Source organism: Erwinia wuhanensis, assembly GCF_030484085.1.
Classification (GTDB): domain Bacteria; phylum Pseudomonadota; class Gammaproteobacteria; order Enterobacterales; family Enterobacteriaceae; genus Erwinia; species Erwinia aeris.
On record NZ_JAUJUH010000003.1, the window covers coordinates 1 to 57,671 of the forward strand.

Consider the following 57,671-nt stretch of genomic DNA (forward strand, 5'->3'; position numbering starts at 1 on the left):
GCCTGGCGGCTTTAGCGCGGTGGTCCCACCTGACCCCATGCCGAACTCAGAAGTGAAACGCCGTAGCGCCGATGGTAGTGTGGGGCCTCCCCATGCGAGAGTAGGGAACTGCCAGGCATCAAATTGCGATAACCCCGACCTCACGGTCGGGGTTTTTTGCGTTTGTGGGCCGGAAACTCTCTGCGTGACCGCTCCCAGCGTCCGTGCTGCACGCTGTGGAATGCACCCGTTTCCGTACCCGTAAAACGCGCGTCCGCCTTCTCTTTCAGCCCCGCCACGGCACCCGGGCTCTTTGCCGGACGTTAATAATGCGGCTGTGGCCGCCGACCTTATTTTAAAACGGTCAGAAGAGCGGCCGCCGCCGGCTCTCTGCGGCGCGATCCCGTCCCCACGTCTATTCAGCCCCGGCTCAGCGCCAAACTGAACAGTAAAAAGCCCCGGTAAAATACCAGGGCTTCGGTCTTCGCATCAGATTTGCACGGCTAAGCCGGTCGTTGTCAGTATCGGTTTTAATGAATAACCTGCGAAAGAAAAGCCCGGGTTCGCTCCGATTTTGGTGCGGAGAAGAACTCCTGCGGCGGTGCCTGCTCAACGATTTCCCCACGATCCATAAAGATCACCCGATCCGCCACGGTGCGGGCAAAGCCCATCTCATGCGTCACGCAGAGCATGGTCATGCCGTCTTCCGCCAGACCAATCATGGTATCCAGCACTTCTTTTACCATTTCGGGATCCAGCGCGGAAGTCGGCTCATCAAACAGCATGATTTTGGGCTTCATGCAAAGCGAACGGGCAATAGCCACACGCTGCTGCTGACCACCAGAAAGCTGGCCGGGAAACTTGTGCGCATGTTCCGCAATGCGTACGCGCTCCAGATAGTGCATCGCCAGCGCTTCAGCCTCTTTCTTTGGCGTTTTGCGTACCCAAATCGGCGCCAGCGTGCAGTTTTGCAGCACGCTCAGGTGCGGAAAAAGGTTAAAGTGTTGAAACACCATGCCGACTTCCGTTCGCACACGCTCAATATTGCGTAAATCATCGTTCAGGTGGATGCCATCCACAACAATACGACCCTGCTGATGCTCTTCCAGATGATTGATACAGCGGATAGTGGTGGATTTTCCGGAGCCGGAAGGGCCGCAAAGAACGATGCGTTCGCGTGCTTTTACCTGCAAATTAATGTCTTTCAGCACATGAAACTGCCCATACCATTTGTTAACTTTTTCCAGCGTAATCATCATCGCTTCATCCGATTGAATCAAAGAATTAGTCATTGTAAGCCTCAGTGCGGCGTGCGCCCGGTGTGAAAACGCCTTTCCAGATACTGGCTGTAGCGCGACATGCTAAAACAGAAAATCCAGTAAACCAGCGCGGCAAAAACGTACCCTTCGGTGGACATACCAAGCCAGGCGGGATCGACCGTAGCCTGCTGGACGCTGCTGAAGAGATCGAAAAGCCCGATGATAATCACCAGGCTGGTATCTTTAAAAAGCGCGATAATCGTATTGACGAGGCCGGGGATGACCATTTTTAGCGCCTGGGGCAGGATAACCAGCCCCTGCGTTTTCCAGTAGCCCAGCGCCAGCGACTCGGCGGCTTCATACTGTCCTTTCGGCAGCGCCTGTAAACCGCCGCGTACCACTTCTGCTACATAAGCCGACTGGAAAAGGATCACGCCTACCAACGCCCGGATTAGTTTATCGATGCTGCTGCCTTCCGCCATAAACAGCGGCAGCATTACCGAGGACATAAACAGCACCGTGATCAGGGGAACACCTCGCCAGAACTCGATAAAGATAATCGACAGAGAGCGCACTACTGGCATCGTGGAGCGGCGTCCCAGCGCAAGCAGGATACCGAGCGGCAGTGCGCCAGCGATACCCACGGAGGCGATAATCAGCGTCAGCGTGAGTCCGCCCCACTGGCGCGTTTCAACGCGTTCAAGCCCAAAGAAGCCGCCATAAAGCAGAACCCATACCACCACAGGATAAACAATTGCCCATACGGCGATATAACTTCCCCGGCGCGGGAGTGACTTAATAAACATCGGGATGATGCTAAGCAGGCCGATAACCAGGGCCAGATTAATGCGCCAGCGCAGCTCATGAGGATAAAGACCATACATAAACTGGCCAAAGCGGGCATGGATAAACACCCAGCAGGCGCCATCTTTGGTACAGTCCGCGCGGGTAGTGCCGATCCAGTTAGCCTGAAAAATCAGCCAGTTCAGCGCTGGCGGTATCACACTCCAGATCACCCACAGGCAGAACAGCGTCAGCAGCGAATTGCCCCAGCTTGAGAACAGATTTTTTCTGGCCCATTTCACGGCTCGCGTAAAAGAACTTACCGGCACAGGCTGCGTATCATGCGTGGCTAAAGTCATAGTTATTCCGTTCTCTTAACGCTCAATCAGCCGTATTTTGCGGTTATAGATATTCATCAACAGCGAAATCAACAGGCTGATAATCAGGTAAACGCCCATAGTGATCGCGATGGTTTCAATGGCCTGTCCCGTCTGGTTCAGCACCGTGCCGGCAAACAGCGACACCATATCGGGATAGCCGATTGCCGCCGCCAGCGAGGAGTTCTTAACAATGTTCAGATACTGGCTGGTCAATGGCGGGATAATGACGCGCATCGCCTGAGGAATAATAACCTGACGTAGCGTGACCGGATTCGGCAGACCAAGCGAGCGAGCTGCTTCACTTTGCCCGTGCGGTACGGACTGGATCCCGGCGCGGATCACCTCAGCAATAAAAGAAGAGGTATAGATAGACAGCGCCAGCGTCAGCGCCGCCAGCTCCGGGATCAGCACAAAACCGCCGCGGAAATTGAAGCCGCGCAGCATCGGTACATCCCAGTGCATCGGCACGCCAAAAGCCAGATGAGCGAGCAAAGGGAAAACAATGAACATGGCCAGGATGGCAGGCCAGCTACGTCTCAGCTGGCCCGTTTTCAACTGATAGCTACGGTTATAACGAAACAGCGCAACGCTGCATGCCGCAGCAAGCAGCAGGGAGAGAAGAAAAGGCCATGTGCCAGGGGCGTATGCCGGCCAGGGAATGTAAAGGCCGCGATTACTGATGAAGGCCAGATCGAAGGCGTTCATCGCCTGGCGTGGGCCCGGCAGGTTGCGCAGCACGGCAAAGTACCAGAAGAAGATTTGCAGCAGCGGCGGAATATTGCGGAAGATTTCGATATAGATGGTTGAAAGCTTGCGCAGCAGCCAGTTATCCGACAGGCGGGCAAGGCCAATGAAAAAGCCCAGCAAAGAGGCGAATACAATACAGAGCGCGGAGACCAGCAGCGTATTGGTCAGGCCGACCAAAAAGACGCGGGCATAGGTATCGGCTTCGCTGTAATCGATAAGATGCTGAACGATGCCGAAGCCCGCACTGCGCTCCAGGAAGCCAAAGCCGGAGGTGATGCCGCGGTTGGCCAGGTTAATCACCGTATTGTGGATAAGATAGCCAGCTACGGCCAGCACCAGCACCACGGCGATAATCTGGTACAGCCAGGCGCGCACCGCAGGATTGCTAAAGGAGATATCCCTTTTTACGGACGGGCGTTGAGACATGTTGAAACCTCAGTCACGAAAATTCTGACGAAGGCGCCGATTGGCGCCCTGTTGCAGCGGGAATTAACGTACCGGTGGCGCGTACTGAATGCCGCCTTTGTTCCACAGCGCATTCTGACCACGTGCGATTTTCAGCTGGCTGTCTTTACCGACGTTACGATCGAATACTTCCTGATAGTTGCCTACCTGTTTAATGATATTGAAAGCCCATTTGTTATTCAGCTTGAGATCCTTGCCGAAATCGCCTTCTGAACCCAGCAGGTGCGCCATATCCGGCGTGGAAGGCTTAGCGGCCATCTGGTCAACGTTCGTTGAGGTGATGCCCATCTCTTCCGCGTTCAGCATCGCAAACAGCGACCACTTAACGATGGTGTACCAGTCATCATCGCCACGGCGAACCACCGGCCCTAAAGGCTCTTTTGAGATCACTTCCGGCAGCACGATAAATTCGTCCGGCTTGCCTAACTTGATGCGCAGGGCATACAGCTGCGACTGGTCAGAGGCCAGCGTATCGCAGCGGCCGGTATCCAGTGCTTTTGCCGATTCGTCAGAGCGATCGAAGGTCACAGGCGTGTACTGCATTTTGTTGGCTTTGAAATAGTCGGCGACGTTCAGTTCGGTATCCGTTCCCGCCTGGATACAAACCGTGGCGCCATCCAGTTCTTTCGCGCTTTTAAGGCCCGCTTTCTGGTGAGTCAAAAAACCAATACCGTCATAGTAATTTACGCCGGCAAAAATAAAGCCCATACCGCCATCGCGCGAGGAGGTCCAGGTAGTATTGCGGGAAAGGATATCGACTTCGCCGGATTGCAGAGCGGTAAAGCGCTCTTTAGCCGTTAACGGGGTGTATTTTACTTTTGTCGCATCGCCAAACACGGCCGCCGCTGCGGCACGGCAAACATCCACATCGATACCGCTAAATTTACCGCTGGCATCCGCAAACGAGAAGCCAGGCAGGCCGTCACTGATCCCGCACTGCACAAACCCTTTCTTTTTAATCGCATCCAGCGTAGCACCGGCATGGGCCTGATTAGCGACTGCAAACAGCGCTGCAGCGGCCACCAAAGTGGAAAGCATCATTTTTTTCATAAAGCATCCTGTGTGGCGTAAGCGTTTTGTTATGTTTTAGTGCACGCTGCGGTGCACTTTTCCTGTCTGTGGCAAGAGCCATCCACGACACTGCAAAGGCAATGCCAGATTTGCAGCATCCTGAATTTCATGGAAAGGTTTGTTAATAATCGGAAGCGTATAGAAAGTTTGCCTAATATTGCGCACCAAACAGAGGCAAAAGCCGCGCGGCTGGTCACAAATGGTGCGAAATGTTTCTTAAAATTTACGCGGTGTGAGCAAAAGCGCGATTATTGTTGCGCCAAGCAGCAAGCAGCAAGCAGCAAGCAGCAAGCAGCAAGGAGCAAGGAGCAAGGAGCAAGGAGCAAGGAGCAAGGAGCAAGGAGCAAGGAACAAGGAACAAGGAACAAGGAACAAGGAACAAGGAGTAAGGAGCAAAGAGCAAAGAGCAAAGAGCAAAGAGCAAAGAGCAAAGAGCAAAGAGCAAAGAGCAAAGAGCAAAGAGCAAAGAGCAAGCAGGAAGGACAAGCCAGAAGCAGGAAGCGGCAAGTTGGTAGCTGCAGGGGAAGGCAGAAACGCAGAAGCAGAAGCAGAAGCAGAAGCATAAGCAAAAGCAAAAGCGGAAGACAGAAGTTGAGGGCAGAAGAAGGCAGAAGGCAGAAGCAGGCAGAAGAGAGGCAGAAGAGAGGCAGAAGGCAGAAGCAGGCAGAAGAGAGGCAGAAGGCAGAAGACGCAAGCAAAAGAGAGGCAAAAAAAACCAGCCGCTGCGGGCTGGTTCATAAACGTTAAGACGCCTCAGTAAAGTGGCTGTGCGCCATCAGGACGCGTTTTAAAGCGGCGGTGCAGCCACATATACTGCTCGGGCGCACGCATAATCTCCGTCTCAATCACCTTATTCATATAGGCAGCAGCCTGCTGCTCATCGGCAATGGGGTAATCTTTCAGTTCAGGTTGGATCACCAGTTCATAACCGCTGCCGTCGTCATTACGGATCAGCACAACGGTGATCATGGCTGGCTTAGCCATGCGGGCCAGCATCCAGGTGCCGCTGGTGGTAGCCGCCTGCGGTACGGCAAACAGCGGCGCGAACACGCTGCCCTTCGGGCCGTAGTCCTGATCGGGCGCAAACCAAACGGCTTCACCCTGTTTCAACGCCTGCACCATGCCACGCAGATCGCGGCGGTTAATCATCGCCTTATTGGAACGCATCCGTCCTTTGGTCTGTACCCATTCCATCAGCTTGTTGTTATGCGGGCGATACATCGCCATCATCGGCTGACACAGGCCCATGGCCCTGCCGCCCAGCTCCAGCGACATAAAATGCACGCCGATAATCAGCGCGCCGCGGCCTTCTTGTTGTGCCGCCTGTAAATTGTGCAGGCCGTTAACGGTAAACCAGCGCTTCACCCGGCGATCGGACCAGAACCAGGCCATACCGGTTTCCAGCAGGCCCATTCCCAGCGATTCAAAATTGCGTACGATACGCTGCTCGATTTGCGCTTCCGGCATATCCGGGAAGCAGAGCTCAAGGTTACGACGGGTAATGCGGATACGGCGCTTTAAAAACCGCATTGAAGTACGGCCCATCCAGGTTCCCAGCTTTTGCAGAAGCGGAAACGGCAGCTGAACCAGTAAAAACAGCAGTCCCAGACCAGCCCAGGTGATCCAGTAACGAGGGTGCATCAGGCTGCGGGTAAAGCGGGGGGATACCTTCATATATCTCTCTTTATGCGTGCATGGAAGATGTAGCGCATAAAGACGTTAATCCGTAGCGGTACAGGGTATAGGACAACGAGATTGGCAGGAAGTTGAGGTAAATGTCTGTTATTTACACAATCAAGACAATTTTGTCTGAACGGCGGCCATTAAAAAAGGCGCTAACAGTACGTAGCGCCTCCGTCACAATGAACCGAAACTTAGTTCATGCCGTATTTTTTCAGTTTCTTACGCAGCGTACCGCGGTTGATACCCATCATCAGGGCTGCACGGGTCTGGTTGCCACGGGTATATTGCATCACCATGTCCAACAGTGGCTGTTCCACTTCAGCCAAAACCAGCTCATACAGGTCATTAACATCCTGACCATTCAGTTGAGCAAAATAGTTCTTCAGTGCCTGTTTGACCGAGTCACGCAGAGGCTTTTGAGTCACCTGATCCTGGGAGTTAACGGTTGAAACGGTCAGTACGTCAGAATTTACGCGTTGTTCGAACATAGTTCTGTCAGCTCTTTATTTCTATTATGCAAGTTTTTCGAAGTATGCCTCCAACGCCTCCAGCTGTTCGCTGGCATCCTCAATGGCGTTGAATGTGCGCCGAAACTGGTCGTTTGGGGCGTGCTCCTGGAGATACCAGGAGACGTGCTTCCGGGCAATACGGTATCCTTTGCGGTGACCATAAAAGTCGTGCAGTTCCCGTAGGTGCCCAATGAGCAAGCGCTTTACTTCAGCCAGTGGCATTGGTGCCAGCAGCTCCCCAGTGTCCAGATAATGCTGGATTTCCCGGAAGATCCACGGTCTTCCCTGAGCCGCGCGTCCTATCATCAGGGCATCTGCCCCCGTATAGTCAAGCACGGCTCTGGCTTTATGCGGGTCAGTAATGTCTCCGTTCGCGATAACGGGGATAGAGACACTCTGCTTAACTGTCCGAATGCTGTCATATTCAGCTTCGCCGTTGAACAAACACGCGCGTGTGCGTCCGTGAATGGTCAGGGCCTGAATGCCACAACGTTCAGCCAATTGGGCAATCTCAACACAATTGCGGTTGTCCACGTCCCAGCCGGTGCGAATCTTTAGCGTAACGGGCACATCCACCGCATTGACCACCGCTGAAAGGATAGACCTTACCAGCTCTGGATGCTGCAGTAGGGCAGAGCCCGCCATTTTCCGATTCACCTTTTTAGCCGGACAGCCCATGTTGATATCGATAACCTGCGCGCCCGATAAAGCGTTAATGCGCGCGGCTTCAGCCATCTCATCAGGATCACAACCGGCAATCTGCACGGTACGAATACCGGGCTCATCACTGTGTACCATACGCAGTCGGGATTTGTCGCTGGCCCAGACTTCCGGGTTTGACGACAGCATCTCCGATACGGTCATACCAGCGCCCATTGCGTAACAAAGCGTCCGGAAAGGCCTGTCGGTAATTCCGGCCATTGGTGCTGCAATCAGGCGATTGCGAAGCTGGTGGTTTCCTATGCGCATGAAAAAAAAGTGACCATAGTGTGTTCGCAAGGCGGCGTATATTACGCATTTTTTTAAGAAGATGAAAGGCCAAACTTTGAACAATTCCCCCTTCAAACCGGCATTGTCGGCCTGCGGAGACGGTGAGACGAATAAATATCCTTATTTAACAATAGATTGAATTTTAACGATTAAATGATGAACAAATATTTTTCTTTTTTTGTGAGGCAGTTAACACTATAAATTGCGGCGCTTCAGGCACTAAGCGCGACAAGCGCCGCCATACGCCTGCAAAAAAAGGCGAAATAGCGTACTGCTATTCGGCAATTATTCGACCGTGCAGAGGCTGCAAGGGGCGATTATTAGCATGTTTAAGCGCGTGCTCAAAAACCGCCAGCTGGGCCGGAGAGAGCGTAACGGGCTGCTTCAGAATCAGCCAGCGCACGCCTTCCGTGCAGGGCGGCGTAGTCAGCGAACCGCTAAAGCGGTAGTAGTGTTTCCCGGCGGGAAAAAGCGTGGCGAGATCCATGCTTTGCTTCATGGTTTCAACCTGGTTTTGCTGTGCGGGCAGGGACGCGAGCAGCGGCTTAAGCGCGCTGTTTTCAGCGCCGGTTTCAAACATAACGGCCAGCACGGCCAGCTCGCCTTGCCTGTTGGCATGAACAAAATGCGCTTCAAGCGGAAAGCTTTTGCCGAAAAGGTGATTTTCGCTGGGCGCGTGAAAATGGAACTGTTTAAGCACGAATGCGTCATTATCAAGCTGAAAATCGTCGCTGTCCTTCACCGTAACCTGGATAGTGTGGCCATTGTTAACAATGGTTTTGGTATCGGTATGAAAGTTTATGCCCAGCGGCGGCAGCTTGCCGTCAATAACCCGGGTAATATCGACGGGGGACTGATACTGGCCGGTTTTACAGGTTTGAAACTCATCACCCAGCTCGGCCCAGTGTTCAGGCGAGCCCTGGCCTTCATAAGACCAGTGAATAGCCGGTTCAGCCATGACGGGCAAAGCGGCAAGGCAGGAGAACAGCAGAGCATATCTTCTCATCTTCATTATCCCTTGAAGTAGCCGGCACGGGCCGGCGCGATTAAATAACCCTGCTGATAATAAGCCTATGGTAGAGGAAATCTATCTGAATCCGTCCCTGGAAACCGATCGTTTAGCGACGCACGCCGGTAATGCGGCACCACTCTTCTTTTTCCGCCACCGGATCGAGCACGAACTTATCCGCATAGGCTTCGCACACGCCGTCCGCCTGGCTCGCCAGCACGCCGGAAAGACCCAGATGACCGCCGGAAACCGGCAGCACGCTGATAAGCGGCGCCAGCTCACGCAGCGGGCCGGCAAGGATATTAGCGACCACGACATCTGCGCTGAGGTTCTCTGGCTGCTCGTGAGGCAGGTAAAGCGACAGACGTTCCGACACGCCGTTGCGCTCGGCATTGTCACGGCTGGCCTGGATCGCCTGCGGATCGATGTCGATACCAATAGCCTGTGCCGCACCCAGCTTCAGCGCCGCGATAGCGAGAATGCCGGAGCCGCAGCCAAAATCGATCACGGTTTTACCGGCCAGATCCAGGCCGTCCAGCCAGCTCAGGCACATCGCCGTCGTGGGATGGGTGCCGGTGCCAAACGCCAGGCCGGGATCCAGCATCACGTTGACCGCATTCGGATCCGGCACGTCGCGCCAGCTTGGGCAAATCCACAGGCGCTGACCAAAACGCATCGGATGGAAGTTTTCCATCCATTCCCGCTCCCAGTCCTTGTCTTCGATCTGCTCAATTTTGTGGTGGAAGCCGGCGCCCAGCAGCGGATGCTGTTCCAGACTGGCAATCACGTCCTGCATGTCGGTTTCGGCATCAAACAGGCCGATCGCATCGGTATCGCCCCACAGGCGCGTTTCGCCAGGCAACGGTTCAAACACCGGATTGTCGTGGGTATCCTGAAACGTGACCGAGACAGCCCCGTTCTCGATCAGCGCGTCGCCCAGCTCTTCAGCCTGGTCGCCGGTGGTGTTGATTTTCATTTGTATCCAGGGCATTGCGATTCTCTTTAGTCAAACAAATAAAGGCTAAGGCCGGACAGGGCGGCCAAAACGGTTGCCGATTACGAAGGCAATCAGGCTCAGCAGCAGCGAAGGCACAATCGGGTGAAACCCCCACGGCTGCAGTGAAAAGCTGGCCAGCAGGGTATAGCAGCCCGCGCCGCCGATCATGCTGCTGAGTGCGCCGGCAGCATTGGCTTTCTCCCAGTATAACCCCAGCACCAGCGGCCACAGAAATACCGCTTCCAGACCGCCGAAAGCCAGCAGGTTAAGCCAGATCAGCATATCGGGCGGATTCCAGGCCGCCACCAGCAGCAGCAGGCCCAGCACCAGCGTGACCGTCGCGGAGATCTTTCTGAGCAGCGGCTCGTTATCCAACTGCTGCGGGCGCACGCGCAAAAAGAGATCCTTGACGATCGTGGCGGAAGACTGCAACAGCTGCGCGTTGATCGTCGACATAATGGCGGCCATCGGCGCGGCCAGGAAGATCCCGGCGGCCAGCGGCGGCAAAACGTGGATCATCAACGTCGGGATCACCAGATCCGGCACGGTCAGGCCCGGCATCACGGCGCGACCCAGCGCGCCAGCCAGATGCATGCCGAACATCAGTACGGTCACGACTACGGTGCCCAGTAAGATGCCGCGATGCACGGCCTTGCTGTCTTTATACGAGATACAACGTACGGCGGTATGCGGCAGACCGATCACGCCAAAACAGACCAGCACCGAGAAAGAGGCCAGAAAGGTCGGGCTGAGGATATTATCCACGCCGCCTGGCGAAATCAGCTGCGGATCGATCTGCTGCAGCTTCTGTACCGCGCTGTGCATCCCGCCTGCGCTATGGATCACCGCAAACAGCAGGATAAAGGTGCCAAGCAGCATAACCACGCCCTGTAAGGCATCGTTCAGCACGCTGGCGCGGAAGCCGCCGAAAGCGGTATAGAGCGCAATAGCGCCGCCGAAAATCAGCAGGCCGCTGCTGTAAGGAATGCCCGCTGCGGTTTCCAGCAGCCGTGCGCCGCCGATAAACTGCACGGTCATCGCGCCAATAAAGGCGATCAGCAGGCTGAGGCTGGCAAACCAGACCAGCAGCGGGCTGCGATAGCGGGCGTAGAGCATATCGTTAAGCGTCAGCGCGTTATAGCGCCGGGCCAGAATAGCGAACTTCTTGCCTAAAACGCCCAGCGACAGCCAGACGGCGGGCACCTGCACCATCGACAGCAGCACCCAGCCCAGCCCATATTTATAGGCGGCGCCAGGCCCGCCGATAAAGGAACTCGCGCTGATATAGGTGGTAGTCAACGTCATCGCCAGCACAAACCCGCCCATCGAGCGGCTGCCGAGAAAATATTCGGTAAGAAAGTTGCCTTCGCGCCGTTTACGCATCGCGTAGACGGAAAGCGCCGCCACCAGCAGCAGATAGGCGATAAGGGGCAGAATGATCCCGGCCTTCACGGCGTATCCTCCAGCGAAATATCACGAAAGATCCGTTTGATCATCAGCCAGCAGAAAAAGATAAACAGCAGCGGCACCAGCAAACAGGCCATTTCGAACCAGTGGGGCAGGCCGGTGATGCCCGGCTGATTGCCGCCAAAAGCGGCCGTCAGCGACCAGGCGGCCACATAGGCGACCGCCAGCCAGAACGACCAGCGCGCCTCGCGATGCGCCTGCACAAAGCGTTTTTCCATTTTTCCTCCCGTAACAGGCAAAGAAAAAGGCCGGTCAGACCGGCCTTCCTTTATTACCTCTGGCGGATCAGGTTTCCTGAATGCCGAGTTTTTTCTCCAGATAGTGGATGTTGGTGCCACCGATCTGGAAGTTTTCGTCGCTCATGATCTTCATCTGCAGCTCGACGTTAGTCTTGATGCCGTCGATGATCAGTTCCGCCAGTGCGTTCTTCATACGGGCAATAGCCACGTCACGCGTCTCACCGTAGGTGATCAGCTTGCCGATCATGGAGTCATAGTACGGCGGTACGGTATAGCCCGCGTAAATATGAGACTCCCAACGCACGCCGAAGCCGCCAGGGGCATGGAAGCGCGTGATTTTACCCGGGCTTGGCAGGAAGGTGTTCGGATCTTCCGCGTTGATACGGCACTCGACCGCATGGCCGCGAACCACTACGTCTTCCTGTTTGATCGACAGCGGCTGACCGGCAGCGATACGCAGCTGCTCTTTGATCAGATCGACGCCGGTGATCATCTCGGTAACCGGATGCTCAACCTGGATACGGGTGTTCATCTCAATGAAGTAGAACTCGCCGTTCTCGAACAGGAACTCAAAGGTGCCCGCGCCACGGTAGCCGATATCGATACAGGCTTTCGCACAGCGATCGCCGATAAAGCGGCGCTGTTCTTCCGTGATGCCCGGCGCTGGCGCCTCTTCCACCACTTTCTGGTGGCGACGCTGCATGGAGCAGTCGCGCTCGGCCAGATAGATGGCGTGGCCCTGGCCGTCAGCCAGTACCTGAATTTCGATATGGCGCGGGTTCTCGAGGAATTTCTCCATGTAAACCATGTCGTTGTTGAAAGCCGCTTTGGCTTCCGCCTTCGTCATGTTGATGGATTGCTCAAGATCCTTGTCGTGGCGCACAACGCGCATCCCACGACCGCCGCCGCCGCCGGAAGCCTTAACGATAACCGGATAACCGATACGTTGAGCGATGGCGCGGTTTTTTTCCATATCGTCGCCCAGCGAGCCGTCAGAACCTGGTACGGTTGGCACGCCGGTTTTTTTCATCGCGGTGATGGCGGAAACTTTATCGCCCATCAGACGGATGGTGTCGGCTTTAGGGCCGATAAAGATAAAGCCGGAGCGCTCCACCTGTTCGGCAAAATCGGCGTTCTCAGAGAGGAAGCCGTAGCCTGGGTGGATAGCCACCGCGCCGGTGATCTCTGCGGCAGAGATCAGCGCCGGGATGTTCAGATAGCTTTTAACAGATGGCGCAGGCCCGATACAAACGGTCTCATCGGCCAGCAGCACGTGTTTCAGATCGCGGTCGGCGCTTGAATGCACGGCCACGGTCTTGATGCCCAGTTCTTTACAGGCGCGCAGAATACGCAGCGCGATTTCACCACGGTTAGCAATTACAATTTTTTCCAGCATGGTTCGCCTCGTTATTCGATGACTACCAGCGGCTCGTCAAATTCTACTGGCTGACCGCTTTCGACCAGGATCGCTTTTACCACGCCGGACTTATCGGCTTCGATCTGGTTCATCATTTTCATCGCTTCAACGATGCACAGGGTGTCGCCAGCGTTAACTTTCTGGCCGACTTCGACAAAGGCTTTCGCGTCCGGGCTTGGCGTGCGGTAGAAAGTACCGACCATTGGTGAACGTACGATGTGGCCACTGATCTCGGCAGCGGCAGGCGCTTCCATCGCTGGCGTGGTGGCTGGTGCCACGGCGGTTGCCAGCGCTGGCTGCGGCTGCATTGGGGCAGCCCAGGCCTGCTGCATCATTGGGTAGCCTGAATTGGCCGGGGAACGACTGATGCGAACGGACTCTTCACCTTCAGAAATTTCCAGTTCAGCAATGCCTGATTCTTCAACCAGTTCGATCAGTTTTTTAATCTTACGAATATCCATTAGTGTGGTTCCGTACTCTGTTTAATTAGATTGTGACAGGCGTTTAACCGCCGTCTGTAAAGCCCAGGAATAACCGTCGACGCCAAGTCCACAAATTACGCCAGCAGCAATATCAGAAAGATAAGAATGATGGCGGAAAGGCTCGCGGGCATGCACATTGGACAGGTGCACTTCAATAAACGGGATGCTGACTGCAAGCAGGGCATCACGAAGCGCCACGCTGGTATGCGTATAGGCCGCCGGGTTAATGACGATATAATCGACATTGCCTCTCGCCTCATGAATGCGGTCAATTAACGCGTGTTCCGCGTTAGACTGCAGATGACTCAGCTTCACATTGAGCGCGTCAGCCTGCGCAGTTAGCCCGCTGACGAGATCGGGAAGGGTCGTGCTGCCGTACTTCTCCGGCTCGCGAGTGCCAAGGAGGTTCAGGTTGGGACCATTCAAAAGCAGTATGTGAAACTTTTCAGCCATCTTGCTGCTATCTCCTGCGATAATTGAGGCATCGCACAAAATACAATGCGAAAAGCCATTTGTCACCTTTCACGGTGAAATTTGGCCCCTGCACGGGTTTAAAACCGGGCATTATAACGATTTCAACGCAATTCGCAGCTAAATACTGGTCGTATCAGCGAAGATAATCCACCAAACGCCTAAGAAAGCATCCGGTTATGCGCGGCGGCGCACGTTTTATCGCAGCCACTGACGGAATTTCTTATAGCGCCACAGCAGCAGGATCAGCGCCAGAGACGCGTAGATCCAGGGCTGGGGCGAGAACGTTTTAACCGACCACAGATAGTGGACAGGTGCCAGGATCAGGACGAGATAAATGGCGTTGTGCAGCTTTTGCCAGTTTTTGCCCAATTTTCGCTGCGCCTTCTGAAAAGAGGTCAGCGACAGCAGCAGCAGGATAAACCAGCTGATAATCCCCAGCGTCAGATAAGGACGCGAGATCAGCTCCGAACCCAGCAGGCTGAGGTTAGCGATACCCAGCTCGAGCAGCGAATAGCTGACCAGATGCAGCGTGGCCCAGGCAAAACACCACAGTCCCAGCAGGCGACGGACGCGGATAAGCAGCGGCTGCCTGCCGTAGCGCGCCAGCGGCGTGACCAGCAGCGTGCCGAGCAGGAACTTCAGGGCCATCCGGCCGGTAAAATGCTGGATATCCTTTGCCGGATCGGCGCTCAGCCAGCCCTGGTTAATGGACAGGATCAGCCAGAGAAAAGGTAAAAAACCGGCCAGATGCAGCAGTACTTTCAGGCCGGTGATCTGCTTGCCCGTCAGACGCACTAGAAGTTCTCCCGCAGATCTAATCCCTTATAGAGGGAAGCCACCTGGTCGGCATAGCCGTTAAACAGCAGCGTGGGCTGACGCTTGACGTCCAGAATGCCGCCGGAGCCGATAAAACGCTCCGTAGCTTGCGACCAGCGCGGATGATCGACATGCGGATTCACATTGCCGTAGAAGCCATACTCGTTCGAGGCCAGCAGGTTCCAGGTAGTCGGCGGCTGCGCCTTGACCAGGGTAATTTTCACGATGGACTTGATGCCCTTAAACCCGTATTTCCACGGCACGGTCAGGCGGATCGGCGCGCCGTTTTGCGGCGGCAGCGCTTTGCCGTAAACGCCGGTGGTTAACATGGTCAGCGGATGCATCGCTTCATCCAGCCGCAGCCCTTCCACATAGGGATAATCGATGCCGCCGCCGACAAAGCGATCGCGCTGGCCCGGCATCTCTTCCGGCGCGTAAATCGTTTGAAAGGCGACATAGCGCGCATTGCTGGTCGGCTCTGCGGCTTTTAACAGCTTGCCCAGCTCGAACCCAATCCAGGGCACCACCATCGACCAGGCCTCTACGCAGCGCATCCGATAAATACGCTGCTCTAACGGAAACCGCTTAAAGATATCGTCCATATCCAGCGTCATCGGCTTCATTACTTCGCCGCCGATCTCGATTTTCCAGTCGGCGGTTTTCAACGAGCCGGCGTTGGCCGCCGGATCCGCTTTATCCAGGCCGAATTCATAAAAGTTGTTGTAGCCCGTTACCTTATCTTCCGGCGTCAACGCTAAGTCGGCCTGATACTGTGCGGGCTTGCTGAAGTCGAGCGGTTTACCGGCCGGCGCTTTCTGGCTCTCTTTGCCTTTTCCCTGTAGCCAGGAAAGCACGTCGGCGCGGGCCGTCGGCACCGACAGCGCGGCGGCGCTAATCCCCAGCGCTTTCATTACCTGGCGACGCCGGGCGTTGAAAATGCTTTCCGGGGTAACATCGTTTTCAGTGAGTTTATCAACGGGCTTCATGGCTGTGTCTCCAGAGACGGTCACTTTTTAGCATGACCAAAAAAAGCGAATTCAGCGAATAAAAAAGCGGCTGGCGCGCAGAATATCAGCTCCGTAAAACCGTTAAGAGAGCAGGAAGTGTAATCAGTTATGTGAATGTTGAAGAAAGGTAAATATAAGGCGGGTTCGCTACGCCGGGCGGCAAGCGGCGCGCGATAAAAACCACCTGGCGGGATCGGCACGCCAGGTGATATAACGCGCTAGCGAATTTTTACCAGCGTCCGGCCGGTAATCTCGTTATTAAGCAGTTTGGCCGCGCTGGCAGCGGCATCGGCCAGCGCAATTTCCGTTGTCGCCTGCTGATAAAACGCGTCTGGCAGCGTTTTAACCAGCCTTTTCCAGGCCGCAAGGCGACGCTCTGCGGGTGCCGTAACGGAATCGACGCCCTGAAGGCGCACGTTTCGCAGAATAAAAGGCATTACGGTGGTTGGCAATGCAAACCCGGCCGCCAGGCCGCAGGCCGCTACCACGCCGCCGTAGTTCATCTGCGCCAGCACGCTCGCCAGTACCTTATCACCAGCGGTATCCACCGCGCCGGCCCAGCGCTGTTTTTCCAGCGGTCGGCTGTCGGCGCTGAAAGCCTCACGCGGCAGGATCTCGCTGGCGCCCAGCTGGTGAAGATAGTCATGGGTGGAGGGTCTGCCGCTTACCGCTGTCACCCGATAGCCGAGCGAGCTGAGCAGGGAAACCGCCGTGCTGCCCACGCCGCCGCTGGCGCCGGTCACTATCACCTCGCCGCTGTCAGGCCGCACGCCGCCTTCCTCCAGCGCCATGATGCACAGCATAGCGGTCAGGCCGGCCGTGCCGATAATCATCGCCCGACGGCCATCAAGCCCTTCCGGCATCGGCGTCAGCCAGTCGCCTTTTACCCTGGCCTGTTCCGCCAGGCCGCCCCAGTGATTTTCCCCTACGCCCCAGCCGGTCAGCAGCACCTGTTGTCCGGTATGAAAGCGCGGATCTTCGCTATGGCGCACCTGGCCTGCAAAATCGATGCCGGGCACCATCGGAAACTGCCGGACAATTTTCCCTTTGCCGGTAATCGCCAGCGCATCTTTGTAGTTCAGGCCTGACCAGCTGACATCTACCGTCACCTCGCCCGGCGGCAGGGCGTCCGGGCTGAGCTGTTTTACCGTGGCCAGGGTTTTGCCTTCGGACTGTTCGAGAACCAGTGCGTGCATGAGAATCTCCTGAAAATGGAACGGAAAGGTATAATAAAAGTCTGACCTCACTATACTCCCGGCAATCAGTAAAATTTTGTTTAAGATGCATAAAAGCATGAGGAAGGTCTCTGCAAAGCCATTCGCCGTTACTGCTTTTTGCTACGGCGTCTCTTTCACGGTAGCCAAAGAGCACAAGGATGCGATTAACCACCAAACTCTCCGCAATGATTACCTTTGTCAGCGCACTGGTCATGCTTGTCATGCTGGTGGGCGGCGTAATGAGCTTTTATTACCTTAGCGATTTGCGCGCTGAGCATCGTCTGCAGACGATGGCGGACGACATCGACAGGGCACTCGACCATCAATCTCCTGACCAGATAGCCCCGGGGCTGTCGCAGGTGATGGGGCCTTTACAGGTTGTTCGCATCACTTTCATGGTAAATAATCAGCCCGTTAAAACCCTTTCCCGCCATCAGGATGCGCTGATGGAAGATGAGCCTAACCGCTATCGCAACAGCGTTATCCCTCTGAGCAAACATGCCCGGTACGTGCTGCATATCGTCTGGATAGACAGCGCGAAAACCTGGCTGATGTCCTTTATTGGCGCGTCCATCTTAAGCCTGCTGGTGCTGGCGATCGGCATCCTGCTGCTGATTCTGTTTTTCTCGCATCGCTGGCTGTACCGACAGCTTGAAGGCATGGAGCGGCTGGAAAATCGCGCGGCAAAAGTGCTGAGGGGCGAAAGAGAAACCGTGCGCCCGGGTTCCGTGCTGGAGTGGCCGCCCAAGGCCAGCAGCGCGCTGGATTTGCTGCTCGGCGATTTGCAGGAAGCCTCCGAGCGCCGCAATCGCGTTGATACGCTGATCCGGGCTTTCGCCGCGCAGGATCCCATGACCGGCCTGCATAACCGCCTTTTCTTCGACAATCAGCTGGCCACGTTGCTGGAAGATAGCGAAACCGCCGGCGCGCACGGCATGGTAATGATGATCCGCCTGCCGGATCTCGACACGCTGCGTGACAACTGGGGCCATGCGCCCGTGCAGGATTACCTTTTCGGCCTGGTGAACCTGCTGTCTACCTTCGTGATGCGCTATCCGGGTGCGCTGCTGGCACGCTATTTCCGCAGTGATTTCGCCGTTCTGCTGCCGCATCGCAGCCTGAAGGATGCCGACAGCATCGCCTCCCAGCTGATCAAAGCCGTGGACGCGCTGCCGCCCACGCGCATGCTGGATCGGGAAGATATGATCCATATCGGCATCAGCGCCTGGCAAAGCGGGCAAACCACGCAGCAGGTCATGGAAAACGTCGAGCTGGCCACGCGGCACGCGGCGCTGCTGGGCGGCAATAACTGGTCGGTCAGCGAAAAACCGGCGCCGGAGCTGAGCCGGGGCAGCGTCAAGTGGCGCACGCTGCTGGAAAATACCCTCAGTCGCGGCGGGCCGCGTTTGTATCAGAAACCGGCGGTAACGCGGGAAGGGCGGCTGCACCATCGCGAAATCATGCCGAGGATCTTTGACGGCAAAACCGAGCTGGCGGCGGCTGAATATCTGCCGCTGGTGCAGCAGCTGGGCATGGCCGAAGGTTATGACCGAATTTTGGTAAGCCGCATCCTGAGCTTTATCCAGGCCTGGCCGGAGGAAACGCTGGCGATACCGCTGACGATCGATGCGCTCCTGCAGCGTCCTTTCCAGATTTGGCTGCGCGATATGCTGCTGCAATACACTAAATCACAAAGAAACCGTATTTTATTTGAACTTGCGGAAGCGGATGTAGGTCAACATCTCTGCCGCTTGCACGGCGCCTTTCATTTACTGAAAGGTTTTGGCTGCCGTATTGCCATTATCCAGGCAGGGTTAACGCTGGTCAGTACGGTCTACATCAAGGTGGTGTCGCCGGAACTGATCAAGCTGCATCCCGGTCTGGTGCGCAATATTGACCGTCGCAAGGAGAATCAGCTGTTTGTGCAGAGTTTGCTCGAAAGCTGCAAGGGAACGTCAACGCAGGTTTTCGCCGCAGGCGTAAAAACCCGAAGTGAATGGCAAACCTTAACGGAGTCAGGGATAAACGGCGGCCAGGGCGATTTTTTTGCTCCTTCGCAGCTGCTGACAGGCGATATGAAAAAATATTCGCAAAGATATCGAGTTTAGTCTGCCGTTAAGCCGGATTTCACGTAGAATAGCCGCGCAGCTGTGGTGCCGGCTACGTTTGACGGGCGGTAAAGCAGTGCCTAAATATGTAAAAATTCATGTACGTTATGTCCGTAAAACGGCCTTAAAACAGGGGCGATGCGCCTGAACTCAGGCATTCTGCTCGCGTAGTTTTTTGGGTTGTGACTCAGGCGAGAGATAGCGTGATTTTTCACCGAAGTAGAGCGTTTTTGCGCCTTGTCGCTGCTTCGTGTGGTTGGTAAAGTAAGCGGATTTTATTATCCGCCCCCAGCTAGCAGGATTATCCTTCAGTATGTTTAAAAAATTCCGTGGCATGTTTTCCAACGACTTGTCCATCGACCTGGGTACCGCCAATACCCTGATTTATGTGAAAGGACAGGGCATCGTTCTGAATGAGCCTTCCGTCGTTGCTATTCGTCAGGATCGTGCCGGTTCCCCAAAGAGCGTTGCGGCAGTAGGTCATGACGCCAAGCAGATGCTGGGTCGTACCCCCGGCAATATCGCTGCTATCCGTCCAATGAAAGACGGCGTGATCGCCGACTTCTTTGTGACCGAAAAGATGCTGCAACACTTTATCAAACAGGTTCACAGCAACAGCTTTATGCGCCCAAGCCCGCGCGTGCTGGTGTGTGTGCCTGTCGGCGCGACCCAGGTTGAACGCCGTGCGATCCGTGAATCCGCACAGGGCGCAGGCGCGCGTGAAGTTTTCCTGATTGAAGAGCCGATGGCAGCCGCTATCGGTGCTGGCCTGCCGGTTTCGGAAGCGACCGGTTCAATGGTGGTCGATATCGGCGGCGGCACCACGGAAGTTGCGGTGATCTCTCTGAACGGCGTGGTTTACTCCTCTTCCGTGCGCATTGGCGGCGATCGCTTTGACGAAGCCATTATTAATTACGTGCGCCGTAACTACGGCTCGCTGATCGGCGAAGCCACCGCTGAACGAATCAAACATGAGATCGGCTCCGCTTATCCGGGCGACGAAGTGCGTGAGATCGAAGTGCGCGGTCGTAACCTGGCGGAAGGCGTGCCTCGCGGCTTTACGCTGAACTCCAACGAAATTCTGGAGGCGCTCCAGGAGCCGCTGACCGGCATCGTTAGCGCGGTGATGGTTGCGCTGGAACAGTGTCCGCCAGAGCTGGCCTCTGACATCTCCGAGCGCGGCATGGTGCTGACCGGCGGCGGTGCGCTGCTGCGCAACCTTGACCGTCTGCTGATGGAAGAAACCGGTATTCCGGTGGTAGTGGCTGAAGATCCGCTGACCTGCGTCGCACGCGGCGGCGGTAAGGCGTTGGAAATGATCGACATGCACGGCGGCGATTTGTTCAGCGAAGAATAATTTGCCATGAAGGCGCGCGGGTCCCGCGCGTCTTGTTAATGATGTCGAGGAATACGCCGAGTTTATGAAGCCGATCTTCAGCAGGGGCCCATCCCTGCAGTTACGCTTGTTTCTGGCAGTTGTGGTAGCGATAGGCGTGATTATCGCCGACAGCCGTATGGGCGCTTTCAGCCAGATACGCACCTACATGGATACGGCGGTCAGCCCATTCTATTTTCTGGCCAACGGGCCACGTCAGATTCTGGACAGCGTTTCCGACACGCTGGCCTCTCGCCAGCAGCTTGAGCTGGAAAACAAAGCCCTGCATCGCGAGCTGATGCTGAAAAACAGCGAGCTGCTGATGCTGGGGCAATTTAAGCAGGAAAACGCGCGTCTGCGCGAGCTGCTTGGTTCGCCGCTGCGTCAGGACGAGCACAAGATGGTCACCCAGGTCATCTCTACCGGCACGGATCCCTATACCGATCAGGTGGTAATCGACAAAGGCAGCGTAAACGGCGTTTACGAAGGCCAGCCGGTTATCAGCGATAAAGGCGTGGTCGGCCAGGTCGTCGCCGTCGGTAAAATCACCAGCCGCGTCATGCTGATTTGCGACTCCTCTCACGCGCTGCCGATTCAGGTATTGCGCAACGATATCCGCGTGATTGCGGCGGGCAACGGCTGTACGGAAGATCTTCAGCTTGAGCACTTGCCGGGCAACACCGATATCCGCGTGGGCGACGTGCTGGTCACTTCCGGCCTCGGCGGTCGCTTCCCGGAAGGCTACCCGGTCGGCGTGGTGTCCTCCGTGAAGCTCGATACGCAGCGCGCCTATACCGTGATCCAGGCGCGTCCGACGGCGGGCCTGCAACGCTTGCGCTATCTGCTGCTGCTGTGGGGCGCGGATCGCAACGGCACCATGCCGATGGCGCCGGATGAAGTGCACCGCGTCGCCAACGAGCGCCTGATGCAGATGATGCCGCAGGTGCTGCCGGCCGCCAGCGAAATGATGGGGCCGCCTGCGCCGGATAACGCATCGACAACCGGCCAGACAACGCCTGCGGCTCAGGCCGCGCCTGCCGCTGCCGCGCCCGCCTCGCGCAGAGGCCAGCCTTGAGCAGCTATCGCAGCCATGGTCGCTGGGTTATCTGGTGCTCGTTTCTGGTGGCGCTGGTGCTGCAAATCATGCCGTGGCCCGATCAGCTCTATATGTTCCGGCCTTCCTGGCTGCTGTTGATCCTGATTTACTGGGTGCTGGCGCTGCCGCATCGCGTGAATGTCGGCACGGGTTTTGTGATGGGATCTATAATGGATCTGATTTCAGGCTCGACGCTGGGCGTGCGTGCGCTGGCTTTCAGCATCCTTGCTTACCTGGTGGCGTTTAAATTCCAGCTATTCCGCAATCTGGCGCTCTGGCAGCAGGCGCTGATGGTGATGGTGCTGTCGCTGGCGATGGATGTCATTGTCTTCTGGGCGGAATTTTTAGTTATTAACGTCTCGTTTCGTCCGGAAATCTTCTGGAGCAGCGTAATAGACGGTATTCTGTGGCCTTGGCTGTTCTTGCTGATGAGAAAAATACGTCGCCAGTTTGCCGTACAATAAGGAAGAGTATGATATCCCTTTACCTGGCCTCCGGTTCTCCCCGTCGTCGTGAATTACTTACGCAGCTTGGTCTGCGTTTTGCGCGTTTAAGCACGCAGGTTGAAGAGCGGCAGCAGCCCGGCGAAATGGCGGAAGCCTACGTCCGGCGTCTGGCGCTGGAAAAAGCGCAGGCCGGCGTGGCGGTGGCGGAGCAGGATCTGCCGGTGCTGGGCGCCGATACCATCGTGGTGCTGAACAACGAAGTGCTGGAGAAACCGGCAGACGAGGCCGCCGCCGCCGCGATGCTGGCTAAACTTTCCGGCCAGACGCATCAGGTGATGACGGCCGTCGCGCTGGCCGATCGGCAACGGCAGCTGGCGTGCATGGTGGTAACGGAAGTCACTTTTCGCCTGCTGAGCGAGGAGGACATTGCGGCCTATATCGCCAGCGGCGAGCCGATGGATAAAGCGGGCGCCTATGGCATTCAGGGACTGGGCGGGAATTTCGTCAGAAAAATCAATGGAAGCTATCACGCGGTGGTGGGGCTGCCCCTGGTGGAAACGGCTGAGCTGCTGAGCCAGTTTCACGCGCTGCGTGAGGTAAGGGAACAAGATGACGGCTGAACTTCTGGTAAATATTACCCCTTCGGAAACGCGCGTCGCCTATATTGACGGCGGCATTCTGCAGGAAATTCATATTGAACGCGAAGCGCGCCGGGGCATTGTCGGCAATATCTATAAAGGGCGCGTCAGCCGGGTTCTGCCGGGCATGCAGGCTGCCTTTGTCGATATCGGGCTGGAAAAAGCCGCCTTTCTGCACGCTTCCGACATCATGCCGCATACCGAATGCGTAGCGGGCGACGAGCGTAAAAACTTTTCCGTACGCGATATTTCCGAACTGGTTCGCCAGGGACAGGATCTGATGGTGCAGGTGGTGAAAGATCCGCTGGGCACTAAAGGCGCGCGTCTCACCACCGATATCACGCTGCCTTCGCGCTATCTGGTCTTTATGCCGGGCGCGTCGCACGTTGGCGTTTCGCAACGTATAGAAAGCGAAGCGGAGCGCGAGCGTCTTAAGTCCGTGGTGGCCGCCTACTGCGACGAGCTGGGCGGCTATATTATCCGCACCGCCGCCGAAGGCGTGGGCGAACAGGAGCTGGCTTCCGACGCCGCGTTTCTAAAACGTCTGTGGACTAAGGTCATCGAGCGCAAAAAGCGCAATAAAACCCGCTGCCGCCTCTATGGTGAAGTCGCGCTGTCGCAGCGTATCCTGCGCGATTTCGCCGGGGCCGCCCTGGATCGTATCCGTATCGATTCGCGTCAGACGTGGGAACATCTGGTGGAGTTCACCAGCGAATACATTCCTGAAATGACGGCAAAGCTGGAGCTGTACACCGGCAAGCAGCCGATTTTCGATTTGTTCGATGTGGAAAACGAAATCCAGCGCTCGCTGGATCGCAAGGTGGAGCTGAAATCCGGCGGCTATCTGATCATCGACCAAACCGAGGCGATGACCACCATCGATATCAATACCGGCGCCTTTGTCGGCCATCGCAATCTGGATGAAACCATCTTTAACACCAACGTCGAGGCGACGCAGGCGATCGCCCGCCAGCTGCGTCTGCGCAACCTCGGCGGCATTATCATTATCGACTTTATCGATATGAATAACGAAGATCACCGCCGTCGCGTGCTGCACTCGCTGGAGCAGGCGCTGAGTAAGGATCGGGTTAAAACCGGCATCAATGGTTTCTCGCAGCTTGGGCTGGTAGAGATGACCCGTAAACGCACGCGGGAAAGCATTGAGCATGTGCTGTGTCAGGACTGCCCGGTCTGCAAAGGACGCGGCACGCTGAAAACCGTGGAAACCGTCTGCTATGAGATCATGCGCGAAATAGTCCGCGTTCATCACGCCTACGATTCGGACCGTTTTTTGGTTTACGTTTCGCCTGCGGTTGGCGAGGCGCTGAAAACCGACGAATCCCATGCGCTGGCGGAAGTAGAGATATTCGTCGGCAAGCAGGTGAAAGTACAGATTGAACCGCTCTATACTCAGGAGCAGTTTGACGTGGTGATGATGTAAGCCATCGGCTATCCCGCTCAGAACAAAGCCAGCGCGCCCCACCGGGGATAAATACAGTTATTGCCCGCAGTGACGGGCATCAAGGAGAGGTGTGTGAGGCAATTGCCGAGGATCTTGCTACTGACCGGCGCAATAATCGTCGTTATTATTGCGCTGATAGTCAGCGGCCTGCGTCTGGCGATGCCGCATATCAACAGCTGGCGCACGCCTCTGCTGCAGCGCCTTTCCAGCGCTATCGACATGCCGGTAGAAGCCGCTTCCCTTAACGGGCGTTGGGAGAATTTCGGCCCGGTGCTGGAAATCAAAGCCCTTAATATCGGCCTGAAGGACGGCGGCTCGCTGAAGGTCGATCGCGTTTCGCTGGCCTTTGACGTCTGGCAATCGCTGCTGCATCTGCGCCCGCAGTTTCGCAATCTCGTCTTCTGGCGACTGGATCTCGTCACCAATACGCCGCTCACCGCCGGCGACAGCGGCAAAGTAGAGCTCAAGCCGGGCCAGTTCAGCGATCTCTTTCTGCGTCAGTTTGACCACTTCGATTTGCAACAAAGCCAGATCAGTTTTCTGACGCTTTCCGGGCAGCGCGCCAGGCTGGATATGCCGCAGCTTACCTGGCTGAACGAAAAAAACCGTCACCGTGCGGAAGGGCTGGTCAGTTTGTCCAGCTTTACCGGCCAGCACGGCGTGGTACAGGTGCGTCTCGATCTCAGCGACACCAATGGCTATCTCGATACCGGGCGCGCCTGGATGCAGGCGGACGATGTGGATGTCAAACCCTGGCTGGGCCAGTGGATGCAGGACAACACCACGCTGAAAAGCGCCCGCTTCTCGCTGGCTGCCTGGATGAGCCTTGAAAACGGCGAAATCCACAGCGGCGATATCTTATTAAAGAAAGGCGGCGCGGAATGGCAGGGCGAAAACGAGGCACACCACTTCACCGTGGATAACCTCGCCGCCCATATCAGCCGCGTTGAGCAGGGCTGGCGTGCCGAAATGCCGCGAACCAGCCTGCATACCGACGGCATAGCCTGGCCAAAAGGGCGGGTATCGCTGCTCTGGCTGCCGCAACGTTCGTCCAGCCCGGAAGAGCTACGCATACGCGCCACCCATCTGGCGCTTGAGCGTATCGATGCGCTGCTGCCGCTGTTTTCCAAAGTGACGCCGACGCTGCTGACTAACTGGCGCACGCTGCAGCCGCACGGCGAAGTTCAGGCGCTGGCCGCCGATCTTCCTTTACAGCAGCCGGAGAAAACCCGCTTTCAGGCCCGCTGGCAAAATCTGAGCTGGCAGCACTGGGAGCTGCTGCCGGGAATGCAGCATTTTAGCGGCTCGCTTACCGGCAGCGTCACGGACGGCAAGCTGAATTTCAGGCTGAAAGATGCCTCGCTGCCCGATGGCACCATGTTCCGCGCGCCGCTGCAAATCGCGCAGGCCAGCGGCGCCTTCAGCTGGCGGAGCGACGAGCAGGGCGTCACGCTGGCCGGACGGGATCTGGATGTGCAGGCGCGCTCGCTGTGGGCGAAGGGCGACTTCACCTGGGCGCAGGTCAAAGAGCAGGCGCCGCGGCTGGATATTCTGGCCGGCATTAACCTGACCGATGCGGCAGACGCCTGGCGCTACTTCCCGGAACCGCTGATGGGCACCAAACTGGTCGACTATCTCAGCGGCGCCATCAAAGGCGGGCAGGCGCAAAACGCCACGCTGCTGTTTGCGGGCAATCCCCAGCTTTTCCCTTTCAAACACAACGACGGTATGTTCCAGGTTTGGGTGCCGCTGCGTCAGGCGACCTATCGCTTCCAGCCCGGCTGGCCGGATCTGGAAAAGCTGGATATCAACCTGAACTTTATCAACGACGGCCTGTTTATGAAGGCGGATCGGGCAATGCTGGGCAACGTGCAGGGCAAAAACGTTGCCGCCGTTATTCCTGACTATATGAAAGAAAAGCTGATTATCGACAGCGATATCAGCGGGGCGGGCACGGAAATCGGCCGCTACTTTAACCAGACGCCGCTGAAGCCAACGCTGGGCGCGGCGCTGGACGAGCTACAGATCGGCGGCGATGTAAGCGGTCGCTTACATTTGAATATCCCGCTGGATGGGCAGGAAGTTAAAGCCAGCGGCGATGTGGCTCTGCATAATAATTCGCTGTTTATTAAACCGCTTAACAGCACCATCAAACAGCTGAGCGGCCGCTTCACTTACGACAACGGCAATCTGCAAAGCGAGCCGCTGACCGCCAGCTGGTTCGGGCAGCCGATGGGCGTCACGTTTACTACCCAGGAAGGCGAAAAGCATTACGCTATCGGCGTCGATCTTAAAGGCGACTGGCAGCCGGGCAAAATCGACGCGGTGCCGAAGGCGCTGCGCGAAAAACTGAACGGCAGCGCCAGCTGGCAAAGCGCGGTCGCCATTACGCTGCCGCACGGCGGAGGCGCGAACTACAAGGTCTCGCTGACCGGCGATCTGAAAAATGTAAGCAGTAACTTACCTTCGCCGCTGGATAAAGAGCGGGCTGCGCCGATGCCGATCCGCGTTCAGGCGCAGGGCGATCTGTCGGCCTTTACGCTGCATGGCGCGGTAGGTGAAAAGCACCGTTTCAACAGCCGCTGGCTATTGGGGAAACAGCTACGCGTCGATCGCGGCATCTGGGAAAATGACGCCACGCAAACGCCGCCGCTGCCGGCAACGTCAGGCATGACGCTTAATCTGCCGCCGCTGGATGGTGAAGCCTGGCTGGGGCTGCTGGCGGGCGGCACAGGCGCAGGCGGCGGACAGGCTTATCTGCCGGGCGATATCACGCTGCGCACGCCGGCGCTGACGCTGGGCGGGCAGCGCTGGCACGATCTGGAGGCAACGCTGAGCCAGACGGTAGCGGGCGAAAACGTGGTGCAGGCCAAAGGACGCGAGATCGACGGCAAGTTGGTAATGAGACAGCACGCGCCGTGGCTGGGCCAGCTCAGCTACCTCTATTACAACCCGCAGTGGCCAGCGGCCAGCGGCTCCACGCCGTTTTCCGGCGAGCAGGCCAGCGGAATTGATTTCAGCAGCTGGCCCGCCGTTAATCTGAGCTGCAACGAATGCTGGCTGCGCGGCCAGCGCTTCGGCCGGATGGCGGCGGATCTGAGCCACACCCGCGATACCTTAAAGCTGCAAAACGGCCTGATCGATATCGGCAGCGCAAAACTGAAGGTGGCAGGCGAATGGGTCAACCAGCCGGGCGCGCAGCGCACGGCGCTGAAAGGCTCGCTCAGCGGCAAAAAAGTTGACGATGCCACCAACTGGTTCGGCATGAATTCGCCGCTGCGGGATGCGCCGTTTAACATCGATTACGATCTTCACTGGCAGGCCGCGCCGTGGCAGCCGTCGGTGGCGACGCTGAGCGGTGTGCTGAAATCGCACATGGGCGCCGGACAAATTGCCGATGTGAATACCGGCCGCGCCGGCCAGCTGCTGCGGCTGGTCAGTTTCGATGCGCTGCTGCGCAAGCTGCGCCTTGATTTCACCGACACTTTCAGTCAGGGCTTCTATTTTGATTCCATTAACGGCACTGCCTGGATTGAAAAGGGCGTGCTGCGTACCGATAACCTGCTGGTGGATGGCCTGGAAGCCGACATCGCCATGCAGGGCAAAATCGACCTGGTGAAACGGCAAATCGATATGGAAGCGGTAGTCGCGCCGGAAATTTCCGCGACCGTCGGCGTCGCCGCCGCGTTCGCCGTTAATCCGGTGGTCGGCGCAGCGGTCTTTGCCGCCAGCAAGGCGCTGGCGCCGCTGTGGAATAAGATCTCGGTGCTGCGCTACCATCTTTCCGGGCCGCTCGATAAGCCGCAAATTGACGAAGTGCTGCGCAAGCCGCGAGAAAAGAGCGCGAAGTGAATTTGACGTGACCGGGGAATTGCCTCAGGCTATAGAGATTACGACGCCAGCGGCGACTGGCTCCCAAACAGAGCGAGAATACATGAGTCTGAATCTGGTAAGTGAACAGTTACTAACTGCTAATAATATTAACCAACAGGATCTCTTTTCCCTTCTCGGTCAGCTCTCGGAACGCAAGCTGGACTACGCCGACCTCTATTTTCAGTCCGGCTACCACGAATCCTGGGTGCTGGAAGACAGGATTATCAAAGACGGCTCCTGGAACATCGATCAGGGCGTCGGCGTGCGCGCCATCAGCGGCGAAAAAACGGGCTTCGCCTACGCCGATCAGATCACGCTGAACGCTTTGACGCAAAGCGCCACGGCGGCGCGCAGTATTGTGCGCGAGCAGGGCAACGGCAAATCGCACACGCTGGGCGTGGTAATGAACCGCCCGCTTTACCCAACGGCCGATCCGCTGCAAAGCCTGACCCGTGAAGAGAAAATCGCGCTGCTGCATCGCGTGGATTCTGCGGCGCGTGCGGCGGACAAGCGTGTACAGGAAGTCAGCGCCAGCCTGAGCGGCGTTTACGAGATGGTGCTGGTGGCGGCCACCGACGGCACGCTGGCGGCCGACGTGCGTCCGCTGGTTCGCCTGTCGATAAGCGTGCAGGTTGAGGACAACGGCAAGCGCGAGCGCGGCTCCAGCGGCGGCGGCGGCCGTTTCGGCTACGAATTTTTCCTGGCCGACGAGTCTGGCGAAACCCGCGCGGAAGCCTGGGCGCGTGAAGCGGTGCGGATGGCGCTGGTCAACCTGAGCGCCGTCGCGGCGCCGGCGGGCAGCATTCCGGTGGTGCTGGGCGCGGGCTGGCCTGGCGTGCTGCTGCACGAAGCGGTTGGTCACGGTCTGGAAGGCGACTTCAACCGTCGCGGCACCTCGGTGTTCAGCGGCCAGATTGGCCAGAAAGTGGCGTCCGATCTCTGCACCGTGGTCGATGACGGCACCATCGAAGGCCTGCGCGGGTCGCTGGCGGTGGATGACGAAGGCGTGCCGGGCCAGTACAACGTGCTGATCGAAAACGGCGTGCTGAAAGGCTATATGCAGGACAAGCTAAACGCCCGCCTGATGGGCGTTAAGCCTACCGGCAACGGCCGCCGCGAATCCTATGCGCATCTGCCGATGCCGCGCATGACCAACACCTATATGCTGGCAGGCAAGTCGACGCCGGAAGATATCATCGCCAGCGTCGAGTATGGCCTCTATGCGCCAAACTTCGGCGGCGGTCAGGTGGATATCACCTCCGGGAAATTTGTTTTCTCGACCTCGGAAGCCTATCTGATTGAGAACGGCAAAGTGACCAAACCGGTGAAAGGCGCCACGCTGATCGGTTCCGGTATTGAGGCGATGCAGCAAATCTCGATGGTAGGCAACGACCTCGCGCTGGATAAAGGCGTGGGCGTTTGCGGCAAAGAAGGGCAAAGCCTGCCGGTCGGCGTTGGCCAGCCGACCCTGAAGCTGGATAAGCTGACCGTGGGCGGCACCGCCTGACGGATAGCGACCACGAAAAGGCGAGCCATAGCGGCTCGCCTTTTTTATTTCTGCCGATACTCCTGGTACACGTCCGCCACCTTATGGAAGTAATCCGTCAGATAATTGATACACACCTGTACCTTCAGCGGCAGCTTGTCCTTCTGCGTATAAACCGCATAAACCGGCCGGGGATCGGACTGATAGTGCGCAAACAGGATCTCGATTTTACCGGCGTTGATCTCGTCAATGATCCACATCAGCGGCACGTAGGCGATGCCCGTTCCGGCCACCAGCCAGCGGATAAGCGTTTGCGAATCGTTGGTGGCGAAGCGTCCCTGCGGCGAAAGGCGAATGGCGAGGCCTTCCGGCGACGTCAGCTCAAAATCGTTGTCGGGCCGCACGCTGTACTCCAGCCAGGAAAAGTTGCCGATATCCGAAGGCTTTTCCGGCGTACCGTGCTGCGCCAGATAGCTTTTGGCGGCGCAGACCACCATCGGCATTGAGCCAAGGCGGCGAGAGAACAGGCTGGAATCGCGCAGCGCGCCAACGCGGATCACCAGATCCAGTCCGTCGGCGATCAGGTCGGGCGCAGGGATGCCGGTAACCAGGTTCACCGTCAGGCCAGGATATTCTTTCAGCATCTCGGCGGTCATATTCGCCAGCACGTTCTGCGCCATGGTCGAAGAGCTGCCGATGCGCAGCGTGCCGATCGGCGTATTGTTGAAGGCGTACAGCTGCTCGTGCACCTGCTGCGCTTCCGACATCATCCTGCGGCAGCCCTGGAAATAGATTTTTCCGGCTTCGGTCAGGCCCAGGCTGCGCGTGCTGCGGTTCAGCAGCTTGACCTGTAGCTCATCCTCCAGCTTCGCCACGATCTGGCTGACGGCGGAAACGCTCATTTGCAGATGGTTGGCGGCAGCGGTAAAAGAGCCCAGCTCCACCACACGCGCAAACACGGACATGCCCTTCATTCTTTCCATTATTAACTCTGGCTTAAAAGTGATTTAGATCACATTTGGTAGAAAACAGATAGTCAGCCGCGTTACTATAGCATCGCCGGGTTACCATTCCGTAACTCAACTCGCCGAAATGCTGACGCCTGAATACGCTATTATTCATACAGCGCCGGTTTTTGATAAGACCGTCTGCGGTTAATCTGACATCATCATCCGTAGAGCAGCAGCCACCCTGTCCGGGGCGGCCGTTTTTTTGTGGCGGAGCGCCCGGTAAACCCGACAAGGATAAGAGATGAGCGTGCTTCCGGTTATTGTGATATTTGGGCTCTCCTTCCCGCCCATATTTTTTGAGATTATCGTGTCATTGATGCTGTTCTGGCTGGTGCGTCGTTTGCTTACGCCCACCGGGATCTATGACCTGGTCTGGCATCCTGCGTTATTTAATACAGCACTCTACTGCTGCCTGTTCTACCTGGTTTCCCGATTGTTTGTCTGAGGTCACAGTGAAAGCGTTAACAAGAAAAATTTCCCGGTTTGCCATCACCCTTATCCTGGTGGTCATTGCCGTTGTTGGTATTTTCCACGTCTGGGTTTACTACACAGAATCGCCGTGGACGCGCGACGCAAAATTCACGGCGGACGTGGTCGCTATCGCGCCAGACGTCAGCGGCCTGATCACCGACGTGCGCGTGCGGGATAACCAGCTGGTGAAAAAGGACCAGGTGCTGTTCGTGGTCGATCAGCCGCGCTATCAGCAGGCGCTGAACCAGGCGGAAGCGGACGTGGCCTATTACCAGGCATTGGTCAGTGAAAAACGCCGTGAGGCAGGCCGCCGCAATCAGCTCGGCGTCTCTGCTATGTCGCGTGAGGCTATCGAGCAGGCCAACAGCGATTACCAGACTACGGAACACCAGCTGGCGAAAGCCGTCGCCACGCGCGATACCGCGAAGCTGGATCTGGAGCGTACCGTGGTCAAAGCCCCGGCGGACGGCTGGATCACTAACCTGAACGTCTATCGCGGCGAATTTATCACGCGCGGCTCTACCGCCGTGGCGCTGGTGCAGCAGCACACCTTCTACGTGCTGGCCTATATGGAAGAAACCAAGCTGGAAGGCGTGCGTCCCGGCTATCGCGTGGAGATCACGCCGCTGGGCAGCAACCGCGTGCTGCAGGGCACCGTTGACAGCGTGGCCGCTGGCGTGACCAACAGCAGCAGCACCGTCGACAGCAAAGGCATGGCGACCATCGATTCCAACCTGGAGTGGGTGCGTCTGGCGCAGCGCGTGCCGGTACGTATTCATCTCGACCAGCAGCAGGGCAATCTTTATCCTGCCGGCACGACGGCAACCGTGATTGTGACGGGCGCTCAGGATCGTCAGCCGCAGGAGATGTCGCCAGCGATGAAGCTGATGCACCGCCTGCGTGAGTTCGGCTAAGCGCCATGTGGTATCAACTGCGGTTTCCGATCAAGCTGACCTTCGCCATTCTGCTGGCGTTGCTGATCGGCTTTCACTTTAATCTGGAAACGCCGCGCTGGGCGGTAATGACCGCCTGTATCGTCGCAGGCGGCACGGCCTTTGCCGCGGGCGGCGATCCTTTCTCCGGCGCGCTGCGCCATCGCGGGATGCTGCGTATTATCGGCACCTTTATCGGCTGCCTGGCCGCGCTGACGATTATGATCGCCACCATCCGCGCGCCGGTGGTGATGCTGCTGCTGTGCTGTCTGTGGGCCGGTTTCTGCGTCTGGCTTTCCTCCTTAATCAAAGTTGAAAACTCCTATGCGCTGGGCCTGGCGGGCTATACGGCGCTGATTATCGTGGTCAGCCTGGACGCTAACGGCTCGGTGCTGCTGGCGCCGCAGTTTGCCGTCGAGCGCTGTAGCGAAATCATTATCGGCATCGTCTGCGCCATTCTGGCCGACATGCTGTTTTCGCCGCGCTCCATCAAACAGGATATCGATCGCGCTATCGACGGGCTGCTGGTGGATCAGTACAAGCTGATGCAGCTTTGCGTGGCGCACGGCGACAAAGAAGAGGTCGACAAAGCCTGGACCGATCTGGTGCGTCGCACCACCGCGCTGAACGGAATGCGTACCCATCTGATGATGGAGTCAGGCCACTGGCAGCGAGCGGACAGGCGACTGCGCGCGTTAAATACGCTGTCGCTGACCTTGATTACCCAGGCCTGCGAAACTTTTCTGATCCAGAATACTCGTCAGGAATATGTGCCGCCGCAGTTTCACCTTTTCTTTGAAAAGCCGGTTGAGAACGTCGCCGATATCCATAAGCGCATGAAAATTATGCGCCGCGTGATCACCGCTAGCGGCAGCAAAAATACGCCGGTCACCGTCAGCAACTGGGTCGGCGCGGCTTCACGCTATTTGCTGCTGCTGAAAGGCATAAAAACCAACAGCAGCATCAGCGGCATGGAAGAAGAAGTGCTGGATGGCGAGCCGGTGGTAAAAATGCGCTCGGCGGAAACGCGCCACGCGCTGATCAACGGCGTGCGCACTTTTGTCGCCACGGCGGTCGGTTCGCTGTTCTGGCTGTGGAGCGGCTGGACATCGGGCAGCGGCGCAATGGTGATGCTCGCGGTGATCACCGCGCTGGCGATGAGGATGCCGAACCCGCTGATGATGGCGAAGGATTTTCTGTACGGCATGATGGTGGCGATCCCCTTAGGGGCGCTCTATTACATGGTGCTGATGCCCGCCACGCAGCAAAGTATGCTGCTGCTCTGCCTCTGCCTGGGCGTGATGGCCTTTATCGGCGGCATCCTTATTCAGCGCCGTCAGATCGGCACGCTGGGCGCGCTGGTCGGCACCATCAATATCCTGACGCTGGACAATCCCATGACCTTTAACGTCAGCGCCTTCCTGGATAACGCACTCGGTCAGGCGATCGGCTGTTTCCTGGCGCTGCTGGTCATTTTGCTTATTCGCGACACCTCAAAAGCGCGGACCGGACGCACGCTGCTGAACCGCTTTATGTATTCCGCCGTGGCGGCCATGACCACCAATCAGGCCCGCCGTCGCGAGAACCATCTGCCGGCGCTGTACCAGCAGCTGTTTATGTTGCTGAATCTTTTTCCAGGCGACATCAACAAGTTTCGTATCGCGCTGACGTTGATTATCGGACACCAGCGCCTGCGCGATGCCGATATCCCGGTTAACAGCGATCTTTCTGCTTTCCACAAGCAGCTGCGGCATACGGCGGATCGGGTTATTTCGGCAGGCAGCGACGCCAAACGACGCCACTACTTCGAGCGGCTGCTGGCGGAACTGGCTATCTATCAGGAAAAGCTGGTGCATTACGAGGCGCCGCTAAGCGTCACCGAGCCCGTGCAGCGCCTGGCGAGCATGTTGAAAAAATATCAGACCACGCTGCTGCAAATCTGATTAAGAGATCTCCGCTTCTTGCCCTTCTTGCGGCCTGTCATGCAGGCCGCCATCTATACTTATCCCAACGGTAATCCAATGGGAGAACAGTATGAGCAACTCGCTTCAGGACAACGACTTATTTCAGACCGGCTTTTTTATCGACGGTCAATGGCAGCAGGGCGGCGCAACCTTTGACGTACTGAACCCGGCCACCGGTGAAGTCATTACTCAGGTCGCGCGCGCCGGAAAAGACGAAACCGAACGGGCGATTGCCGCCGCCGCCAAAGCCTTTCCCGCCTGGCGGGCGAAAACCGCTAAAGAGCGTAGCGAAATCCTTTACCGCTGGTATCAGCTGATTATCGACAACAAAGCCTGGCTGGGCAAACTGATGACGGCGGAGCAGGGTAAGCCCGTAAAAGAAGCCGAGGGTGAAGTCGAGTACGCCGCCAGCTTTATTCAGTGGTTTGCCGAGCAGGCAAAGCGCGCTAACGGTGAAATCATTCCGCCGGCCAAAGCGGGATCGCGCATTCTGGCGACGCGCGAACCCATCGGCGTGGTCGCTGCTATTACGCCCTGGAATTTCCCGATGGCAATGCTGACGCGCAAGCTTGGCCCCGCGCTGGCCGCAGGCTGCACCGGCATTATCAAACCCGCTAATAACACGCCGCTGTCGGCTTTTGCTCTGGTGGCGCTGGCGAAAAAAGCGGGCGTGCCGGACGGCGTGCTGAACGCGGTGGCGGGCGATACCAAAGCCATCAGCGAAGCCATTATGGCCAGTTCGACGGTCAGGAAAATCTCTTTCACCGGTTCAACGGAAGTCGGCAAGCTGCTGATGCGTAACGCCGCTGAGACGATGAAAAAAGTGTCGATGGAGCTGGGCGGCAACGCGCCCTATATCGTCTTTGAGGATGCGGATATCGACGCCGCCGTTAAAGGTGCCATCGCCAACAAGTTCCGCAACGCGGGCCAGGTTTGCGTCAGCGTTAACCGCTTCTTTATTCACAACAGCGTTTACGACCGTTTTGTCAGCCAGCTGGCGGAAGAGGTAGGCAAGCTGAAGGTGGGTAACGGCATGGAAGAAGGGGTGATTGTCGGGCCGCTGATTGAGGCTTCTGCCGTAGATAAGGTGGAAGAGCATGTTAAAGACGCCAAAGCGAAAGGCGGCAAGATAGTCGTCGGCGGCGACCGGCACGCGCTCGGCGGCAATTTCTGGCAGCCGACGGTGATTGCCGAAGCCAATGAAAACATGAAGCTGGCCAAAGAGGAAACGTTTGGCCCGGTCGCCGCCTGTTTCCGCTTTGACAGCGAAGAAGAGGTAATCCGCCGCGCCAACGATACCGAATTTGGTCTGGCAGCCTATTTCTATACCCGTGATGTCCAGCGCATCTTCCGCGTAGCGGCGGCGCTGGAAAGCGGCATGATCGGCATCAATGAGTGCGCGGTATCCACCGAGCTGGCGCCTTTTGGCGGCGTGAAAGAGTCCGGGCTGGGACGGGAAGGATCGGTGCTGGGACTGGAAGAGTTTTTAGAGGTCAAAGCCCTGCATATCGGGGGACTGTAACTCACCGGGCGGCCACGCGTCGCCCGACCGTTTTCCTGTGGAGCGGCAGTATGAGAACAGAAATTTTTGATTTTAATGAAATCGTGGATCAGGCGCATTTCTTCCGACAGTTCAGCGATCGTTTTTCACTGGGCGATCGGCTTATTACCGATTTGGACAGCCTGTGGGAAGTGGTGAGCGACAGATCGCTGCCGTTACCGCTGGAGATCGAATTTGTGCATCTTGGCACAGGCCAGAGACGGCGCTACGGCGCGTTGATCCTGCTGTTTGACGAAGCGGAGGAAGAGCTGGAAGGGCAGCTACGATTTAACGTGCGCTGAAACGAAAAAAGGCCCCGGCGAACGGGGCCAAAAGGTTCGTCATATAACCGTCAGGGTAACGGTGACGAGGAATTACTTATACAGCTCGGCGGTGACGTGCCAGGTGTTGTCGTTGCGCGCTTCGATAACGCGATAGGCGCTGGCGCCTTGTTCATCCGCTTTCTGCGACAGCTGCTGACGAATATCCATCGGTGCGCCCGCCACGCCGCCTAATGAAATGGTGCCGGCGGATTGTAGATGCTGCGATTGCTCTGCGTTAACCAGCTGTGCAGCTGAAGCGCCGAAGGAAAGTACGGAGAGCAGGCTTAATACGGCTAAAGTTGTTTTCATGATTTTCTTCCTCATTGTCCTCAACAACCCGCGTCTGAAACCTGTCAGGTCGTCGATATAGCGGCAGGCTTTACGCCTGCCCGTCGCCCATCTTATTTATAAAGTTCTGCGGTCGCGTGATAGTTGCCGTTGTTGTAGGCCTCAATCACCCGATACGATTTCGCGCCCTGTTCGTCGGCTTTCTGTGAAAGCTGCTGACGGATGGTGGTTGGCGCGCCGTCGATGCCGCTAACGCTGATGGTACCCATAGACTGCAGATTTTCGTTGGCAACCTGCTGATCGGTTACCAGGTTGGCAGCGCTGGCGCCGAAAGAGAGAACGGAAGCCAGGCTTAGTGCGGCGATAGTAAATTTCGTGTTCATAACAGATGCTCCAGAAGTAGGGCGATAACCGAAAGGGCTAAAAAACTTTTATTATTCTTGGGGTTATCGTCAGAGTTAGGTTGATTATTTGTACAGCTCAGCCGTAGCGTGATAGTTGCCGTTTAAATAGGCCTCGACCACACGGTAGGCTTTAGCGCCCTGAGCGTCGGCTTTCTGGCTCAGCTGGGCATTGATATCCATAGGGGATGCGCTGACGCCGCTCACGCTAACGGTGCCGATCGATTGCATGTTTTGCGCCTGATCCGCGTTAACAGATTCAGCTGCAAAAGCACCAAAAGAGAGCAGAGAGAGCAGAGAGAGCAGGCTGGCGGCAGCCACGGTAGTTTTTACGTTCATGAAAATTTTCCTCGTCATTATTTTTATCGTGTTGTTAGTGTGATTCACATCACGAAAAGGATTATAGATCTGATAACGTAAAATATTAATAGCAGGCTAATAATGTTTTGTTGCGATATTTAAGCCGTTAACCACTTTTTAATAACGTTCAGTTATAAAAAACGCTTATAAGTTGCTCTGGCTGCGTTAAATATGCGTAAAAACATTGAGATAGATCAATTTAACTATTTGTGCGCTTCTTTGTGGCAGATCACACTGCGAGACGGGAGTCCATAAAGTTTAACGGCGATGTCAGCGCAATAAGCCAGTGGATTATGCTGTTTTTAACGGAGTGGAGAGAGAAAAGACAACGCGCCAACGGTCGCCGGCGCGCGGGGAAAACGATAAAGAACTGCATAAAAACCGGCGGCTTATAGTTCCTGATCGAATAATTTCAGGACGGAATCACGCAGGTGTCTGATGGTAACGTGGCGGGCTGGGGTAATGAAAATCGTGTCGTCACCGGCGATGGTGCCGAGGATGCCTTCGGGCTTGCCCAGCGAGTCCAGCATGCGGGCAATCAGCTGCGCCGCGCCAGGGCTGGTATGGATCACAATCAGCGCGTCATTATAATCGATATCAAGCACCAGATTCTTGAGCGGGCTGCTGGTGGTCGGCACGCCCAGCTCGGCAGGCAGACAGTAAACCATTTCCATTTTGGCGTTGCGCGTGCGCACGGCGCCAAAGCGGGTCAGCATCCGCGAAACCTTGGACTGGTTGATATTATCAAAGCCCTGTTCCTGGAGCGCAGTGACGATCTCGCCCTGCGAGCTAAATTTTTCTTCTTTTAATAAGGCCTTAAACGCCTTAATCAGATCTTCTTGTTTTGCTGGATTACGCATAGTTTTTCGCTAAAGGTCGCAAGAGAATTCCCGGCTGGGATAACTTCTTATTATGCACTTTTTTGCATTTTTATGCAAATTAAGCCTCTTTTTTACACCCTGTTAACGTTCGTTGCCAGATCGCGGCCGTGAAAAATTCGCCTTATTCCGCGACGTCGCGCACAATAAGTGAACAGATTGTTATAAAATTGATGTTGTTTGGCTAAGTATTAACGGTGTAGTGTAACGTTGACCGCGTTGCCTGCAGCCTCGAATGGCCTTACCGGGCATATTGCGGTCAGTCTCTGTCGCTTTATCCTGTATGATGCGCCGTCGTGCATGAGGGTAAATGCTGTCGCTCAGGCCTCGCAGGTCAGATATGCTCATAAGCAAATGATTCCACGGCACTTCCCCCTCAAAATAATAAGGAGTTTAGGATGAAAGTTGCAGTTCTCGGCGCGGCTGGCGGCATTGGCCAGGCCCTTGCTCTTCTGCTTAAAACCCAGCTTCCGGCAGGTTCAGATCTCTCACTGTACGATATCGCTCCCGTGACGCCCGGCGTGGCTGTCGATCTGAGCCACATCCCTACTGCGGTGAAAATCAAAGGCTTTAGCGGTGAAGACGCGACGCCAGCCTTGCAGGGCGCTGACGTAGTCCTGATCTCCGCAGGCGTAGCGCGTAAGCCTGGTATGGACCGCGCAGACCTGTTTAATGTTAACGCCGGTATCGTGCGCAATCTGATTGAGCAGGTCGCCGCTACCTGTCCAAAAGCGCTGATCGGCATCATTACTAACCCCGTTAACACCACCGTGGCTATCGCCGCCGAGGTGCTGAAAAAAGCGGGCGTCTATGACAAGAACAAACTGTTCGGCGTGACCACGCTGGATATTATCCGCTCCAATACCTTTGTCGCCGAGCTGAAGGGTAAAGATCCGGCGGCGCTGAACGTGCCGGTGATTGGCGGCCATTCCGGCGTCACTATCCTGCCGCTGCTGTCGCAGGTATCGGGCGTAAGCTTTACGGATCAGGAAGTGGCCGATCTGACTAAACGTATCCAGAACGCGGGTACAGAAGTGGTCGAGGCAAAAGCCGGCGGCGGGTCTGCCACGCTGTCAATGGGCCAGGCGGCAGCGAAATTTGGTCTGTCGCTGGTGCGTGCCCTACAGGGTGAAAGCAACGTGGTGGAGTGCGCCTACGTTGAAGGCGACGGCGCGCATGCTCGCTTTTTCGCTCAGCCGCTGCTGCTGGGGAAAAACGGCGTGGTGGAGCGTAAGCCCATCGGCGCTTTGAGTACGTTTGAAGAGCAGGCGCTACAGAACATGCTGGAGACGCTGAAGAAAGATATTGCTCAGGGCGAAGAGTTCGTGAAGTAAGCCACTCAGGGCCAGCTTTCGCTGGCCCTGCCGTTTAGCTGCCCGGATATTCCAGTACGGTAATTTGCAGCGTCATCTTGCGATCGTTACGCAAAATATCCACGTCAATCGCCGTTCCCGGACGGATTTCCGCCACCTGGTCCATGGTTTCCAGCGCGGAAACCGCAGGCTTATGGTTCACGCTGACGATGACGTCGTTCACCTGCAGGCCTGCTTTCGCCGCCGGCCCGCCCTGCGCCACGTTGGTCACCACAATGCCCTGAACGTGATCGATGCTGCCGTTCTGGCCATGCATTTGCGGAATTTCACGTCCGCTGATGCCGATAAACCCACGGATAACGCGGCCGTCGCGGATAAGCTTGTCCATGATTTTCGCCGCCAGCGCGGTAGGGATGGCAAAACCGATGCCTTCCGGCGTTTCGCCATCGTTGCTTTTATCGAACGACAGCGTGTTAATGCCCATCAGTTCGCCCAGTGAGTTAATCAGCGCGCCGCCGGAATTGCCTTTATTAATAGAGGCATCGGTTTGCAGGAAGTTCTGATAGCGGGAAGGGCTGAGGCCTACGCGGCCGGTCGCGCTGATGATGCCCTGCGTAACCGTCTGGCCAATGTTGTAAGGGTTGCCTATCGCCATCACCAGATCGCCGATATGCGCCACTCGCTTAGGATTAACAGGAATAACCGGCAGGCCGGAAGCGGTGATCTTCAGCACGGCCAGATCGGTCAGGCTGTCCGAGCCTACCAGCATGGCTTCAAAAATTCGGCCATCCTGCAGCGCGACGATAATCTGATCGGCATCGTTAATCACATGCTTGTTGGTCAGGATATAGCCCCGTCCGTCCATAATCACGCCCGAGCCCAGCGTGCGGATCTCCAGGTTATGGGCCGACGCGTTGGCGCTGCGATTATAGACGTTCACCACCGCAGGCGCGGCGCGGCGCACGGCGTCGTTATAGCTGACGGGCTTCTGGCTGGCGCTGTCATCTTTTAGCGTAAAAAAATTATTGCCGATGCGCAGCGCGGGCAGCGCGACCAGCAGCAGGCCCGCTACCACCAGGCCAAGAAGCACTGAACGCATAAGTTTAGGAAACATGGCTTTAACTGATGAATGAATAGACGATGGGCAGGATAACATGAGTCGGGCGGACGCGCAGGTGTCCGCCCGAAGTTTTAGCGTAAAAGCAGGTAGAGGCTTTCGCCGTTGCGGATAACATTCAGCGCCAGCAGCGAAGGTTTTGCCGCCAGCTGCTTGCGCAGGTCGGCAAGATTTTCAACGCGGGTGCGGTTAAGTCCGACGATAATATCGTCTTTTTGCAGGCCGAACTGCGCGGCCGGCGTGCCTTTATCGACGCTGTCCACGCTGACGCCTTTGGTGCCGTCTTTCGCCGCGCCGTCGCTCAAGGTCGCGCCCTGTAGCGCAGGGTTCAGCAGCTCTGTGCTGGCGGTTTGGGTGCTGTTATCCAGCTTCACGGTCAGCGTCTGCGGCTTGCCGTCGCGCAACAGGCCTACCTTCACCTCTTTGCCCGGCGCGGTGGTGCCAATTTTCACCCGCAGCGCGGCAAAGCTTTCCACCGGCTTGTCATCCAGCGAGGTAATAATATCGCCCGCTTTGATGCCGGCTTTAGCCGCCGCCGAGCCTGGCAGCACTTCATTGACGAAAGCGCCGCGCTGGGCGTCAACGTTAAAGGCTTTCGCCATCTCCGCCGTCATCTCCGTGCCTTTAATGCCCAGCTGGCCGCGTTTCACCTCGCCAAACTCGATCAGCTGCTGCGCCAGATTCATCGCCATATTGCCCGGAATAGCGAAGCCGATACCGATATTGCCGCCGGCAGAAGAGAGAATAGCGGTGTTAATACCGATCAGTTCGCCGTTAAGATTAACCAGCGCGCCGCCGGAGTTGCCGCGATTGATCGCCGCATCGGTCTGAATAAAGTTTTCCAGCCCTTCCAGATTCAGCCCGCTGCGTCCCAGCGCCGACACGATGCCGGATGTGGCCGTCTGGCCAAGGCCGAACGGATTGCCGATCGCCACCGCGAAGTCGCCGACCTTCAGCTGGTCGGAATCGGCCACTTTCACCTGCGTCAGGCCTTTGGCGCCGCTGACCTGGATCAGAGCGATATCGGTCTGTTCGTCGTGGCCAATAAGCTTAGCGTCAAATTCCCGGCCGTCGCTCAGCTGGACGCTGATTTTATCCGCGCCGTTAACCACATGATTATTGGTAAGGATATAGCCCTTTTCGGCGTTAATGACCACGCCGGACGCCAGGCCTTCAAAAGGCTGGCTGCTGTCGCCGCCGTCCTGACCTTCCTGCCCGAAAAAGCGTTTCAGCTGCTCGGGAATTTCCTGCGTTTGCGTCGGCTGCGTGCCCGCCACGTGGACGCTGACCACCGCAGGCAGCACTTTTTCCAGCATCGGCGCCAGGCTGGGCAGCGGCTGCCCCTGAATTTGTGCCGGTAGCGTGGCCTGCGCCGCCGGAGCTGAACCCATGCTGATACTCAGGGCTAATGCGCTCAACAGTAATGATTTCTTCATCGCTAAGACTCGCAAAAAGTGGGGGAGAGCATCCGGGACGAAGCCAGGACACAAGGGTCAGAAGAGTAAAAAGGGGCGATTAACGCCCCCTTTACCACAGGACGCGTCCGTTCTATTTCTCGTGCGCCGTACGCTCGCCGCGCAGCAGGCCGGTAGCGCTGTCAGGGTAATCACGCGGCATCTGCACCGGCACCTGATCGTTATCCGCTTCCGATTCGGTCAGCTGATAAGCAAACGGATTTTTTTCGCCCGGCAGGTTCGGCAGCAGGTCGTTGGAACCTTTCGCCATATGCTGATAAAGCTGGCGGTAGTCGCGCGCCATATTATCCAGCAGCTCAGCGCTCTGCGCGAAGTGGCTGGTCAGCTCTTCGCGATAATCAGCCAGTTCGGCTTTGGTTTTTTCCAGTTCGTACTGCTGGCTGCGCTGCTCGCGCAGTTTCTTGTTACCAAAACGCATCGCCAGCGCACCGATAATTACTCCCGCTACCAGGCCAATAAGCGCGTATTCCCAGGTCATAATAACTCCCGTGTTGTCTTCATCGTTCCGTAAAAACCTCTGGCCTTATGCCAGTCCGTTAACAGCCACTATAACCGCTAATCTCATGGAAGTGGAATCCTGCGGCTGCATCGCTTAGTGTAGAACGGCCTTTTTTTCGACAATCAATCACCTGACGCACCGAATAATTCAGGGAATGGGAATCTATGCAAACGAAGTCTCCTCTTGCGCTTTATCAACGGGCGCTTGAAAACGGCGAGTATCAACCTGATGATATTCAACGTGAAGCCGTTACCCGCCTGGATGGGATTTATCAGGCGCTGAGCCGGCGCGAACCCGCCGCCGCCGCCCCAACCAAAGGGCTGTTTGGCCGGCTGAATAAGCTCATGGGAAAAGGCAAAAACGAGCCGCAGACGCCTGTTCGCGGCCTCTATATGTGGGGCGGCGTCGGCCGGGGCAAAACCTGGCTGATGGACATGTTTTTTCAGGCAATTCCTGGCGAGCGCAAGCAGCGGCTGCACTTCCATCGCTTTATGTTGCGCGTGCATGAAGAGCTGACGGGCCTTCAGGGCCACAGCGATCCTTTACAGATCGTGGCTGACCGCTTTAAAAGCGAAACGGATCTGCTCTGTTTCGATGAGTTCTTTGTTTCCGATATCACTGATGCCATGCTGCTGGGCACGCTGATGGAGGCGCTGTTCGCCAGAGGGATCACGCTGGTCGCCACCTCTAACATTCCGCCGGACGATCTGTATCGCAACGGTCTGCAGCGGGCACGCTTTCTGCCAGCCATAGAGATGATAAAACAACACTGTGACGTGATGAATGTGGATGCGGGCATCGACTATCGCCTGCGCACGCTGACGTCTGCTCATCTGTGGATGATGCCGCTGAATGAGGCGACCACGAAAAAGATGGACCGCATGTTTGTCGCGCTGGCCGGCAGCGATCGCAGCGATAAGCCCGTGCTGGAGATCAACCATCGTAAGATGCCGACGCTGGGCGTGGCAGAAGGCGTGGTGGCGATGGATTTCCTGACGCTGTGCGGCGAAGGGCGCAGCCAGCACGACTATATTGAGCTGTCGCGCCGTTTTCACAGCGTGCTGCTGTTTAACGTGCCGGTGATGATCTACAAAACCGAAGACCAGGCGCGACGTTTTTTAGCGTTGGTGGATGAGTTTTACGAACGGCATGTTAAGCTGGTCGTCTCGGCGGAGGCTACGCTGTACGAAATCTATCAGGGCGCGCGGCTGAAGTTTGAATATCAGCGCTGCGTTTCGCGGCTGCAGGAGATGCAAAGCGAAGAGTATCTCCGACTGCCGCACCTGCCATGAGTCGTTAAATTTCCCGGCGTCGGGACGCATTTAATTGTAAAAAGGGGTCGCGCTTTGCGGGCGACTTCTCTATAATCTTGCGACCCCACGTTACAGCAAAGGTTTTTTTCCCAAAACTCTTTGTGTTCCAGTAACTCTATCCGAAGGGGTGGGCTTGCTGGTCGAGATGGTCGTGTGAGCCTCAACCGTTTATTCAAGCGTTTGGGATTTCACCAACGTGTAACTTAATTTGGGTAAGCTTTTAGATGAAAACTTTTACAGCTAAACCAGAATCCGTCCAACGTGACTGGTATGTTGTTGACGCAACGGGCAAAACTTTAGGTCGTTTAGCGACTGAGCTGGCTCGTCGTCTGCGCGGTAAGCATAAAGCGGAATATACTCCGCACGTAGATACCGGTGATTACATTATCGTTCTGAACGCTGACAAAGTTGCTGTAACCGGCAACAAGCGTACCGATAAGATTTACTATCATCACACTGGCCACATCGGTGGTATCAAGCAAGCGACCTTCGAAGAGATGATTGCTCGCCGTCCTGAGCGTGTGATTGAAATCGCGGTTAAAGGCATGCTGCCAAAGGGCCCGCTGGGTCGTGCTATGTACCGTAAACTGAAAGTTTACGCGGGCAACGAGCACAACCATGCGGCACAGCAACCGCAAGTTCTTGACATTTAATCGGGATTACAGGCAATGGCTGAGAATCAAAACTACGGCACTGGTCGCCGCAAAAGCTCTACCGCTCGCGTATTTATCAAGCCGGGCAGTGGTAACATCGTTATCAACCAGCGTTCTCTGGAACAGTACTTCGGTCGCGAAACTGCCCGCATGGTAGTTCGCCAGCCGCTGGAACTGCTGGACCTGGTCGGTAAATTCGATCTGTACGTCACCGTTAAAGGTGGTGGTATTTCTGGTCAGGCTGGTGCGATCCGTCACGGTATCACCCGCGCGCTGATGGAATATGACGAGTCACTGCGTGGCGAACTGCGTAAAGCAGGCTTCGTTACCCGTGATGCCCGTCAGGTTGAACGTAAGAAAGTCGGTCTGCGTAAAGCACGTCGTCGTCCACAGTTCTCCAAGCGTTAATTTATTCTGCGCTTGCAGAATCGATTATCGAAAAACCCGGTGCCTGCACCGGGTTTTTTCTTGCCTGATTTTCGGCCTGGCTCGTAAAAACGCGACGGGCTCTGTCATTTTCCCGTCAAATCCGTATTCCTGCCCCACAAGCTGGCTAAAATCTGGTAAACTGAGTGACACTTTGTGCCTATTAGCCGGGCGGCTGCACAGACGAAGCGTCGTCCGGGTTAGCCGGGGCAATTTAGCCGTCTGGTCGCCGTGTGGCGGGCTTGCGCAGTAATTTTCTGGATAAACTTGGAGGTTTACATGGCTGTCGCTGCCAACAAACGTTCGGTAATGACGCTGTTTTCTGGTCCGACTGACATTTTTAGCCATCAGGTGCGTATTGTGCTGGCGGAGAAGGGTGTCAGCGTAGAGATCGAGCAGGTAGAAATGGATAGCCTGCCCCAGGATCTGATTGACCTCAATCCGTACCGTACCGTTCCTACGTTAGTCGATCGTGAACTGACGCTGTATGAATCCCGCATCATCATGGAATACCTTGATGAGCGTTTCCCGCATCCGCCGCTGATGCCTGTCTACCCGGTCGCACGTGGCGAAAGCCGCCTGATGATGCATCGCGTCGAGCAGGACTGGTACAGCCTGATGCGTAAAGTGGAAAACGGCACGGCGCAGGAAGCGGAAGCCGCGCGCAAACAGCTGCGCGAAGAGCTGCTGGCGATTGCGCCGCTGTTCTCTCGTACGCCTTTCTTTATGAGCGAAGAATTCAGCCTGGTAGACTGCTACCTGGCGCCGCTGCTGTGGCGTCTGCCGCAGATGGGCATCGAGCTGATCGGCGCCGGCTCGAAAGAGCTGAAGGGCTATATGACGCGCGTGTTCGAACGTGATTCCTTCCTGGCTTCTCTGACGGAAGCAGAACGGGAAATGCGCCTGCATACGCGGGGCTGATATGGAAATGTCGCAACTTACCGCACGTCGTCCCTATCTGCTGCGAGCCTTTTACGAGTGGCTGCTGGACAACCAGCTGACGCCTCATCTGGTGGTGGATATCAACCTCCCCGGCGTGCTGGTGCCGCTGGAGTATGCACGCGACGGTCAAATCGTGCTGAACATTGCGCCTCGTGCCGTAGGCAATCTGGAGCTGGGTAACGACGAGGTGACGTTTAACGCGCGCTTTGGCGGCGTCCCGCGTCAGGTTTCGGTGCCGCTGGCGGCCGTAATGGCTATCTACGCGCGTGAAAACGGCGCGGGCACGATGTTCGAGCCTGAACCGGCCTACGAAGAGGCGGGCGAATATAACCCGGCTACGGCGCAGGATGAGTCACCGGAAACGGTGATGTCGGTTATTGACGGCGATCGCCCTGACGACAGTGGTCAGGATGATGACGGCAATGACGAGCCGCCGCCGCGTGGCGGACGCCCGGCGCTGCGCGTGGTGAAGTAGACGTAACAGCGAAACCGGCCCCCGAACAGGGCCGGTTTTTTTATGTCTGGTAATCAACAATAAATTAAATTTCGCTCCAGCATTTTCTGAAAATATTCTCTTTTTTTATCTTGTTGAGAAACGATTATTCAGAAAATAAATTACAGTAGTTTCCTTAATTACTCTTTTCTGTGTTCCTTATGCGTTATTACTTTTATTATTCAATTGATCATTATCAAAAAACAGCAATAAATATTATTTCCTTTAATTAACATTATTGAAATAGACGGAAAGGTTAATTATTGTTTATGTTTTCTGACTGACTCACTGTCAGGTGATTTGTGGCGCGCTAAGGAATACAGCGAATGGAAATAGCCGTAAGCGTAGTTATACCCACCTATAACCGAGAAGCATTGCTGAATAAAACGCTACAGGCGCTGACGCGGCAAACGCTGGATAAACGTTTTTTTGAAGTTATCGTCGTGGATGACGGCGGTAGCGATAATACCGGTCAGCTTTGTCAGGACTATCAGGACTGCCTGAATATTCGCTATTACTGGCAGTACGACAACGGTTTTCGCGCGGGAAAGGCGCGGAACATCGGTATTACGGCGGCGGAAGGCGACTATATCGTGCTGATTGATTCCGGCGTGCTGCTGCGGCAGGACGCGCTGGAAAAGCACCTCGGCATTCATCGGAAAAGCCGCACGCCGGGCGTCTGCATCGGCTACGTCTACGGTTTTGAAATGCCGGACGCCATGCTGGCCGATCTGGATGCTTTTATTCGTGCAGAGGATGTCGGCGCTTCCGTAAACTTTTTTAAAGAGATGAAGGCAGAAGATATTCGACAACAGCAGTATAACGAGCTGGGCTATAATATTTCTTCCTGGCCCGCGCCCTTTGATATTTTCTGGACGTGCCACGTCTCGGCGGAGCGCCAGGCGCTGATAAAAGCCGGGCTGTTTGATGAGGATTTTAACGGTTGGGGCGGTGAAGATGTGGATTTAGGCGTGCGGCTGTTTTTACAAAATAACCGATTTATCGTTGACCGGGAAATATGTTCGGTACACTGCCCGCATCAAAAACAGATTGCGGACCATAAAAACGAATCGGAAATTGCCGGCAAGAAAATTCATCAGAAATATCAGCTCTGGCAGACCGCTTTTTATGGCTGCGATCTGGGCGAAAGCAAGTTTTCGCTAAATAAAGTTATCCGCCACTATGCCGATCAAAACCGGGAAGAAAACGATGCCTTTATACGAAAATATCTCTATCACGCCTGAATCGACCGCTTTTAAACACTGTTCTTCGGTAGCTAAAGGGGTGAGTTTCTCTGGCGAGCCTGATATTACGCTCACCTGGGTAAAAGATAAAACGTACCACAAAGACTATATCGATCTGGCGGATTTTTCCCGCTGCATTTCGCTGGGCGAGGGCGCTTATCTGGAGTCGCTGGACCGGGTAGCCTTTCACTGCGGGCGGGTTAAGCTGACGCTGGTGAAGCGTAACGGCTTTGAGGCGGGGAAAATTATTATCGGTGCCGGCTGCGTGCTGCAGGGAACCGCCATTATCGCCTGGCAGAACGTGACGGTTGAGGATCATGTAACCTTTGGGCCAGGCGTCACGCTGATGGACAGCAGCGGTCATCCGCTGCTTGCTCGCGGGACGGACGACGAGGCCGCGAGAACGCCCGTCAGGCCGGTACTGATCAAGGAACACAGCTGGATCGGCATGAATGCCATTATTCTGCCTGGCGTCACGGTGGGGCGACATGCGGTGATTGGCGCGGGCAGCGTGGTAAGAACCAGCGTCCCGGACTACGCGGTTGCAGCAGGTAATCCCGCTGTCGTGGTGAGATATCTTACGGAAGAGCAAAAAGAAACGGCTGGCTGAGCGGCTGCCCAGCCAGCCGTGAAGATCAATAGACGTCGCGCAGGTAGCGTTTCTCTTTCTTCAGCTGATCGATATAGTCCGCCGCGCGCTCTGCCGACAGGCCGCCGAACTGGGCAATAACCTCGTACAGCGCTTTATCCACATCTTTGGCCATTCGTGACGCATCGCCGCAGACGTAAAAACAGGCGCCTTCCTGTAGCCACGCATACAGCTCCGCGCCCTGTTCCATCATACGGTTCTGCACGTAGATTTTTTTCGCCTGATCGCGCGAGAAGGCCAGATCCAGACGGTTCAACACGCCTTTTTCCTGCCAGTTCAGCAGCTCGTCGCGATAGATAAAGTCATGCTCAAGGCGCTGGTCGCCAAAGAACAGCCAGTTTTTACCTTTAGCGCCGGTTGCCTCACGCTCCTGCAAAAAGGCGCGGAAGGGCGCGATGCCGGTGCCGGGGCCAACCATAATCAGCGGCGTATTGCCGTCTGCGGGAACGCGAAAAGCTTTGTTAGGCGAAATAAAGATCGACGGTTTTTCGCCCCGACCCACGCGTTCCGCCAGATAGGTGGAACAGACGCCACTGCGCGCGCGACCCGCGCTGTGATAGCGCACCGAAGCGATAGTGAGATGCACCTGGTTTGGATGCGCCTTCGAGCTGGACGAGATGGAATAGGCGCGATGCTGCAACGGACGCAGCAGCGCCACAAACTCAGGAATGCCGATGGAACGCGCCAGCTCCAGCTGCAGCAGATCCAGCGAATCTTTGCCCCACAGCCAGACGCCCATGGCATCTTTATCGTCATGCTGCAGCACGTGACGCAGCTCCTGGTTGGTGGTGTTCTGGCCTACCCACTCAATCAGCTTGCGTGAAGGTTCGGAAATTTCAAACTGATAGGTCAGCAGATCGCCCAGGCTGCGGTCATAGCCGGATACCGGCGTATCGTAGTCCGCCTTCAGCTGTGCCAGCAGCAGGCTAACCAGCGTCGGGTCGTTAACCGGGATAACGCCCAGCGCATCGCCCGCTTCATATTTCAGGCCGCTATCGGTGAGATCGAACTCATAGTGGCGGATATCTTTATCAGAATCCGGCCCCGACAGGCGTCGGTTGGTAACCAGCGCGGCCGCATAAGGATTCTGCTTGTTGCTGCCCGGAATAACCGGCGCTTCGGGACGGTTTTCCAGCGCTTTGCCGCTGCTGCCCGCGCTGGCGGCAAACTGCGGCATAGAGGCGGTCAGCCACTGGTGCGAAGGCTCTTCATAGTCAATATCGCAGTCAATGCGATCGTAAAGACGCTTCGCGCCCAGCTGCTCCAGGCGCATATCGATAAATTTACCCGCCTGGCAGAAGCCGTCATAACCGGTATCGCCAATAGCCAGCACGGCGAAGTTCATCTGCTCAAGACGCGGCGCGGTGCTGGCGGAGATAGCCTGCCAGAACAGCTGGGCGTTATCCGGCATTTCGCCTTCGCCATAGGTTGAGGTGATCACCAGCACGTGCCGCATCGAGGCGAAAATCTCAATGTCCACTTCGCCCAGCGCCTGTACCACCGGCACCAGCCCGCTGTCGCGGGCGGCTTTCGCCGCGCTCTGCGCCAGCGCTTCCGCATTGCCGGTTTGCGAGCCGAACAGAATATGCAGCTGCGTGGTGGCCGCCGCGCCGGTGCCGCTGTCGGCCTGCGGGCGCTCTTCCAGCACCAGCAGACGTGAATGTAATCCGGCAAGGAAACCCGCCAGCCAGTATTTCTGCTCGCCGTTAAACGGCGCGTCTTCAGGAATGTAAGGAATTTTCATCTGTTTTCTTTACTCGATCCGTCATATAAACAGGAGCCGGTCGTCAGGAGAGTTTCCCGACGGCAGCAGCAATCTCCGGCAGCGCGGCGCGGGCGAACAGCTCCTCAAAGTCCGGCAGTCCTCCCAACACTTCGCGGTTGCGCGCATCCTGATAGATAATCCAGCCATAGGTCGCCAGGCTATCCATCGAGCGGATATTGCGCTGCGTCAGCGCCGCTTTGTAATCCGCCATGCGTTTGGCGGCAATCAGACAGGCCAGCTCGTCATCGCTGTAGTTTTCAATTGCCGAGCGCGCATGACGCTGTAGCTTGCTGACCAGCGCGAAATCTTCCGTCATCAGCAGGTTGCGTACCGCTTTTTCCACGGCGACGTTATTCACCGAGGTGCCTTTCGGCAGGCGTGAAAGCGCGAGCTGTTGCGCAAAGCTGAGCACGGTGTAGTTGTTCAGCAGGACAAACATCTCCGGCGTATCGGTCGCGCCGTAAGCGGGCACCGCGCCGTTGGCGATAGCGGATTTGTTCCGCCAGGCGGCTTTAAACTTCGCCACCTGGTGGGCGGCCATCGCGGTAGACAGCTCTTCCAGCAGATCCTTACGCGCTTTCGCCTTGAGGATTTCCTTGCTGTCCTGATAAAGCAGCAGCGAACGCGGCATCACGTAGACAAAGTGCTGGCACTCGGTTTCCCAGTGCGCCAGCAGCCAGGCCGCACGCGGCGAACCGGTCGCCGCAAGATGCCAGCGCAGCATGGTCAGCACCGCATCTTTGTGGGTTCTGGCCATCTCGTCGTTATCCGCGATCGAGCCGAACAGCACGGAGTCGCCTGCCGCATGGCTCGCCAGCTTGCGGTACGGGTCGTACTGATAAGCGAAGCCGCCGCTCATGCCGTTGCCGAAGCCGGTGCCGAAGGTGCCCAGGTTCAGCACCGCGCCGTTGGTCATATATTCGCAGCAGAAATCGCCCACGCCTTCGACTACCGCCGTGGCGCCGGAGTTACGCACGGCGAAGCGGTCGCCCGCCTGTCCCTGAACGAACAGTCGGCCGCCGGTGGCGCCGAACAGCGCGAAGTTACCGATTAATACGTTGCCTTCCGCATCCTGCGAGCCGCCGCCTGGCGACATCACCACGATTTCGCCGCCGCACTGGCCTTTGCCCACGCCGTCGTTACAGGTGCCGCGATGGCGCAGCTGCATGCCGTCGTTGCAGAAGACGCCGTAGGACTGCCCGGCCGAGCCGGACGTGGCGATCTTCACCGTTTCCGGCGCCAGATAGTGGCGGCCCCGATCGTCGGCCAGCGCGGCAGGCATCGCCGCCAGTTCCGCTTTGCTCAGATTATGGTTCAGCAGGCGTTCGATATCGATAGCCAGCTGGCCGCCGACGCTCTTGTTACGGTTGTTCAGCGTGACGCCGTTGCCCAGTTCGATAACGCTTGCCGTTGCCAGCGCGCGCTCTACCTGTGCGATCCAGCCATCGTCCAGCTCGTAATCTTTTTCCAGATAGACCGGCTGCATGATTTTGATTTCCGGCACCACGGTAAGCATGGCGCGCAGATCCAGCTTGCCGACTTCAAGCGGGTGATCCATCAGGTGTAGCAAATCGGAACGGCCGCGCGCTTCGCGCAGCGAACGCAGGCCAAGACGCGCCAGGATCTCACGCACTTCATGCGCCACGTTCATAAAATACTGCGCCAGCTGGCGAGGATCGCCGTCAAAGGCTTCGGCGTTGGTGGTCAGACCGGCCGGGCATTTCACGTTGCAGTTTTTCGCCATTACGCACTTCAGCATCATCAGCGCCGTGGTGCCGAATTCGAAGCTGTCGCTGCCCAACAGCGCGGATTTCACCACGTCGCTGCCGGTTTGCTGCGCGCCGGAGCTGCGGAGCAGCACTTTGTCACGCAGGCCGTTGGCGCACAGCGCCTGATGCACTTCCGCGATGCCGATTTCCGCCACGCGGCCGGTATATTTCAGGCTGGTGACCGAAGCCGCGCCGGTGCCGCCGGTGTTGCCCGCCACGTTAATCACGTCCGCGCCCGCTTTCGCCACGCCGACGGCGATGGTGCCGATGCCTTCAGACGACACCAGCTTGACGATAACGCGCACGCGCGCCGCTTTACAGTCGTGGATCAGCTGCGCCAAATCCTCGATGGAATAGGTGTCATGGTGTGGCGGCGGCGAAACCAGCTCCACGCCAGGCGTACCGCCGCGCGCTGCCGCGATCTCCACGGTGACTTTGGCCGCAGGCAGCTGACCGCCTTCGCCGGGCTTGGCGCCCTGGCCGATTTTGATTTCCAGCTCTTCCAGCATCGGATCCGCCAAATAGGCTGCCCAAACGCCGAAACGACCGGAGGCCAGCTGCTTGATGCGCGAAGCGCGGATAGTGCCGTGACGCGAATAGTGCTCGCCGCCTTCGCCGCAGTTGCTCATGCCGCCGACCATATTGGTGCCGTGCGCCACCGCCTCATGGGCCGGGGCCACCAGCGCGCCGTGGCTCATTGCGCCGGAAGCGAAGGTGCGGGTGATTTCGCTGGCCGGCTGCACTTCGCTTAACGGCAGCGAAGGCGACGTGGTAAACATACGCGACAGATAGTCCGCCGCTTTGCCGCTGGCAATAATATGCAGACCGTTCGCCGTGACTTCACCGCTGGCAATCTCGTCGGCGAAACGGCCTTTCAGCGCGCCCAGCAGGGCGGAAAGACGTTCCACCTCGGTTTTCAGCCCCTTAATAGTGTCGGAAAGCCGCAGCGTAAAGCGGCCTTCGCTGCCGTCGGTGGCTTCGCACAGCAGGCCGCGCACGGCAAACCCGTTGTTGATCAGCGAGTAACGGCCCAGCTTGCGCGAAAACTCCGCTTCGCTGTCCACGTGGGTCAGATCCGCCGGGAAGGTCAGGATATCGCGCAGCGCCGCCGGACGACGTTTACGCTCTTCCTGCATCTGGCTGGAGAACTCACGGTAGTCCTGCGTGATGGTAAAGCTGTCGATGGTCGCATTCGGGATACGCTTAAAGCTGCTGTCGGCGAAGGAGTCCGGCTTGATATTAAAAGCGTTATCCAGACGGGCCAGCGTCAGCAGACGAATAAACTCATCTTCTTCACGCGGTTTGTCGACAAAGCGCAGCGGCTGCTCCGTCATATCGATAAACGTCCGCACCGCGATAGTGCCGTAAGAGTGACCCGCGCCTTCGGCACGCTCTTTAAACAGGCCCAGCAGTGGCACTTCTGATTCGCCCTGAATTCTCAGCGCGCTCTGGTGCCAGTCCACGGCCATTTGCGCGATAGTGGCGAAGCCCGCGCCGCCGACCGGCGTTTTGATATTCGGGAAATATTTCTTCAGCACCCGATCTTCCGTATCCAGGAAGTTAGGCTCGAAGAATTCGCCGCAGCTGTAGCTTTCAACCGTACAGAGGCCAACCTTGCCCATGGTTTTCATCAGCGCTTTTTCAGCCGCTTTGGCATAGCGCTTAAAGGCTTTGTTGCCTTCTTCGCCTTCGCCATATTTCTCCTCGGCGCGCATTTGCACGCCAAGTGGATAGATAGCGGACGCGCCAAAGCCCAGCGCGGCGGCGATATGGTGCGAAGAGATGCTCTGTCCGCTCTCGACCACCAGCGACACGTCCAGACGCAGGCCTTCCTGCACCAGACGCTGGTTAATGGCGGAAACCACCAGCAGCATCGGTATGGCGGCGCGCTCGCTCGAGATATGACGGTCGGTCAGCACCGCGATCCCGCCCTGTTCGCGGGCAAAATCCACCACCTGCTGCGCCAGATCGTCAATGGCCTGCTCCAGCGCGGCGGCGTTATCGGCACGGCTTTGCGCATCGCTGCCCACGACCGGACGATAAAGCATATCGAAACGGGCGTATGGCGCCACGTCCTGCTCGCGCAGCTGCAACATATCCAGATGCGTCAGGATCGGCGTCGGCACGATAATCTGCCGGCCTTTGCTGCGGCCCAGATGCGGCTTGGCGCCCAGCGCGACGCGCAGCGTCATGCCGTCCACTTCGCGGATGGAGTCCAGCGGCGGGTTGGTTACCTGCGCAAAACGCTGCGAGAAGTAGTGCGCCATGCCGCCTTCATGATCGGAAAGCCCGTTGATGGCGTTGCCGTAGCCCATGGCGGAAATTTTCTCCGCGCCGGTCGCCAGCATCGGATCCATCATGAACTTGAAGCTTTCCTGGTTGTAGTAGTAGGCCACAAAGCGCTGATAGGTTTTCAGGTCGCCGCTGTAGCGCAAAGGCGAACCCTGAATTTCCGCCGGCACCACAGGCAGATCGCTCAGCGTTACGCGCGCCTGCGCCAGCAGCGTCGGATAATCTTTTTCCGCCGCCAGTTTTTCCAGCGCCTCCAGGGTGGTGTAGCTGCGCTTTTCGCTGTGATCGTAATAGAGCATCCCGCCCGCTTCGATACGGCCGCGACGCAGCACGCTCTCCGGCGGGAAGGCGATCTGGCCGGCTTCGGACATCGCGCCGATATACTCGGCGGTTTCCACCGAGCGCAGCGGTCGCAGGCCAAGACGATCCAGACGCGCGCCGATGACGTCGCCGTTGCCGAAAATCAGCGCGGCCGGGCCATCGTTTTTCTCTTCGTACAGCGAGAAATACTCCAGCATAGCGCGCACTTCCGGCGACAGCGTATCGTCGTTTTCCCACGCGGGCGGCATCATTGAAACCACGGCGTTGATTAAATCGAGGTTATCTTCCATCAGACGGCTGTGGATGCTTTGATCCAGACGCGAGCTGTCGGACTGCCCCTTCGGCCGGACGATCTTCTTGCCGCGAGCCAGCGCCAGCGCGGCTTCGGCGATGCGGTTTTTACGATCTGTGTTCAGCTCGCCGTTGTGCGCCATCAGGCGGAACGGCTGAGCCATTGTGGTATGCGGATCGGTATTGGTCGAGAAACGGGTATGGAAAAACAGGCCGCGCACCTGGTGATCCGGATCGGTCAGATCTTTGAAATAGGGGATCACTTCATTGGAGTTCAGGCGCGCTTTGAACACCTGGGTACGTGACGAAAGAGAAAGTGGGTAAAGCCCGCCGAATTCGCTTTCGGTAAAGGCGCGCGCTTCGATAGCCAGCAGGGCGCGATAAATACGTTTTTCAAAGGCGGTCTGGTCTGCCACATCGGCAGGCGCGTTAAAAATCCACTGAACGATAGGCAGCTGGAACTGAAGGGCGGCCGGACGCAATACGCTGGTATCCAGCGGCAGCTCGCGCTTAAGGATCACCTCCAGCCCGTGTGCGGCCAGCGTCTCTTCTACCAGCCCTTCGGCGTTGGCGCGCAGCGCATCGTCTTTCGGCACGAAAAAGTTACCGACGCCAAAGCGACCGGAATTGAGCGGCATGCCGGTAATTTTGCGGAAAAAGTGCAGTGAAATATCAACGTTAACACCTGCGCCGTCGCCTACGCCCTCGGCAGACATGCCGCCGCGATGCGGCACGGTGCAGAGCGCGCTGTGCGCCATCTGAAGAATTTCATGGGTCTGCTCGCCGTCCTTACGGGTAATGAAACCGACGCCGCAGCTGTCGTTTTCTTTCGATGGGTCATACAGACCATAGGGAAACGCTTTTGGATTGGACATGGCAGACCTCCTGACTTCTTTGACATTACCTACGTTATTTCAGGCACAGAATGCAATGGAGAAGACTCCCCTGGCTCTGTATCGTTTTTTTCCTGACTGCTTTTAAGTGGGCGACTGTGCGCCGGGCATGTTCTCTTCAGGCCATGCTGAAGGGAGCTGCTCGTTATTTTCCGGGTCTCTGAGAGGAGAAAGCCTGGGGAGTCTTCTTGCTGCATAGATATGCCGAGACACTGGCCCGTCAGGAACGCTTCCAGCGAAATTCCAACTTATCGGGAAAGCGTACTCAGGTCAAATAGCGCGCTTAGGGGGGCTTTGTGGAGGTGTCTTTTAGGTAAGTTATTGTTTTTATATATTTTATACCGATTTTTTCTGTGTATAGTTTCGTCATTTACCCCCCAGGAAGTGTGAACTGTCTCACTGTAGTGCAGGGCGCAAATCTCTGCACCATGCTGGTGCTGGGGGTATTGCCAGCAGAAAATGCTAATAAAGTAGCCTTAATCATTGAAAGCGGCTGTTTTTAACGGGGAGGCTTATTTGAATTAAACCCCCGTGCATCATTAGTAAAATTAATCAGGCTGGTTTTGATTGCATCCACGTTTAATGTGAATTTTTATTCATTGCGTTTCAGGCGAAAGCGCGGCGGCAGGCGCTTATCGCTATGAATTGCAAAAACGGATAATGCACTTAAGGCAAAACGGACTATGCACAGGTTAAACATCACTTTTCGCGTACCGATGGTGCTCAACCGCGTATACCCTGTACCGCTGTTACAAAGTCTGTTGGTAACCAAAGTCAACGGCCGCGCGGGTCGCGGTCACGCTTAATAGCGCAAAACAGCGGCGGTGTTCGCCAGACGGTCATGCTTCCCCAGCGCTAAACGGCGGCAGGCTTAGCGGATGGCCGGAGACGATACTGACCTGTCTTTTGACAGGCGCGCGGAACGTCAATCGTGGCATTGCTTTCAGGCTGCACCGCAGTGGTGCAGCCTGCGCAGGGGGCCGTAACCTTTGTCTTTTAAGCTTTTGCGGTATGATTGACGGTATTGCTCTCGAAGGGACCTTTTATGAAACAAATTCGTCTGTTAGCCCAGTACTACGTCGATTTAATGGTGAAGCTGGGGCTGGTGCGCTTTTCTTTGCTGCTGGCTTCTGCGCTGGTGGTGTTGGCAATGATCGTGCAGATGGCGGTCACGATGGTGCTGCGCGGACATGTAGAAAGCATCGATATGGTTCGCTCGGTCTTTTTCGGGTTGTTGATAACGCCATGGGCCGTCTATTTCCTGTCGGTGGTGGTTGAGCAGCTGGAGGAGTCGCGGCAGCGCCTGGCGCGCCTGGTGGATAAGCTTGAAGAGATGCGCCATCGCGATCTGGAGCTAAACCAGCAGATGAAGGAAAACATTACCCAGCTCAATCAGGAGATCGCCGATCGTATCAAGGCGGAAAAAGCGCGCCTGCAGGTGATGGACAAACTGACGGAAGAGATGACCAGGCGCGAGCAGGCGCAGATTGAGCTGGAGCAGCAGTCTTCTTTCCTGCGTTCGTTTCTGGACGCCTCGCCCGATCTGGTGTTCTACCGCAATATCGATCAGCAGTTTTCCGGCTGCAACCGGGCCATGGAGCTGCTGACGGGCAAAAGCGAGAAGCAGCTTATTGGCCTGACGCCGCACGATGTCTACGATCGTGATGCCGCCACCAAAGTGCTGGAAACGGACGAGAAGGTTTTTCGCCACAACGTTTCGCTGACCTACGAGCAGTGGCTGCAGTATCCCGATGGCCGCAAGGCCTGCTTTGAGATCCGTAAAGTGCCTTATTACGACCGCGTAGGTAAACGCAGCGGGCTGATGGGCTTTGGACGCGATATAACCGAGCGTAAACGCTATCAGGACGCTTTAGAGAACGCGAGCAGGGAAAAGACCACCTTTATCTCTACGATCAGCCACGAGCTTCGTACGCCGCTTAACGGCATCGTCGGTCTGAGCCGTATCCTGCTGGATACCGAGCTGAATCCGGAGCAGTTGAAATACCTGAAAACCATCCACGTCTCGGCCATCACGCTGGGCAATATTTTCAATGACGTTATCGAAATGGATAAGATCGAGCGCCGCAAGGTGCAGCTGGATAACCAGCCGGTTGATTTTACCGGCTTCCTGGCGGATCTGGAGAATCTCTCCGGCCTGCTGGCCCAGCCGAAAGGACTGAAGTTCGTGCTCGACGCCCATCCGCCGCTGCCGCATAAAATTATCACCGACGGCACGCGGCTGCGTCAGATCCTGTGGAACCTGATCGGTAACGCAGTGAAATTTACCCAGCAGGGCAGCATTATCGTGCGGGTGGCCTATCAGGGCGAGGATTGTCTGCGCTTTGAGGTGGAAGATTCCGGCATGGGGATCCCGCAGGATGAGCAGGACAAAATCTTCGCCATGTATTATCAGGTGAAAGATCAGCATGGCGGCAAACCGGCGACCGGCACCGGCATTGGGCTGGCGGTTTCGCGTCGTCTGGCGCAGAGCATGGGCGGAGATATCAGCGTGCGCAGCGCGCCCGGTAAGGGCTCCTGCTTTACGCTGACGGTTAATGCGCCGCGCGTCGTGAC

Annotated in this window: 50 protein-coding genes and 1 rRNA gene (1 of these 51 running past the window's edge); 24 read left to right on the forward strand and 27 right to left on the reverse strand. The window is 56.7% G+C overall.

Annotated features, from left to right (window positions below; translation table 11 throughout):
• Nucleotide 1 precedes the first annotated feature (1 nt).
• Nucleotides 2–117: ribosomal RNA gene (gene rrf / locus QZH36_RS07770) — 5S ribosomal RNA — on the forward strand.
• Between the two features lie 392 nt (nt 118–509).
• Here the strand turns inward: rrf and QZH36_RS07775 are convergent.
• The 4 genes from QZH36_RS07775 to QZH36_RS07790 all read right to left on the reverse strand — a co-directional run bounded on the left by QZH36_RS07775 (nt 510) and on the right by QZH36_RS07790 (nt 4,663).
• Complete coding sequence (locus QZH36_RS07775) at nt 510–1,271, reverse strand: amino acid ABC transporter ATP-binding protein (protein ID WP_301250750.1); 762 nt, start codon at nt 1,269–1,271, stop codon at nt 510–512.
• A gap of 8 nt (nt 1,272–1,279) precedes the next feature.
• Nucleotides 1,280–2,380 carry an amino acid ABC transporter permease gene (locus QZH36_RS07780; protein WP_253457773.1) on the reverse strand — a complete coding sequence of 367 codons (1,101 nt, stop codon included), beginning with the start codon at nt 2,378–2,380 and terminating at the stop codon, nt 1,280–1,282.
• Between the two features lie 15 nt (nt 2,381–2,395).
• Nucleotides 2,396–3,574 (reverse strand): amino acid ABC transporter permease, encoded by a 1,179-nt coding sequence (locus QZH36_RS07785; protein WP_301250748.1) that lies wholly within the window; start codon nt 3,572–3,574, stop codon nt 2,396–2,398.
• A gap of 63 nt (nt 3,575–3,637) precedes the next feature.
• Entirely contained in the window at nt 3,638–4,663 is a 1,026-nt protein-coding gene (locus QZH36_RS07790) for an amino acid ABC transporter substrate-binding protein (RefSeq protein WP_125287040.1), read from the reverse strand.
• A gap of 253 nt (nt 4,664–4,916) precedes the next feature.
• Between QZH36_RS07790 and QZH36_RS07795 the strand changes: the two genes are divergently transcribed.
• On the forward strand, nt 4,917–5,249 hold the full coding sequence (locus QZH36_RS07795; protein WP_301729930.1) for a hypothetical protein: 333 nt from the start codon (nt 4,917–4,919) through the stop codon (nt 5,247–5,249).
• Between the two features lie 188 nt (nt 5,250–5,437).
• Here QZH36_RS07795 and lpxP read toward each other — a convergent pair whose 3' ends face one another.
• From lpxP to acuI, 13 genes are all read right to left on the reverse strand, one after another.
• Nucleotides 5,438–6,358 (reverse strand): kdo(2)-lipid IV(A) palmitoleoyltransferase, encoded by a 921-nt coding sequence (lpxP, locus tag QZH36_RS07800; protein ID WP_253457781.1) that lies wholly within the window; start codon nt 6,356–6,358, stop codon nt 5,438–5,440.
• A 200-nt stretch (nt 6,359–6,558) separates the two neighbouring features.
• Complete coding sequence (fis, locus tag QZH36_RS07805) at nt 6,559–6,855, reverse strand: DNA-binding transcriptional regulator Fis (RefSeq protein WP_000462905.1); 297 nt, start codon at nt 6,853–6,855, stop codon at nt 6,559–6,561.
• A 24-nt stretch (nt 6,856–6,879) separates the two neighbouring features.
• Nucleotides 6,880–7,845 carry a tRNA dihydrouridine synthase DusB gene (gene dusB / locus QZH36_RS07810; protein WP_125287483.1) on the reverse strand — a complete coding sequence of 322 codons (966 nt, stop codon included), beginning with the start codon at nt 7,843–7,845 and terminating at the stop codon, nt 6,880–6,882.
• Nucleotides 7,846–8,140: 295 nt separating this feature from the next.
• Entirely contained in the window at nt 8,141–8,872 is a 732-nt protein-coding gene (locus tag QZH36_RS07815; protein ID WP_367652766.1) for a carbonic anhydrase, read from the reverse strand.
• Nucleotides 8,873–8,984: 112 nt separating this feature from the next.
• Nucleotides 8,985–9,866: a 50S ribosomal protein L11 methyltransferase gene (prmA, locus tag QZH36_RS07820; protein ID WP_301250744.1), complete on the reverse strand. Its 882-nt coding sequence runs from the start codon at nt 9,864–9,866 to the stop codon at nt 8,985–8,987.
• Between the two features lie 30 nt (nt 9,867–9,896).
• Nucleotides 9,897–11,324, reverse strand: coding sequence for a sodium/pantothenate symporter (gene panF / locus QZH36_RS07825; protein WP_253457790.1), 1,428 nt, complete (start codon nt 11,322–11,324; stop codon nt 9,897–9,899).
• Nucleotides 11,321–11,557, reverse strand: a complete 237-nt coding sequence (locus QZH36_RS07830; RefSeq protein WP_125287046.1) for a YhdT family protein — start codon at nt 11,555–11,557, stop codon at nt 11,321–11,323. The genes panF and QZH36_RS07830 overlap by 4 nt, the downstream gene beginning before the upstream one ends.
• A gap of 67 nt (nt 11,558–11,624) precedes the next feature.
• Nucleotides 11,625–12,974, reverse strand: coding sequence for an acetyl-CoA carboxylase biotin carboxylase subunit (gene accC / locus QZH36_RS07835; protein WP_253457793.1), 1,350 nt, complete (start codon nt 12,972–12,974; stop codon nt 11,625–11,627).
• Between the two features lie 11 nt (nt 12,975–12,985).
• Nucleotides 12,986–13,456 (reverse strand): acetyl-CoA carboxylase biotin carboxyl carrier protein, encoded by a 471-nt coding sequence (gene accB, locus QZH36_RS07840; protein WP_125287048.1) that lies wholly within the window; start codon nt 13,454–13,456, stop codon nt 12,986–12,988.
• A 21-nt stretch (nt 13,457–13,477) separates the two neighbouring features.
• Nucleotides 13,478–13,930, reverse strand: coding sequence for a type II 3-dehydroquinate dehydratase (aroQ, locus tag QZH36_RS07845; RefSeq protein WP_199746318.1), 453 nt, complete (start codon nt 13,928–13,930; stop codon nt 13,478–13,480).
• Between the two features lie 216 nt (nt 13,931–14,146).
• A complete protein-coding gene (gene msrQ, locus QZH36_RS07850; RefSeq protein ID WP_253457796.1) occupies nt 14,147–14,746 on the reverse strand; it encodes a protein-methionine-sulfoxide reductase heme-binding subunit MsrQ in 600 nt (199 codons plus the stop codon).
• A complete protein-coding gene (gene msrP / locus QZH36_RS07855) occupies nt 14,746–15,753 on the reverse strand; it encodes a protein-methionine-sulfoxide reductase catalytic subunit MsrP (protein ID WP_253457798.1) in 1,008 nt (335 codons plus the stop codon). The genes msrQ and msrP overlap by 1 nt, the downstream gene beginning before the upstream one ends.
• 239 nt (nt 15,754–15,992) lie before the next feature.
• On the reverse strand, nt 15,993–16,970 hold the full coding sequence (gene acuI, locus QZH36_RS07860; RefSeq protein WP_301729932.1) for an acrylyl-CoA reductase (NADPH): 978 nt from the start codon (nt 16,968–16,970) through the stop codon (nt 15,993–15,995).
• A 179-nt stretch (nt 16,971–17,149) separates the two neighbouring features.
• On the opposite strand from acuI, the gene csrD reads away from it, so the two are divergent.
• The 8 genes from csrD (at nt 17,150) to tldD (ending at nt 29,496) form a co-directional block, all read left to right on the forward strand.
• Complete coding sequence (gene csrD / locus QZH36_RS07865) at nt 17,150–19,099, forward strand: RNase E specificity factor CsrD (protein WP_253457804.1); 1,950 nt, start codon at nt 17,150–17,152, stop codon at nt 19,097–19,099.
• Nucleotides 19,100–19,412: 313 nt separating this feature from the next.
• Complete coding sequence (gene mreB / locus QZH36_RS07870) at nt 19,413–20,456, forward strand: rod shape-determining protein MreB (RefSeq protein WP_003855260.1); 1,044 nt, start codon at nt 19,413–19,415, stop codon at nt 20,454–20,456.
• 64 nt (nt 20,457–20,520) lie between these two features.
• Nucleotides 20,521–21,549 (forward strand): rod shape-determining protein MreC, encoded by a 1,029-nt coding sequence (mreC, locus tag QZH36_RS07875; protein WP_301250738.1) that lies wholly within the window; start codon nt 20,521–20,523, stop codon nt 21,547–21,549.
• Nucleotides 21,546–22,034 carry a rod shape-determining protein MreD gene (gene mreD, locus QZH36_RS07880; protein WP_253457811.1) on the forward strand — a complete coding sequence of 163 codons (489 nt, stop codon included), beginning with the start codon at nt 21,546–21,548 and terminating at the stop codon, nt 22,032–22,034. Before mreC ends, mreD begins: the two co-directional genes overlap by 4 nt.
• Before the next feature lie 8 nt (nt 22,035–22,042).
• Nucleotides 22,043–22,636, forward strand: a complete 594-nt coding sequence (locus tag QZH36_RS07885; RefSeq protein ID WP_253457814.1) for a Maf family protein — start codon at nt 22,043–22,045, stop codon at nt 22,634–22,636.
• Nucleotides 22,626–24,095 carry a ribonuclease G gene (gene rng, locus QZH36_RS07890; RefSeq protein ID WP_253457817.1) on the forward strand — a complete coding sequence of 490 codons (1,470 nt, stop codon included), beginning with the start codon at nt 22,626–22,628 and terminating at the stop codon, nt 24,093–24,095. Before QZH36_RS07885 ends, rng begins: the two co-directional genes overlap by 11 nt.
• 93 nt (nt 24,096–24,188) lie before the next feature.
• The gene (gene yhdP / locus QZH36_RS07895) at nt 24,189–27,968 is read left to right on the forward strand and encodes an AsmA2 domain-containing protein YhdP (protein WP_301729943.1); all 3,780 of its coding nucleotides are present in this window, start codon (nt 24,189–24,191) and stop codon (nt 27,966–27,968) included.
• An 82-nt stretch (nt 27,969–28,050) separates the two neighbouring features.
• Nucleotides 28,051–29,496, forward strand: a complete 1,446-nt coding sequence (tldD, locus tag QZH36_RS07900; protein ID WP_301729944.1) for a metalloprotease TldD — start codon at nt 28,051–28,053, stop codon at nt 29,494–29,496.
• A 44-nt stretch (nt 29,497–29,540) separates the two neighbouring features.
• Here tldD and aaeR read toward each other — a convergent pair whose 3' ends face one another.
• The gene (gene aaeR / locus QZH36_RS07905) at nt 29,541–30,458 is read right to left on the reverse strand and encodes an HTH-type transcriptional activator AaeR (RefSeq protein ID WP_125287059.1); all 918 of its coding nucleotides are present in this window, start codon (nt 30,456–30,458) and stop codon (nt 29,541–29,543) included.
• 268 nt (nt 30,459–30,726) lie between these two features.
• Here aaeR and aaeX point away from each other — a divergent pair, with 268 nt between their 5' ends.
• From aaeX to QZH36_RS07930, 5 genes are all read left to right on the forward strand, one after another.
• A complete protein-coding gene (aaeX, locus tag QZH36_RS07910; protein WP_034890367.1) occupies nt 30,727–30,930 on the forward strand; it encodes a p-hydroxybenzoic acid efflux pump operon protein AaeX in 204 nt (67 codons plus the stop codon).
• A gap of 7 nt (nt 30,931–30,937) precedes the next feature.
• The gene (aaeA, locus tag QZH36_RS07915; RefSeq protein ID WP_253457821.1) at nt 30,938–31,870 is read left to right on the forward strand and encodes a p-hydroxybenzoic acid efflux pump subunit AaeA; all 933 of its coding nucleotides are present in this window, start codon (nt 30,938–30,940) and stop codon (nt 31,868–31,870) included.
• 5 nt (nt 31,871–31,875) lie between these two features.
• The gene (gene aaeB / locus QZH36_RS07920; RefSeq protein WP_253457823.1) at nt 31,876–33,831 is read left to right on the forward strand and encodes a p-hydroxybenzoic acid efflux pump subunit AaeB; all 1,956 of its coding nucleotides are present in this window, start codon (nt 31,876–31,878) and stop codon (nt 33,829–33,831) included.
• Between the two features lie 91 nt (nt 33,832–33,922).
• A complete protein-coding gene (locus tag QZH36_RS07925) occupies nt 33,923–35,374 on the forward strand; it encodes an NAD-dependent succinate-semialdehyde dehydrogenase (RefSeq protein WP_301250735.1) in 1,452 nt (483 codons plus the stop codon).
• Nucleotides 35,375–35,424: 50 nt separating this feature from the next.
• Complete coding sequence (locus tag QZH36_RS07930; protein WP_253457826.1) at nt 35,425–35,694, forward strand: barstar family protein; 270 nt, start codon at nt 35,425–35,427, stop codon at nt 35,692–35,694.
• 72 nt (nt 35,695–35,766) lie between these two features.
• Here QZH36_RS07930 and yhcN (QZH36_RS07935) read toward each other — a convergent pair whose 3' ends face one another.
• From yhcN (QZH36_RS07935) to argR, 4 genes are all read right to left on the reverse strand, one after another.
• Nucleotides 35,767–36,024 (reverse strand): peroxide/acid stress response protein YhcN, encoded by a 258-nt coding sequence (yhcN, locus tag QZH36_RS07935; RefSeq protein WP_253457828.1) that lies wholly within the window; start codon nt 36,022–36,024, stop codon nt 35,767–35,769.
• 92 nt (nt 36,025–36,116) lie between these two features.
• A complete protein-coding gene (gene yhcN, locus QZH36_RS07940) occupies nt 36,117–36,386 on the reverse strand; it encodes a peroxide/acid stress response protein YhcN (RefSeq protein ID WP_253457830.1) in 270 nt (89 codons plus the stop codon).
• Between the two features lie 84 nt (nt 36,387–36,470).
• Nucleotides 36,471–36,743: a peroxide/acid stress response protein YhcN gene (gene yhcN, locus QZH36_RS07945; protein ID WP_301729945.1), complete on the reverse strand. Its 273-nt coding sequence runs from the start codon at nt 36,741–36,743 to the stop codon at nt 36,471–36,473.
• A gap of 410 nt (nt 36,744–37,153) precedes the next feature.
• Nucleotides 37,154–37,624, reverse strand: coding sequence for a transcriptional regulator ArgR (argR, locus tag QZH36_RS07950; protein ID WP_125287067.1), 471 nt, complete (start codon nt 37,622–37,624; stop codon nt 37,154–37,156).
• Nucleotides 37,625–38,040: 416 nt separating this feature from the next.
• Here argR and mdh point away from each other — a divergent pair, with 416 nt between their 5' ends.
• Entirely contained in the window at nt 38,041–38,976 is a 936-nt protein-coding gene (gene mdh / locus QZH36_RS07955) for a malate dehydrogenase (RefSeq protein WP_301729946.1), read from the forward strand.
• A gap of 34 nt (nt 38,977–39,010) precedes the next feature.
• On the opposite strand, the gene degS is transcribed toward mdh, so the two are convergent.
• From degS to zapG, 3 genes are all read right to left on the reverse strand, one after another.
• The gene (gene degS, locus QZH36_RS07960; protein ID WP_253457837.1) at nt 39,011–40,069 is read right to left on the reverse strand and encodes an outer membrane-stress sensor serine endopeptidase DegS; all 1,059 of its coding nucleotides are present in this window, start codon (nt 40,067–40,069) and stop codon (nt 39,011–39,013) included.
• A gap of 77 nt (nt 40,070–40,146) precedes the next feature.
• Nucleotides 40,147–41,508 carry a serine endoprotease DegQ gene (degQ, locus tag QZH36_RS07965; protein WP_253457839.1) on the reverse strand — a complete coding sequence of 454 codons (1,362 nt, stop codon included), beginning with the start codon at nt 41,506–41,508 and terminating at the stop codon, nt 40,147–40,149.
• Nucleotides 41,509–41,620: 112 nt separating this feature from the next.
• Complete coding sequence (gene zapG, locus QZH36_RS07970) at nt 41,621–42,025, reverse strand: Z-ring associated protein ZapG (RefSeq protein ID WP_125287071.1); 405 nt, start codon at nt 42,023–42,025, stop codon at nt 41,621–41,623.
• Nucleotides 42,026–42,210: 185 nt separating this feature from the next.
• On the opposite strand from zapG, the gene zapE reads away from it, so the two are divergent.
• From zapE to QZH36_RS08005, 7 genes are all read left to right on the forward strand, one after another.
• Nucleotides 42,211–43,338 (forward strand): cell division protein ZapE, encoded by a 1,128-nt coding sequence (zapE, locus tag QZH36_RS07975; protein WP_301729947.1) that lies wholly within the window; start codon nt 42,211–42,213, stop codon nt 43,336–43,338.
• A gap of 245 nt (nt 43,339–43,583) precedes the next feature.
• Complete coding sequence (rplM, locus tag QZH36_RS07980) at nt 43,584–44,012, forward strand: 50S ribosomal protein L13 (protein WP_125287073.1); 429 nt, start codon at nt 43,584–43,586, stop codon at nt 44,010–44,012.
• Nucleotides 44,013–44,027: 15 nt separating this feature from the next.
• A complete protein-coding gene (gene rpsI / locus QZH36_RS07985; RefSeq protein WP_125287074.1) occupies nt 44,028–44,420 on the forward strand; it encodes a 30S ribosomal protein S9 in 393 nt (130 codons plus the stop codon).
• A 297-nt stretch (nt 44,421–44,717) separates the two neighbouring features.
• Entirely contained in the window at nt 44,718–45,359 is a 642-nt protein-coding gene (gene sspA, locus QZH36_RS07990) for a stringent starvation protein SspA (protein WP_125287075.1), read from the forward strand.
• A gap of 1 nt (nt 45,360) precedes the next feature.
• Nucleotides 45,361–45,855 (forward strand): ClpXP protease specificity-enhancing factor, encoded by a 495-nt coding sequence (gene sspB, locus QZH36_RS07995; protein ID WP_253457846.1) that lies wholly within the window; start codon nt 45,361–45,363, stop codon nt 45,853–45,855.
• Nucleotides 45,856–46,199: 344 nt separating this feature from the next.
• On the forward strand, nt 46,200–47,117 hold the full coding sequence (locus QZH36_RS08000) for a glycosyltransferase (RefSeq protein ID WP_253457849.1): 918 nt from the start codon (nt 46,200–46,202) through the stop codon (nt 47,115–47,117).
• Entirely contained in the window at nt 47,083–47,727 is a 645-nt protein-coding gene (locus tag QZH36_RS08005; RefSeq protein WP_301250729.1) for an acyltransferase, read from the forward strand. Before QZH36_RS08000 ends, QZH36_RS08005 begins: the two co-directional genes overlap by 35 nt.
• 25 nt (nt 47,728–47,752) lie before the next feature.
• On the opposite strand, the gene QZH36_RS08010 is transcribed toward QZH36_RS08005, so the two are convergent.
• Complete coding sequence (locus QZH36_RS08010; RefSeq protein ID WP_253457853.1) at nt 47,753–49,510, reverse strand: sulfite reductase subunit alpha; 1,758 nt, start codon at nt 49,508–49,510, stop codon at nt 47,753–47,755.
• A gap of 43 nt (nt 49,511–49,553) precedes the next feature.
• Complete coding sequence (locus QZH36_RS08015; RefSeq protein ID WP_301729948.1) at nt 49,554–55,079, reverse strand: glutamate synthase-related protein; 5,526 nt, start codon at nt 55,077–55,079, stop codon at nt 49,554–49,556.
• A 1,063-nt stretch (nt 55,080–56,142) separates the two neighbouring features.
• On the opposite strand from QZH36_RS08015, the gene arcB reads away from it, so the two are divergent.
• Nucleotides 56,143–57,671 carry the 5' portion of an aerobic respiration two-component sensor histidine kinase ArcB gene (gene arcB, locus QZH36_RS08020; protein ID WP_253457859.1) on the forward strand. The gene runs 805 nt beyond the window's last position, so the window shows 1,529 of its 2,334 coding nt (coding positions 1–1,529); its start codon is at nt 56,143–56,145; its stop codon lies off the right edge, out of view.

Coding starts and splice junctions, on each gene's coding strand:
- QZH36_RS07775 (WP_301250750.1), bottom strand. CDS start 1,271: ATGACTAATTCTTTGATTCAATCGGATGAAGCGATGATGATTACGCTG.
- QZH36_RS07780 (WP_253457773.1), bottom strand. CDS start 2,380: ATGACTTTAGCCACGCATGATACGCAGCCTGTGCCGGTAAGTTCTTTT.
- QZH36_RS07785 (WP_301250748.1), bottom strand. CDS start 3,574: ATGTCTCAACGCCCGTCCGTAAAAAGGGATATCTCCTTTAGCAATCCT.
- QZH36_RS07790 (WP_125287040.1), bottom strand. CDS start 4,663: ATGAAAAAAATGATGCTTTCCACTTTGGTGGCCGCTGCAGCGCTGTTT.
- lpxP (WP_253457781.1), bottom strand. CDS start 6,358: ATGAAGGTATCCCCCCGCTTTACCCGCAGCCTGATGCACCCTCGTTAC.
- fis (WP_000462905.1), bottom strand. CDS start 6,855: ATGTTCGAACAACGCGTAAATTCTGACGTACTGACCGTTTCAACCGTT.
- dusB (WP_125287483.1), bottom strand. CDS start 7,845: ATGCGCATAGGAAACCACCAGCTTCGCAATCGCCTGATTGCAGCACCA.
- QZH36_RS07815 (WP_367652766.1), bottom strand. CDS start 8,872: ATGAGAAGATATGCTCTGCTGTTCTCCTGCCTTGCCGCTTTGCCCGTC.
- prmA (WP_301250744.1), bottom strand. CDS start 9,866: ATGCCCTGGATACAAATGAAAATCAACACCACCGGCGACCAGGCTGAA.
- QZH36_RS07830 (WP_125287046.1), bottom strand. CDS start 11,557: ATGGAAAAACGCTTTGTGCAGGCGCATCGCGAGGCGCGCTGGTCGTTC.
- accC (WP_253457793.1), bottom strand. CDS start 12,974: ATGCTGGAAAAAATTGTAATTGCTAACCGTGGTGAAATCGCGCTGCGT.
- accB (WP_125287048.1), bottom strand. CDS start 13,456: ATGGATATTCGTAAGATTAAAAAACTGATCGAACTGGTTGAAGAATCA.
- aroQ (WP_199746318.1), bottom strand. CDS start 13,930: ATGGCTGAAAAGTTTCACATACTGCTTTTGAATGGTCCCAACCTGAAC.
- msrP (WP_253457798.1), bottom strand. CDS start 15,753: ATGAAGCCCGTTGATAAACTCACTGAAAACGATGTTACCCCGGAAAGC.
- acuI (WP_301729932.1), bottom strand. CDS start 16,970: ATGCACGCACTGGTTCTCGAACAGTCCGAAGGCAAAACCCTGGCCACG.
- csrD (WP_253457804.1), top strand. CDS start 17,150: ATGCGATTAACCACCAAACTCTCCGCAATGATTACCTTTGTCAGCGCA.
- mreB (WP_003855260.1), top strand. CDS start 19,413: ATGTTTAAAAAATTCCGTGGCATGTTTTCCAACGACTTGTCCATCGAC.
- mreC (WP_301250738.1), top strand. CDS start 20,521: ATGAAGCCGATCTTCAGCAGGGGCCCATCCCTGCAGTTACGCTTGTTT.
- QZH36_RS07885 (WP_253457814.1), top strand. CDS start 22,043: ATGATATCCCTTTACCTGGCCTCCGGTTCTCCCCGTCGTCGTGAATTA.
- rng (WP_253457817.1), top strand. CDS start 22,626: ATGACGGCTGAACTTCTGGTAAATATTACCCCTTCGGAAACGCGCGTC.
- tldD (WP_301729944.1), top strand. CDS start 28,051: ATGAGTCTGAATCTGGTAAGTGAACAGTTACTAACTGCTAATAATATT.
- aaeR (WP_125287059.1), bottom strand. CDS start 30,458: ATGGAAAGAATGAAGGGCATGTCCGTGTTTGCGCGTGTGGTGGAGCTG.
- aaeX (WP_034890367.1), top strand. CDS start 30,727: ATGAGCGTGCTTCCGGTTATTGTGATATTTGGGCTCTCCTTCCCGCCC.
- aaeB (WP_253457823.1), top strand. CDS start 31,876: ATGTGGTATCAACTGCGGTTTCCGATCAAGCTGACCTTCGCCATTCTG.
- QZH36_RS07925 (WP_301250735.1), top strand. CDS start 33,923: ATGAGCAACTCGCTTCAGGACAACGACTTATTTCAGACCGGCTTTTTT.
- QZH36_RS07930 (WP_253457826.1), top strand. CDS start 35,425: ATGAGAACAGAAATTTTTGATTTTAATGAAATCGTGGATCAGGCGCAT.
- yhcN (WP_253457828.1), bottom strand. CDS start 36,024: ATGAAAACAACTTTAGCCGTATTAAGCCTGCTCTCCGTACTTTCCTTC.
- yhcN (WP_253457830.1), bottom strand. CDS start 36,386: ATGAACACGAAATTTACTATCGCCGCACTAAGCCTGGCTTCCGTTCTC.
- yhcN (WP_301729945.1), bottom strand. CDS start 36,743: ATGAACGTAAAAACTACCGTGGCTGCCGCCAGCCTGCTCTCTCTGCTC.
- argR (WP_125287067.1), bottom strand. CDS start 37,624: ATGCGTAATCCAGCAAAACAAGAAGATCTGATTAAGGCGTTTAAGGCC.
- mdh (WP_301729946.1), top strand. CDS start 38,041: ATGAAAGTTGCAGTTCTCGGCGCGGCTGGCGGCATTGGCCAGGCCCTT.
- degS (WP_253457837.1), bottom strand. CDS start 40,069: ATGTTTCCTAAACTTATGCGTTCAGTGCTTCTTGGCCTGGTGGTAGCG.
- degQ (WP_253457839.1), bottom strand. CDS start 41,508: ATGAAGAAATCATTACTGTTGAGCGCATTAGCCCTGAGTATCAGCATG.
- zapG (WP_125287071.1), bottom strand. CDS start 42,025: ATGACCTGGGAATACGCGCTTATTGGCCTGGTAGCGGGAGTAATTATC.
- zapE (WP_301729947.1), top strand. CDS start 42,211: ATGCAAACGAAGTCTCCTCTTGCGCTTTATCAACGGGCGCTTGAAAAC.
- rplM (WP_125287073.1), top strand. CDS start 43,584: ATGAAAACTTTTACAGCTAAACCAGAATCCGTCCAACGTGACTGGTAT.
- rpsI (WP_125287074.1), top strand. CDS start 44,028: ATGGCTGAGAATCAAAACTACGGCACTGGTCGCCGCAAAAGCTCTACC.
- sspA (WP_125287075.1), top strand. CDS start 44,718: ATGGCTGTCGCTGCCAACAAACGTTCGGTAATGACGCTGTTTTCTGGT.
- sspB (WP_253457846.1), top strand. CDS start 45,361: ATGGAAATGTCGCAACTTACCGCACGTCGTCCCTATCTGCTGCGAGCC.
- QZH36_RS08000 (WP_253457849.1), top strand. CDS start 46,200: ATGGAAATAGCCGTAAGCGTAGTTATACCCACCTATAACCGAGAAGCA.
- QZH36_RS08005 (WP_301250729.1), top strand. CDS start 47,083: ATGCCTTTATACGAAAATATCTCTATCACGCCTGAATCGACCGCTTTT.
- QZH36_RS08010 (WP_253457853.1), bottom strand. CDS start 49,510: ATGAAAATTCCTTACATTCCTGAAGACGCGCCGTTTAACGGCGAGCAG.
- QZH36_RS08015 (WP_301729948.1), bottom strand. CDS start 55,079: ATGTCCAATCCAAAAGCGTTTCCCTATGGTCTGTATGACCCATCGAAA.